Origin of the sequence: Ramlibacter sp. AN1133 (assembly GCF_037890035.1) — a bacterium.
In the GTDB taxonomy this organism is placed as follows: Bacteria; Pseudomonadota; Gammaproteobacteria; order Burkholderiales; family Burkholderiaceae_C; genus Ramlibacter.
Genome location: NZ_JBBKTQ010000004.1, coordinates 1 through 55,681 on the forward strand (window position 1 = coordinate 1; position 55,681 = coordinate 55,681).

Below are 55,681 nucleotides of genomic sequence, written 5' to 3' on the forward strand. Positions count from 1 at the left end.
CGGGGGGGGCCCCCCCCCCCCCCGGCCCCCCACTCTGGCCAACCACCGATCATCCCCGCCTGCACCGAACGAGAGTGCAGATATTCATGGGACAGGACACTAGTAACGGGCTTGTGACCGCTCCTCGAACAGCGTACGGTAGATGCGGTAACGCGTAGGTTCGATCTGGCCCGCCGGCGCACCGGGCTGCGCGGCCACGGCGGCGATCACCCCGCAGCCCGGCTCGTGCAGGTGGGTGCAGTTGTAGAACTTGCACTGCGCCACGTGCGGCCGGAAGTCCGGCATCAGCCCGGCCAGCTGCATCTTGTCGACGTGGTGCAGGCCGAATTCCTGGAAGCCCGGCGAGTCGATCAGTCCCGTGCTGCGCTCGTCGTCCACCCAGTACCAGGTCGTCGCCGTGGTCGTGTGGCGCCCGGAGTTGAGCGCCTGCGAGATCTCGCCGGTGAGCGCCCGGGCCTGCGGCGCCAGCAGGTTGATCAGCGTGCTCTTGCCGGCGCCCGAGGGGCCGAGCACGAGCGTCGTCTTGCCGTGCAGGTGCTTGAGCAGGTGCTCGTGGTCCGTGTCGCCCGACATGCGCAGCGACAGCGGCAGCACGCCGTAGCCCATGTGCTGGTAGGGCACCAGGCGCCCCCAGGCCCGCTCGAACGGTTCCACCAGGTCGCTCTTGTTCAACGCGATCAGGGGCGCGATGCGCTCCGCCTCGGCCGCGATCAGCGCGCGCGCCAGCTGCATTTCCGAGAACTCGGGCTCCGCCGCGATCAGCACCAGCACCAGGTCGAGGTTGGCCGCGAAGGATTTGGTGCGGATTTCGTCCTGCCGGTAGAAGAGGTTGCGGCGCGGCTCCACCGAGACGATCACGCCTTCGTCGCCCGTGGTCTGCCACTGCACGCGGTCGCCCACCACCGACTGGCTCTTCTTGCCGCGCGGATGGCACAGGCGGCGCGTGCCGTCGGGCGACTCCACCAGGCAGTGCCGGCCGTGGCTGGCCACCACCAGGCCCCGCTGCGGTGCGGCCTCAGCCAATGCGCGCTTTCATGCGGGCGCCCCCGCGCCCAGGCGCGCGAGCCGCTCGGACGCCGGCGGGTGGGAGTAATAGAACTTGACGAACACCGGGTCGGGCGTGAGCGTGGAGGCGTTGTCCTCGTACAGCTTCAGCAGGGCGTTGCCCAGGTCGCGGCCGCTGGTCTGCGTGGCGGCGAAGGCATCGGCCTCGAACTCGTGCCGGCGCGAGAACTGCGCCATCAGCGGCGAGACGAAATAGGTGAACACCGGCACGGCCAGCATGAACAGCAGCAGCGCCAGCGCGCTGTTCGGGCCGTCGAGGTTCGGGCGCACGCCCAGCCCCGTGTAGAACCACACGCGGGTCGCCAGCCAACCGAGCAGCGCGAAACCGAGCAGGCTCAGCGCGAACAGGGCGACGATGCGCTTGACGATGTGCTTGTGCTTGAAGTGCCCGAGCTCGTGCGCCAGCACCGCATCCACCTCGCCGGGGGAGAGCTTGGCCAGCAGCGTGTCGTAGAACACGACGCGCTTGGCCGCGCCGAAGCCGGTGAAATAGGCATTGGCGTGCGCGCTGCGCTTGCTGCCGTCCATCACGAACAGGCCCTTGGCCGCGAAGCCGCAGCGCTGCATCAGGGCCGTGACGCGTGCTTTGAGCGTCTCGTCCTCCAGCGGCTGGAACTTGTTGAACAGGGGCGCGATGAAGGTGGGATAGATCACCAGCAGCAGCAGGTTGAACCCCATCCACACGCCCCAGGCCCACAGCCACCACCACGGGCCGGCCGCGCCCATCAGCCACAGGATCAGGGCCGCGATCGGCAGGCCGATCAGCGCGCCCAGCACGGTGCCCTTGACCATGTCGGCGAGCCACAGCTTCCACGTCATCTTGTTGAAGCCGAAGCGTTCTTCCACCACGAAGGTCTGGTACAGGGAGAAGGGCAGGTCCAGCAGGCCGCTGATCACGGCGAAGGAGGCGAGCAGCACCAGCTGCTGCGTCATGCCGGGACCGAGCCAGCGCAGCAGCGCGTGGTTCAGCGTGTCGAGGCCGCCCAGCAGCGTCCATCCGAGCAGCACCGTGGCCGCGAACGCGGTCTCGAGCAGGCCGAGGCGCGACTTGGCCACCGTGTAGTCGGCGGCCTTCTGGTGGGCGCCAAGGGAGACGGTGCCTGCGAACGCATCGGGCACCTTGTCGCGATGACGCGCGACGAAGCGCACCTGGCGCGAAGACAGCCAGAACTTCACGACGAGGCCGGCGAGGAGGAAGGCGGCGAACGCGAAGGTCAGCGCGGCGGAGGCTTGCATACGCGCGATCTTAGTCCCCCGGCACGCTCCCTCCAGTGCCACCGCGGAACCGGCTTTGCCGGGCCGCTGGTGGCGCCCCCTTAAGGGGGAGGCGCCGAAGGCGCTTCGGGGGTGGGCCCTTTGCATTAGGCCATCGGCGAGAATGGACGCCATGGCCGACGCTATAGAAACGCCGCCAGCAACGCTGGCCAAGAGCGACCAGAACCTCGTCTGGCTCGACTGTGAAATGACGGGGCTGGACCCCGAGCGGGACCGCATCATCGAGATCGCCGTGGTCGTCACCGGCCCCGGCCTGGAGCCGCGCATCGAGGGGCCCGAACTGGCGATCCACCAGAGCGATGCGCAACTGGACCTGATGGACGCCTGGAACAAGGGCACGCACGGCAAGAGCGGCCTGACCGAGCGGGTGCGCGCCTCCGTGATCACGGAGGCCGACGCGGAGCAGCAGGTCCTGGAGTTCCTGGCGAAGTACGTGCCGAAGAACGGCAGCCCCATGTGCGGCAACAGCATCGGGCAGGACCGGCGCTTCCTCGTGAAGTACATGCCGAAGCTGGAAGCCTGGTTCCACTACCGCAACCTCGACGTCAGCACCCTCAAGGAACTGTCGCGGCGCTGGCGGCCCGACATCTACGCCGCGTTCAAGAAGCGCCAATTGCACACGGCGCTGGCCGACGTGCACGAGTCGATCGACGAACTGGCGCACTACCGCGAGCACTTCCTGAAGCTGAATCCCTGAAAACCGGACCGCCGAACGACCGAACAACCGAACAACCGAACGGCCGGACGCAGAGGACGCAAAGGGTACGCAGAGAACGCAAAAGAGACCTTCTAAGTTCTCTTTGTCTTTTTTGCGTCCTCTGCGTACCCTTTGCGCCCTCTGCGTCCGGCTGTCCTGTCCTGGTTTTCAAGCTCCCGTGCGGGAAAACCCGAAACCTGCGATAATCGACGCTTCGCCGTTTTTTGCGGCGGCTGAATCGCGCATCCGCCTTCTTGCACTGGCCCGCTTCCTCAGGGAGCACATAGGGCCGCAGGCCGAAAGTCCTGTTTGTCGTTGGAACGGTTGATGTCTCCCAACCTTTCGACGACGGCGCGCCCGCCAGGGGCGCCGCATGGACTTTTTTCATGACGGACATCCTGCAAGAACAAGACACCCCCGAGACCAACGGCTTCGCCGTGCTGGGCCTCGCCCCCGAACTCCTCGCCGCCGTGGCCGACCTCGGCTTCACGCAGCCCACCGCCGTGCAGCAGCAGACCATCGGCCTGGCCATGGCGCAGGACGCCAGCGCCGCGACGACCTTCAACGACATGATGGTCTCCAGCCAGACGGGCAGCGGCAAGACCGCGGCCTTCCTGCTGCCGGTGCTCCACACGCTGCTGGCGCAGAACGCCGCCGAAGCGGCCGCTGAGGAGCAGGCCCGCATCGACGCGATCGCGCGCGGCGAAGCGCCGGCCAAGCGTCCCGCCCGCCGCAACCCGCTGTCGCCGCGCAGCTTCAAGGCCGCCACCCCCGGCGCGCTGGTGCTGTGCCCCACGCGCGAACTCGCGCAGCAGGTCGCCGCCGACGCGATCGACCTGGTCAAGCACTGCCGCGGCCTGCGCATCGCCAACGTGGTGGGCGGCATGCCCTACCAGATGCAGATCGCCAAGCTGCAGAACGCCGACCTCGTGGTCGCCACGCCCGGCCGCCTGCTGGACCTGCAGCGCTCGCACCAGATCAAGCTGGACAAGGTGCAGTTCCTGGTCGTCGACGAAGCCGACCGCATGCTGGACCTGGGCTTCGCCGAAGACCTGGCCGAAGTGCACCAGCTCACCGCGAACCGCCGCCAGACCATGATGTTCTCGGCCACCTTCGCGCCGCGCGTGCAGCAGCTCGCCACGCGCGTGATGCGGCAGCCGAAGCACCTGCAGATCGACTCGCCGCAGGAAAAGCACGCCAACATCGAGCAGAAGCTGTTCTGGGTCGACAACGCGCAGCACAAGCGCCAGCTGCTGGATCACTGGCTGCGCGAGCCGAGCCTGGAGCAGGCGATCGTGTTCGCCAGCACCAAGATCGAGTGCGACGGCCTCGCCGAGGACCTGCAGCAGGCCGGCTTCGCCGCCGTGGCGCTGCACGGCGACCTGTCGCAGGGCCTGCGCAACCGCCGCCTGATGGCGCTGCGCCGCGGCCAGATCCAGATCCTGGTGGCCACCGACGTCGCCGCGCGCGGCATCGACGTGCCGTCGATCTCGCACGTCTTCAACTACGGCCTGCCGATGAAGAGCGAGGACTACACGCACCGCATCGGCCGCACGGGCCGCGCCGGCCGCGACGGCCTGGCGGTGACCTTCGCGGAATTCCGCGATCGCCGCAAGATCGGCGACATCGAGCATTACAGCAAGCAGCGCTTCGACGCCCACACGATCCCGGGCCTGGAGCCGAAGCAGCGCTTCGAGCAGCGTCCGCCGGCGCGCACGGGCTTCGGCGGCAAGCCGGGGCGTCCGGGCGACCGTCGTCCCCCGTCGGGCGGCTACGGCAAGCACACGGGGTTCGGCGGCAAGTCGTTCGAACGCCGCGAAGGCGGTGGCGGCGGCTACGGTGCGCGCGACTTCGGCGGCGCGCGGCCTGCGCGCAGCGGCCGGTAAGGACTTCCTACCTTCCCGTGGGGAGGGCGCGGGCGCTCGCGCGGAGCGCCATCGGAAGGGCACCGCCAGGTGCCCTTTTCTTTTTTTCGCCGCGCCGCGCAGGCCGCGGACTGTCGGGCTGGCGACGTTCGGATCTTGACCATCGTCAAAGTGCACTTGCATACCAAGGGCCTAATGCGGCTTCCGAACTGCAGGAGGGCGACGTGGACCATGCTTGCCGCTTGACCGTTCCACGCGCATGGCGCGCGGCCGCCGCCTTCCTTGCCGGCGCGGTGCTCGCCTTGGTGTGCGCTCCGGCGGGGGCGCTCCCGCTCTTCGCGCGCCAGACCGGCCAGAACTGCGTGGCCTGCCACGCCGGCGGCCAATTCCCCGAGCTGACGCCCTACGGCCGGATGTTCAAGCTGACGGGCTATACGATAGGCGAGCGCACGGTGCCCCTGTCCGCCATGGCCGTCGTGTCCAACTCCAGGGTCCGCAACACGAGCAAGAGCGACGACCCGGCGGCGGACTTCCAGAAGAACCGCGACACGATCTTCGCCACGGCCAGCGTCTTCCTCGGCGGCAGGATCACCGACACCCTCGGTGCCTTCGCGCAGTTCACCTTCGATCCCTACGCCACCCAGTCCGAGGACGGGGCCTTCCACGGGCACACCGCGGCCGACAACATCGACCTGCGCTACGCCGACCGCTTCATCGACGCCAGCCGCGACCTGGTGTTCGGCGTGTCGGTGAACAACAATCCCTCGCTCGCGGACCCGTGGAACACCGCTCCCGCCTGGATGCAGTACGTGCCGGTGCCGAGTCCCACCAGCAGCCGCTTCGTCGACGGCAACGCGCCTTATCCCTCCTTCGCCGCCGGCGGCAACATCGCCGGGCTCACCGCCTACGGGTTCTGGAACCGCACCCTCTATGCCGAGGCGGGCAGTTATGGCACGGCGCGCGGCCCGTTGTCGTTCCTGCACGCCGGCATCCCGAATTCCGAAAACACCAAGCTCAAGGGGCTCAACCCCTACTGGCGGCTGGCCTGGAACCACGAATGGGGCCCGCACAGCCTGATGGTCGGCACCAGCGGCATGCGCGCGCGGATCTTCGACGATCCGGCCGACACGTCCGACAGCGGAACGCTGCACCACACGCTGGACCTCGGCCTCGATTCGCAATACCAGTACCTGCTCGACCCGCATGCGGTCACCGCGCAGTTCGCGTACCTGCGCAGCCGGCACACCTTCCCGAACGCGCTGGCCGGCCAGGACGTCGGCTTCGTCGATGCCGCCGGCAACCCCCTGCCCGTCACCAACGCGCGCGACACGAGCAACGTGTTGCGAGGCAAGCTCACCTACGTCTACCAGGCGCGCTACGGCGGCAGCGTGGGCGTGTTCAACCTCACCGGCAGCACCAACACGGCCAACCAGAGCTCGGGCTTCAGCCCGGACACGCTGACGGTCACCACCGACCCGGCCGCCGCCGCTCCTTCGCAGCGCGTCGGCGGAAATTTCTCCGGCAATCCGGCCACGCGCGGCGCCACGCTCGAGGCCTTCTGGACGCCCGTGCAGTACGTGCGCATCGGCGCGCAGTTCACGCACTACACGCGCTTCAACGGCGCGTCGACCAACTACGACGGCTTCGGGCGCAATGCGCGCGACAACGACACGCTGTTCCTGTACCTGTGGGCAGCCTACTGAACGGGGAGACCGACATGAAAGCTGGCCGTGCCGCCTGCCTCCTGCTGCCGCTCGCGCTGCTCACGGGCTGCGCCGACCTGTCCCGCTCGCGCGACCTGGGCAATCCGCGGGTCTCCGCGGTCACGCTTGCCGGCCAAGTCTGCTCGAACTGCCATGGATTCACCGGCGTGAGCGTCTCGCCCAACTTCCCCAACCTGGCCGCACAGACGCCGGAGTACCTGTCGGCGCAGTTGAAGGAATTCCGCAGTCACGGCCGCAAGGACCCGGCCGGCTTCCGCTACATGTGGGGCTTGAGCCGCAGCCTGACCGACGAGCAGATCGCCGGCCTGGCCGCGTATTACGCGGCGCAAGCGCCGGCGAGCGGGCTGCCGGGCGCGGGCAGCCCCGCGGGCCGCACGATCTATCTCGAGGGAGTGCCGGCGCGCAACGTGCCCGCGTGCGCGACCTGCCACGGCGCCGAAGGCCAGGGCAATGCGACCTTCCCGCGGCTGGCAGGCCAGCACCGCGACTACGTGGCCAAGCAACTCAAGGGCTTCCAGCGTACCGACGACCGCCCCGCAGGCGCCGTCATGCAGACCATCGCCCACGCCCTCGGGGCGGAAGACATCGTGGACATCGCCAGCTACGTGCAGGGACTTCCCGGCACGGCGCCGGCCCGCTGAGCCGCCTGGCCACGAAGCCGGAACGAACGCGCCTCACGCCTGCGGTGAAACGCCGGCGGCGGCCGCACGCAGGCGCCCCGTCTCCGGCCACTTCCTCTGCACCACCACCCACGCCACCAGCCCCACGCTCATCATCCCGAACGACGCCACCGCCAGCTCCTGCGTCGAATCCATCACCAGCGGCGCGATCGCACCGGCAACGAAACCGTTGGCCGCCGATCCCACGAAGGCCTGCAGCGACGACGCCATCCCGCGCCTCTGCGGATACAGGTCCAGCACCAGCAGCGTCACCACCGGCACCATCAGCGCCCAGCCGAACGAGAACAGCGCGATCGGGATCAGCGCCCAGCCGACGGTCGGCGTGAAAAGGAAGTTCGCCGCCACGTTCGCCAGCGACACGACCACCATCACGATGAAGCCCCAGCGGATCTGGTTCATCGGCTGGATCCGCCCCGCCAGCCGCCCGCTGGCGTAGGAGCCCGCCATGATCCCGCTGATCGTGAGCAGGAAGAACCAGAAGAACTGCGTGGGCGCCAGGCGCAGGTGCTGGCCGAGGAAGGCCGGCGCCGACAGCACGTACAGGAACATGCCGTTGAACGGGATGCCGCTGGCCAGCGCCAGCAGCAGGAAGCGCGGGCTCGCGCCCAGCTGCCAGTAGCCGCGCATCAGGTTGCGCACGTTGAACGGCTGGCGATGCGTGGCATGCAGCGTCTCCGGCAGCAGGCGGTAGTTGGCGATCCACAGGAAGATGCCCACGCCGGTGAGGAACCAGAAGATGCTGTGCCAGCCCGCATGCACGAACAGCCAGCCGCCGATCACCGGCGCCACCGCGGGAGCGACGCCGAAGTAGATCGTCACCTGGCTCATGACCTTCTGCGCCTGCTCGGGCGGGAACATGTCGCGGATCACCGCCCGCGACACGACCCAGCCCGCGCCGCTGCACAGCCCCTGCAGCGCGCGGAAGAACACCAGCCAGCCGATGCTCTGCGACAGCGCGCAGCCCACCGACGCCAGCGTGAACACCGCGATGGCCCACAGCACCACCGGCCGCCGGCCGAAGCTGTCCGCCAGCGCGCCGTGGAACAGGTTCATGAAGGCGAACCCGAACAGGTACGCCGACAGCGTCTGCTGCATCTGCACCGGCGTGGCCTGCAGCGCGCCGGCGATGCCCGAGAAGGCCGGAATGTAGGTGTCGATCGAGAACGGCCCGAGCATGCCCAGCAGGGCAAGCAGCAGGGCGAGCGCCCAGCGCGGGGCGGTCCAGATCTGGCTAGCTTCGGGATTCATGGAGGGGAGAGCGGGGTTGTACCAGACCCCGCTTCCCCGCGTGCCTCACGCCGACGGCAGGCGATCGAGCATGTCGGTGGTGACCAGCACCACGCCCTTGTCGGTGCGGTGGAAGCGCTGGGCGTCGGCCTCGGGATCCTCGCCGATCACGATGCCTTCCGGCAGGGTGCAGCCGCGGTCGATCACCACCTTCGACAGGCGCGAGCCGCGCCCGATCACGCAGTCCGGCATGATCACCGCCTCCGTGACCGTGCAGCAGGACTGCACCTTCACGTTCGAGAACAGCACCGAGCGGCGGATGTTGGAGCCCACCACGATGCAGCCGCCGGAGATCAGCACGTTGGACGTCTCGCCGTTCAGGCCGCGCTCGTCCGGCACGAACTTCGCCGGCGGCAGCTGCTCCTGGTAGGTCCACACCGGCCAGTCCTTGTCGTACAGGTTCAGCTCCGGCATGTCGCCCGCGAGGTCCAGGTTGGCGGCCCAGAAGGCCTCCACCGTGCCCACGTCGCGCCAGTAGGGCTTGTGGCGCGTGGTCGGCGGGATGCTGGAGAGGTTCAGCGGATGCGCGATGGCGCCGCCGTCGGTCACGATCTGCGGGATCAGGTTCTTGCCGAAGTCGTGCTCCGACTTCTCGTCGTGCATGTCCTGCTCGAGCAGCTTGTACAGGTACTCCGCGTCGAAGACGTAGATGCCCATGCTGCCCAGCGCGCGGTCCGGCTTGCCGGGGATCGCCGGCGGGTCCTTCGGCTTCTCCAGGAAGTCGGTGATGCGCCGGCGTTCGTCCACGTGCATCACGCCCAGCGCCGTGGCTTCCTCGCGCGGCACCTCGATGCAGCCCACGGTCACCTTGGCGCGGCTCTCCACGTGATCGAGCAGCATCAGCGAGTAGTCCTGCTTGTAGATGTGGTCGCCGGCGAGCACCAGGATGTATTCGGGCTCGTAGGCGCGCAGGATGTCGATGTTCTGGGTGATGGCGTCGGCGGTGCCGCGGTACCAGAAGGCCTCGTTCACGCGCTGTTGCGCCGGCAGCAGGTCGATGAACTCGTTGTGCGCGCCCTGCAGGAAGTTCCAGCCGCGCTGCAGGTGGCGCAGCAGCGAATGGGACTTGTACTGCGTGAGCACGCCGATGCGCCGGATGCCGGAGTTGATGCAGTTCGACAGCGCGAAGTCGATGATGCGGAACTTGCCGCCGAAATAGACCGCCGGCTTGGCGCGGCGGTCGGTCAGGTCCATCAGCCGCGAGCCGCGGCCGCCGGCCAGGACCAGCGCGATGGTTCTCTTGGGCAGTTCGCGCGCCAGGATCATGCGCTCCATGGCGGTGTCGCTGCCCAGCCCGCCCACCGCTTCGAGGATGCTGAGGTTTTCCTTCATGGCCTTGTTCCCCTGTAAGCCCGACGATGAATGTCGGTCAGGGGACGCAGCGGCCATGTAGGACGCAGCCGTATTTCCGGCGCGAAGCCGAAGGCGGCCGCGGCGCCGGGCTCAGGACGCGTGGTTGCTGCTGCGCTCGGCGACGTCGCGGTCGCGGCGGGTGCGCTTGTGCGCGACAGCAGCCACGCCGAGGATGGCGGCGGCGCCCAGGACCCAGAGGATGAAGGTGTTGGCGATGACCATGCATCGTTGGGTTTGCGTGGCGTGCTTTGGTTCGTAGGAAAACCCCGTGACCTGGCGCCGGCGGCCGCGCGGCCTCCACATGGCTGGGCTTTGGCGCTAGGATCGTTTCCCCGTTTTCACGGAGGCTGCCATGAAGAGTCTGCTGCGCCCCGGCCTGCTGGTCACCGCGCTTGCCGCGGTGCTGCTCGTCCTCACGGGCGTGGCGGCGTACAGCCTGGTGCGGCTCGGCTCCGGGGCCATGGCGGCGATCGTGGGGGTCGCCGGGCTGGCGGCCGTGCTGGTCGTCGCGATCGCCTGGTCGCTCGCGCGCGACGCCGAGCAGCAGCTCGGCGAGCTGCTGCCGCCCCTGCCCGACGAGCGGGCGCCCGCCGTGCCGGCCGGCAAGCGGGGATTCAAGGTGCGCGAGGCGCGACCGGGCGAGGTGCCCGAGGCCTACCTGGCCGCCGTCCGGAAGGGCGCGCAGGCCCGCGAGGCGGCGTGGAAGGCCGACAGGCGGCCCAGCGATCCGCACGTCACCTGAAAAGGGCGGCGCGCGCCCCCGCTTGCGACTTCAGGCGGCCAGCAGGTAGAGGCCGGCGGCGCCGAAGCCCGCACCCAGGCCGTACGCGATGCGCCGCGCCAGCGATGCGCGCAGGCGCTGCAGCGTGAAGCCCGCGGACAAGCCAGTGGCGTGGAGCAGGGCCGTGGTCGCGAGGAAGCCGATCGCATAGGCGGCGAACGAAGCACCGCCCGCTTCGGCGCCGTGCGCCAGGCCGTGCAGCACCGCCGCCGCGCCCACCGGCACCAGCCCGTGCGCGGGCTGCGGCGTCACCCCGCGGCAGGCCAGCACCACCATCGCGCCGGACAGCAGCACGCTCAGTGCGATGCCTTGCTCCACGAAGGGCAGCGCGAAGCCCGCCTGCGCCGCCAGCGCCGCGGCGACCAGCGACAACAGGAAGACCGCGGGGCCCTGCCACACGCGATTCGCAGGCAGCGCGCGCGCCGACCAGAGCCCCACGGCCACGGCGGCGAGCAGGTGATCCAGCGCGATCGGATGCGCCAGGCCCTGCAGGAAGCTGGTGGCGCCATGCCCGGTGTGCGCGTGCGCCAGCGTCGCCCCGCAGGCCAGGGTGGCGGCGGCCGCGCCGCGCAGCGTGTTGCGCCAGGTCAAATTCATGTCGGTCTCCTCGCAGGCCATGAGTCGCTGAGGCCCTCGCTGCGCGCAAGACGCGTGCCCGCGGCGGCAGCGCGAATTCCGCCGTGAATTGAACGCGAATGCACCCGCATGTGGAAGCTCTCTTTCCACCTGCGGTGCAGCGCACCGGTTAGCGGCTAACCGACGCACCCCACGGGTGCAGGGCTGGCGGCCGGCCTTTGTTGCGCAGGATCAAGCTTTCCTGCGTGGCGCACAACTTGCGGTGAAGACCCGACCGCCCCATCGGGCGACGAGGGAATCGACATGGCGGCATCTGATCTCTTTGACCTGACGCGGGACAGCCTGCGCACCGTGGAGCGGCGCCTGGGCCTGTCGCGCCGCGAGTACCTCCAGTTCTGCGCCACGCTGGCGGCCACCATGGGCCTGCCGCGCGGCGCCGATGCCGCCGTGGCGAAGGCGATCGAGACCGCGCCCCGTCCCTCCGTGATCTGGCTGCACTTCCAGGAGTGCACCGGCTGCAGCGAGTCGCTGCTGCGCGCCGAGCACCCCACGCTGGAAAAGCTGATCCTCGACGTGATCTCGCTGGACTACCACGAGACGCTGATGGCCGCCGCGGGCCACCAGGCCGAGGCCGCGCGCAAGGCGGCGATGAAGGCCAACAAGGGCAAGTACGTGCTGGTCGTCGAAGGCGCCATCCCGATGGCGCAGGGCGGCAACTACTGCAAGATCGGCGGCCACAAGGCGGTGGACCTGCTCAAGGAATGCGCGGTCGATGCGGCGGCCGTCATTGCCATCGGCTCCTGCGCGTCGTGGGGCGGCATGCCCTCCACCGGCCCCAACCCTTCCGGCGCCAGCAGCGTGAGCGACGTGCTGCACGAGAAGGTGGTCACCATTCCCGGCTGCCCGCCGAATCCGTACAACTTCCTCGCCACCGTCGTGCACTACCTCACGTTCGGAAAGCTGCCGGAGGTGGACGACCAGGGCCGCCCCAAGTTCGCCTACTCCCGCCTGGTGCATGAGAACTGCGAGCGCCGCGCGCACTTCGACGCCGGCCGCTTCGCCATGCAGTTCGGCGACGAGGGCCACCGCAAGGGCTATTGCCTCTACAAGCTCGGTTGCAAGGGGCCGGAGACCTATGCCAACTGCTCCACCATCGGCTTCGGCGATGCGGGGGAGAACAACTGGCCCGTGGGTTGCGGCCATCCCTGCATCGGCTGCGCCGAGAAGGGCGTGGGCTTCACCAAGGCCATCCACCAGGTGGCGCTGATGAAAAACGTCACGCCGCCGCTGCAGTTCCCGCGGGTGGTGGAGGAACAGGGAAAGGGCGCGACGCTGGCGGCCGCAGCGGCGCTGGCCGCGCTGGCGGGGGCCGCCGCCGGCGCAGGCGCGATGATCACGCGGAACCTGGGGCTGTCGCACGAAGCGGCGGAAGCCAAGCGGGCCAGGCAGGCAGCAGATACGAACCCGCAGGGCGGCGCGCAGGGCTGAAGCCATGGACAGCCGCCGCCAATTCTTGAAGGGCCTGGTCGCCAGCGGCGCTGGCGTCGCGGCCGCCACGGTCGCGACCGACGCCTGCGCGCGCGACAACCTCCAGCGCCCGGCCGACGCGCTGGGCCTGCTGTACGACGCCACCCTGTGCGTCGGCTGCAAGGCCTGCGTCTCGGCGTGCAAGGAGGCCAACAAGCTGCCGCCCGAGTTCTCCAGCGGGGAGAGGCTGTGGGACACGCCGACCGATACCTCGGGCTACACCTTCAACATCATCAAGATGTACTCGCAGGGCAAGGGCGTCAACAAGGACGCCGAGGCCGACGGCTACGCCTTCATGAAGACCTCGTGCATGCACTGCAACGACCCGTCGTGCGTGTCGGCCTGCCCGGTCTCGGCCATGACCAAGGATGCGAAGACGGGCGTGGTGAACTACAACCCGGAGGCCTGCGTCGGCTGCCGCTACTGCGTGCTGGCGTGCCCCTTCGGCATCCCGAAGTTCCAGTACGACTCGCCCACCGGCAAGATCGGCAAGTGCGAGTTGTGCAGCCACCGCGCCAAGGACGGCAGGTACGCCGCCTGCGCCGAGGTCTGCCCCACCGGTGCCACGCTGTTCGGCAAGACGACGGACCTGCTGGCCGAGGCGAAGCGCCGCATCGCGCTCCAGCCCGGCTCCGTCACCAGGTACCCGCGCGGGCGCATCGACGGCCCGGATGACAGCTGGGAAGGCTCGGTGGCGCAGTACCAGCAGCGCGTGTACGGCGAGAAGGAATACGGCGGCACGCAGGTGCTCAAGCTCTCGGCGGTCGACTTCGAGAAGCTGGGCATGCCCAACCTGCCCGAACGCTCGTCGGCGGCGACGTCGGAGACGATCCAGCACACGCTCTATGGCGGGCTGCTGTTCCCGCTGCTGGCGCTGGGCGGGCTGACCGTGGCCGCGAAGAAGTTCGTGCGGCCCGAGCAAGAGGAGGGCGAGCAATGAGCACGCATCATCCCGCGCCGGCACCCATCGGCGGCCGGCTGCTGAACCCCGTCACGCTGGTGTGCGGCGTGCTGATCGCGATCATGGCCACCATCCTCCTGGTGCGGATGTTCACCGGCCTGGGCGCGGTCACCCACCTGAACGACGGCTATTCCTGGGGCCTGTGGGTGGTGGTCGACGTGATGGTCGGCTCGGCGCTCGCCTGCGGCGGTTTCTCGGTGGCGCTGCTGGTCTACATCTTCAACCGCGGCCGCTACCACCCGCTGGTGCGCCCCGCGCTGCTGGCCAGCCTGTTCGGCTACACGCTCGCGGGCGCCGGCATCTTCTTCGACCTCGGTCGCTGGTGGAACTTCTGGCACATCTTCTGGCCGGGTTACGTCAACCCGAACTCGGTGATGTTCGAGGTGGCCGCCTGCGTCACGGCCTACATACTGGTGATGTGGATCGAGTTCTCGCCGGTGGTGCTGGAGCAGTTCGGCCTCAAGGTGGCGAAGCAGAAGCTGGAGAAGGTTCTGTTCGTCTTCGTCGCGCTGGGCGTGCTGCTGCCGATGATGCACCAGTCCTCGCTGGGGACCATGCTGGTGATCATGGGTTCGCAGGTGCATGCCCTGTGGCAGACGCCGCTGCAGCCGGTGATCTACCTGCTCTCGGCGATCGTGCTGGGCTGGGGCGTCGTGCTGTTCGAAAGCTGCGTGGCCGCCGCGGGCTACCGCCGCAGCATCGAGGTCGACCTGCTCAATCCCATGGCGAAGATCATGCTGGGCGCGATCGCGCTGTACCTCGCCGTGCGGGCGGGCGACATCGCCGCGCGCGGCGTGGCCGGCCTCGCGTTCGAGCCGACCTGGGCCGCGCTGTGGTTCTGGATCGAGAACCTGGCCTTCCTCGCGCCCTTCCTCCTGATCCGCACCGCCGAACAGCGCCGCAATCCTGCGCGCCTGTTCCTGGCCGGCGTCGCGGTGATGGCCGGCGGCTCGCTGGTGCGCCTGAACGGCTACCTCATCACCTTCAACAGCGGTCCGGGCTGGCACTACTTCCCCGCCCTCACCGAAGTCCTCGTCACCGCCGGCATGTTCGCCATCGAGGTGCTGGGCTACATCCTGATCACGCGCCGCTTCCCCGTGCTGCCGCGGGAACCGGCCGCCGCCGCATAGAAACCGGAGACACGCATGGCCAACCGCATCACCATCGACCCGATCACCCGCATCGAGGGGCACCTGCGCGTCGACGTCGACGTCGATGGCGGCAAGGTCCGCAAGGCCTGGTCGTCCGGCCAGATGTGGCGCGGCGTCGAGCTGATCCTGCTCGGGCGCGACCCGCGCGACGCCTGGGCGATCACGCAGCGCATCTGCGGTGTGTGCACCACCGTGCATGCGATCACCTCGGTGCGCGCGGTGGAGAACGCGCTGCAGATGGAAGTGCCGCTGAACGCGCAGTACATCCGCAACCTGGTCATCCTGGCGCACTCCGTGCACGACCAGATCGTGCACTTCTACCACCTGTCCGCGCTGGACTGGGTGGACGTGACCTCCGCGCTCAAGGCCGATCCGGACAAGGCCGCGGCGCTGGGCGAAAGCCTTTCCAGCTGGCACCTCAATTCGAAGCACGAGATGCGCCGGGTGCACGAGCGCCTGAAGGGCTTCGTCAACGGCGGCCAGCTGGGCATCTTCACCAACGGCTACTGGGGCCACCCGGCGATGAAGCTGCCGCCGGAAGTGAACCTGCTGGCCGTGGCGCACTACCTGCAGGCGCTGGAGGTGCAGCGGCGCGCCAACAAGATCGTGTCGCTGCTCGGTGGCAAGACGCCGCACATCCAGAACGTGGCCGTGGGCGGCGTCGCCAACCCGATCGCCACCGACTCGCAGGCGGTGCTGACGGTGGAACGCCTGATGGCGCTCAAGGGCTGGATCGACGAGCTGGACGACTTCGTGAAGAACGTCTACCTGGTGGACGTGGCCGCGGTCGGCGCCTTCTATCCGGAGTGGACGAAGATCGGCAAGGGCGTCACGAACTACCTTGCCGTGCCGGACCTGCCGCAGGACACCAGGGGCACGCAGTTCCTCATGCCCGGCGGCTTCATCGAGGCCGGCGACCTGAAGTCCTTCAAGCCGATCAAGGCCTTCGGCGACCCGTATTTCGTCAAGGGCGTGGAGGAGTCCGTCAAGCACTCCTGGTACACGCAGGACCAGAAGGGGCCGCTGCATCCCTACCAGGGCGAGACCAGGCCGAACTACACCGACTTCAAGGACGACGGCGCGTATTCGTGGCTGAAGTCGCCCACCTTCTACGGCAAGGTGGCGCAGGTGGGCCCCCTGGCGCGCGTGCTGACCATGCTGGCGGCCGGCCATGAGCCGACCAAGAAGTACGCCACGCAGACGCTGCAGACCGTCTCCGCGCTCGCCAAGACGGAGGTGGGCCTGGATGCGATGCACTCCACGATCGGCCGCCACGCCGCCCGCGCGATCTCCTGCGCGATGCAGGTGGACATGCTGGCCGACCAGTGGACGGCGCTGGTGAACAACATCGCCAAGGGCGACGTGAAGACCTTCAATGCGCCGGTGTTCCCCAAGGGCGAGGTGATGGGCGTGGGCTTCCACGAGGCGCCGCGCGGCGCGCTGTCGCACTGGGTCGTGATCGCCGACGGCAAGATCAGGAACTACCAGTGCGTCGTGCCCTCCACCTGGAACGCCTGTCCGCGCAACGACAAGGACGAGGCCGGCCCGTACGAGGCCTCGCTGGTGGACACGCCGATCGCCAACGCGGAACAGCCGCTGGAAGTGCTGCGCACGATCCATTCGTTCGACCCGTGCATCGCCTGCGCCATCCACCTGACGGACCTCGAGAACGACACGGCGATCCGCGTGAAGGCAGTGTAGAAATGGCCCCCACGCTTGTCACTGCGTGTACTGCGCTGCCCCCCGAGGGGGCTTCAGCCTCCTTCGGGCGGCCGTGCGGAGGCTGAGATGCGCGCTGTCGTCCTGGGCATCGGCAACACGATCCTGACCGACGAGGCCGCCGGCGTGCGCGCGGCCGAGGCCCTGGAGAAGGGCTACGTGCTGCCCGGCGATGTGCAGGTGATCGACGGCGGGACCTCGGGCATGGAGATGATCGAGGACCTGGCCGGCGCCGACCTGCTGATCGTGCTGGACGTGGTCAGGAGCGGCAATGCGCCCGGCACGCTGGTGCGCATCGAAGGCGACGCGATCCCGAAGTTCTTCCGCCGCAAGCTGTCGCCGCACCAGATCGGCCTGCCGGACGTGCTCGCGAGCCTGGAGCTGCTGGGCACCATGCCCGGCGCCATCATCGTGCACGGGGTGGAGCCGGTGTCGCTGGAGCTCGGGACCGAGATGACGGACACGGTGGCCAGGGCAGTGCCCCTGCTCGCCGACCGCGCGGCCGCCGACCTGATCGAGCGCGGCTACGCGGTGATGCACGCCTCCTGCGGGGGCCAGTGAGATGTGCCTGGCAGCGCCTTCCCGCGTGACGGCCCTGGCCGACGGCACGGCCACCGTGGAATGTTTCGGCCAGCGGCGCGAAGTGAGCCTGCTGCTGATGGAAGAGGCGGTGGCGGTCGGCGACTACCTGCTGGTGCAGGCCGGCGGCTTCGCCTTCGAGCGCCTGGACGCGGCGGCCGGGGAGGCCGCGCTCGCCTTGATGCAGGAATTGATGGCGCAGGACGAGGCGGTGTCGGCCCGCCGCTGGGGGAACGAAGCGTGAGCCACCGCGCCGACCCGACGGGGCTCGTCGAGGAAACCTTCGAGCGGATCCGGCGCGAGCGGATGGACGGCCTGCCGATCCTGAATCCGGCGCTGGCCGTGGAGGCCATCGGCCTGCAACGCTGGAACGGGCACTGGCTCGGCATCCTGCTCACGCCGTGGGCGATGAGCGTGCTGCTGCTGCCGGACGACCGCGCCGCGTGGGTGAGCACGCTGGCGCAGCAGCGGCGCTTCGTGCAGTTCCCGTTCGGGGATCTCGCCTTCCTCGGCGGCGACGAAGAGGGCCTGGGCGAATACCAGACCTGTTCCCTGTTCTCGCCCATGGAGGCGTTCGCGACGCAGCGGGAGGCGCGCGAGACCGCGCTGGCGTCGCTGGCCGCGCTGCTGGCGCCGGCGCCTGCGCCGCGCGAGGCGGTCCCGGAGCAGACCGCCGGGCCGGCGCCTGTGGCTGCCGCCCGGCCGCCGGTGCCGTCAAGGCGCCGCTTCCTCGGCCTGGGCGCCTGAGAGCCGCTTGATCTAAGACAACGTGGCGCGCGGGCGCCTGCGTAGATTGTCGCCCATGAGCCGGCGTGGGCGCTTCCGTGCATGAAATGTCGTTGGCCGAAGGCGTCCTGCAGCTGATCGAGGACGCGCGGCGGCGGCAGGCGTTCGCGCGCGTGCTGTCGGTGCACCTGGAAGTCGGTGCGCTGGCGGGCGTGGAGCCCGAGGCGATGCGCTTCTGCTTCGACGCGGTCACGCGCGGCACGGTGGCCGGCGGCGCCCGGCTGGAGATCCTGGCGGTGCCCGGCACGGGCAGCTGCATGGGCTGCGGCGAGACGGTGGAAATGAAGGAGCTGTACGGCGATTGCCCGCGCTGCGGCTCCGCGCAGGTGCAGGTGACCGGCGGGACGGAACTGCGGGTGAGCGAGCTCGAGGTGGAATAGTCAGGAGCGACCATGTGCACGACATGCGGCTGCGGGGCGGACCAGGTGGCGATCGACGGCGCGGCGGTGGCGCCGCATGCGCACGGGCACGATCATGGGGACGGGCACGATCATGGGCACGTGCATGACCACGGCCACGACCACGACCACGGCCACGACCACGACCACGGCCACGCACACCATTCGCACGCACCCGGCACCGCCGCCAGCCGCATGGTGCAGATCGAGCAGGACATCCTGGCCAAGAACGATGCGTTCGCGCAGCGAAATCGACAGCGTTTCGCGGACCTGGGCGTGTTCGCGCTGAACCTCGTTTCCAGCCCCGGCTCCGGCAAGACCACGCTCCTGTGCCGCACCATCACCGAGCTGCGCGACCTGCCCGTCTCGGTGATCGAGGGCGACCAGCAGACCACCAACGACGCCGAACGCATCCGCGCCACGGGGGCGCCGGCGGTGCAGGTCAACACCGGCAAGGGCTGCCACCTCGATGCCCACATGGTGGGCCACGCGCTGGAGAAGCTGCCGCTCGCCGAGGGCCAGTTGCTGATGATCGAGAACGTCGGCAACCTGGTGTGCCCGGCCGGCTTCGACCTCGGCGAGGCGCACAAGGTCGTGATCCTCTCCGTCACCGAGGGCGAGGACAAGCCGCTGAAGTACCCGCACATGTTCCGCGCGGCCGACCTCATGATCCTGAACAAGATCGACCTGCTGCCCTACCTGCAGTTCGACGTGCAGGCGGCGATCGCCAATGCGCGGCGGGTGAACCCGAAGATCCGCGTGCTGCAGCTCTCGGCCACGACCGGCCAGGGTCTGGCGGACTGGCTCGCCTTCCTGCGCGAAGGCGCGCTGGCCGCATCCTCCGCGCGCGAAGGGGAACTGCAGGCGCTGCGCCAGCGGGTGGCCCAGCTCGAAGCCAGGCTCGCGAGCTGAGGCGGCCATGACCTGCGCCTGCCGCATTCGTGTCACCGGGATCGTGCAGGGCGTGGGCTTTAGGCCCTTCGTCTGGCGGCTCGCGCAGGAACTGAACGTCTCCGGCTGGGTGCGCAACGACGCGGCCGGCGTGGAGATCGCCGCCGAAGGGGCGGCCACGCAGCTCGGCACCCTGCTCGAACGCCTGCGTGACGAAGCCCCTGCGCTGGCCCGCGTCGATTCGGTCCAGCGCATCGACTCGCCGCCGCAGCGCTTCAGCGGCTTCGTCATCGCCGACAGCGCAGGCGGCCACGCCGCCACCGCGATCGGCCCCGACGTGGCGACCTGCCCCGACTGCCTGGCGGAACTGTTCGATCCGGGCGGCCGCCGCTGGCGCCACGCCTTCATCACCTGCACCCACTGCGGCCCGCGCTACACGGTGACGCAGTCGCTGCCCTACGACCGCACTCGGACCAGCCTGGCGCCGTTCCCGCTGTGCCCCGCCTGCGCGCGCGAATACGGCGCGCCCGCCGACCGGCGCTTCCACGCCGAGACCACCTGCTGCCCCCGCTGCGGGCCGCACCTGGCGCTGATCGACGACGAGGGTGCGGTGCCCGGCGACGCGATCGCCGCCACGCTGCGGCTGCTGCGCGCCGGGAGCATCGTCGCGATCAAGAGCCTGGGCGGCTTCCACCTCGCCTGCGATGCGCGCAATGCCCAGGCGGTGGCGCGCCTGCGCCTGCGCAAGAACCGCGAGGCCAAGCCCTTCGCCGTGATGGCGGCCAACGCGCAGAGCCTCGAAGCCATCGCGCCCGTGCCTGCCCCCGCGCGCGGGTGGCTGGAGAGTGCGGAACGCCCGGTGGTGCTGCTCGATGCTCCGTCCGAGCTCGATGCGACGCTGCCCGGCGTCGCGCCCGGCCTGCGCACGCTCGGCGCCATGCTGCCCGCGACGCCGATCCAGTTCCTGCTGTTCCACGAGGCGGCGGGGCGTCCTTCCGGCCTCGCATGGCTGGAGCAGGAACAGCCCCTGCTGCTGGTGATGACCAGCGCCAATCCCGGGGGCGAGCCCATCGTGCGCGGCAACGCGGAGGCGCGCGAGCGCCTGGCCACGATCGCCGACGCCATCCTGGACCACGACCGCGAGATCGTGGCCCGCTGCGACGACAGCGTGGTGCGGCCGCAGGGCGCTGCCGGGCGCTTCGTGCGCCGCAGCCGCGGCTACGCGCCGGCGTCGCTGCGCCTGCCGGCGGCGGGGCCATCCGTGATCTCCTTCGGCGCCCACCTGAAGAACAGCGTCTGCGTCACGCGCGGCGACGAGGCCTTCCTGTCACCGCACGTCGGCGACCTGGACAACGCCGCCACCTGCACGTTCCAGGCCGAGAACGTGCAGCGCATGCTGGGCCTGCTGCAGGCGCGGCCGGACGTGGTGGCGCACGACCTCCACCCCGAGGACCACGCATCGCAGGCCGCCCTGGCCTTCGCGGCGGAACATGGCTTGCGCACGCATGCCGTGCAGCACCACCATGCGCACATCGCGGCGACGTGCGCCGAACATGGCTGGCGCGCGCCCGTGCTGGGGCTCGCCCTCGACGGCGTGGGGCTGGGCACCGACGCCACGGCCTGGGGCGGCGAACTGCTGCAGGTGCAGGACGGCCGCTTCGATCGCCTGGGCCACCTGCGCCCGCTGCCCCTGCCCGGCGGCGACCGCGCGGCGCGCCAGCCCTGGCGCATGGCCGCCGCGGTCCTCCACCTGCTCGGGCGCGGCGACCAGATCGCCGCGCGCTTCGCGCAGGAGCCTGCGTCCGGTGCGATGTTCGAGATGCTCAGGCGCGGCGTGAACTGCCCGCAGACGACCAGCATGGGCCGTGTGTTCGACGCCGCCGCGGGCCTGCTGGGCCTGTGCGCGCACATGCAGTACGAGGCCGAGGCCGCGATGCGGCTGGAGCAGGCCGCGCACGGCCGGCAGCCCGAGCCCTTGTGGTGCGGCTGGCACATCGATGCGGACGGCGTGCTGGACCTGCTGCCCCTGCTGGCATCGCTGGCGGACGAACGCGATGCCCGGGCCGGCGCCGCGCGCTTCCACGCGACGCTGGCGGCGGCCCTGGCCGACTGGCTGCGCCGCGCCTCCATCCTCACCGACATCCGCACGATCGCCTTCGGCGGCGGCTGCTTCCTGAACACGCAGCTTTCGCTGCAACTGGCCGACCGGCTGGAACACGAGGGCCTGCGCGTGCTGCAGCCGGAGCGCCTGCCGCCCGGCGACGGCGGCCTCGCGCTGGGCCAGGCATGGGTCGCGATGCAGGCCCTGCAGGGAGACAGCTGACATGTGCCTGGCGCTGCCCGTCAAGGTGGTGGACGTCGAGGACGCCGGCGACTGGGGCACGGTGGACCTGGGCGGCGTGCGCAAGCGCATCTCGCTGGCGCTGCTCGATGGCGTGGCGGTCGGCGACTACGTGATCCTGCACGTGGGCTACGCACTCGCCAGGCTCGATCCCGACGAGGCCGAGCGCACCCTGGCCCTGTTCTCGCAGATGGAGCCGGCCAGCCCCGCACCCGCGCCATGAAGTACATCGAGGAATTCCGCGACGGCGAGGTGGCGCGCACGCTGGCGCGCAGGATCGCCGCGGCGGTGGAGCCCGGCCGGCGCTACAGCTTCATGGAGTTCTGCGGCGGCCACACCCACGCGATCTCGCGCTACGGCCTGGCGGACCTGCTGCCCGGGGGCGTGCGCATGGTGCACGGCCCCGGCTGCCCGGTATGCGTGCTGCCGATCGGACGCATCGACCTCGCGATTTCGCTCGCGCTGGAGCGCGGCGTGATGCTGTGCAGCTATGGCGACACCTTGCGCGTGCCGGCCTCCGGCGGCCTGTCGCTGCTGAAGGCCAAGGCGCGCGGCGCCGACGTGCGCATGGTCTATTCGACGCTCGACGCGCTGCAGCTTGCCCGCGACCACCCGCAGCGCGAGATCGTGTTCTTCGCCATCGGTTTCGAGACCACCACGCCCCCCACGGCGTTGGCCATCCAGCAGGCGCAATTCGAAGGGCTGGCGAACTTCAGCGTACTGTGCTGCCACGTGCTCACCCCGGCGGCGATCAGCCACATCCTCGAATCGCCCGAGGTGCGGCAATGGGGCACGGTGCCCATCGACGGCTTCATCGGCCCGGCCCACGTGTCCACCGTGATCGGCAGCCGCCCCTACGAATTCTTCGCCGAGGAATACCGCAAGCCGGTGGTGATCGCCGGCTTCGAGCCGCTGGACGTGATGCAGGCCATCCTGATGCTGGTGCGCCAGGTCAACGAGGGCCGCTGCGACGTGGAGAACGAGTTCTCGCGCGCCGTCACGCGCGAGGGCAATGTCAAGGCTCAGGACCGCGTCGCGCAGGTGTTCGAGCTGCGGCGCGAGTTCGAATGGCGCGGCCTCTCGGTGGTGCCGTATTCGGCGCTGCGCATCCGCGGCGAGTACGCGGCCTTCGATGCCGAGCGCCGCTTCGGCCTGCAGTACCGCTCGGTTCCCGACCACAAGGCCTGCGAATGCGGCGCGATCCTGCGCGGCGTGAAGCGGCCGCAGGACTGCAGGCTGTTCGGCACGGTGTGCACGCCGGACAACCCCATGGGGTCCTGCATGGTCAGCAGCGAAGGCGCCTGCGCGGCGCACTACAGCTACGGCCGCTACCGGGACCTGGCCCTGAGCGATGGCTGAAGTCAAGCGCGCTTACGTGCGGCCCCTGGACCTGAAGACCGGGCGCGTCGACCTGACGCATGGCGCCGGTGGACGCGCCATGGTGCAACTGGTGCGCGAGCTGTTCGCCAGGCACCTGGGCAACGAGTACCTGGGGCAGGGCAACGACGGCGCCGTGCTGCCGCTGCCGGCGGGAGAGGGTGCGCGCCTGGTCATGTCCACCGACTCGCACGTGGTCTCGCCGCTGGAGTTCGCGGGCGGCGACATCGGCTGCCTGTCGGTGCACGGCACGATCAACGATGTGGCCATGATGGGCGCGACCCCGCTGTACCTCGCGGCCGGCTTCATCCTGGAGGAAGGCTTTGCGCTGGCGGAGCTGGATCGCATCGTGGAATCGATGGCCGATGCCGCGCGCGCTGCGCGGGTCCCCGTGGTCACGGGCGACACCAAGGTGGTCCAGCGCGGCAAGGGCGACGGCGTGTTCATCACGACGACGGGGGTGGGGGTGCTGGCGGCCGGCGTCGTCCTCGGCGGCGAGCGCGCACGGGCGGGCGACGCGGTCCTCCTCTCGGGCACCATCGGCGACCACGGCGTGGCCGTGATGAGCCGGCGCGAGAACCTGAGCTTCGACGCGCCGGTTTCCTCCGACACGGCGGCCCTGCACGAGCTGGTGGCCGCGATGCTCGCGACGGGCGCGGAACTGCGCTGCCTGCGCGATCCCACGCGCGGCGGACTGGCCGCCACGCTCAACGAGATCGCGCACCAGTCCGGCGTGGGCATGATGCTGCGCGAGAAGGCGATCCCCGTGCGGCCGGCGGTCGCCGCGGCCTGCGAGCTGCTCGGCCTCGATCCGCTGGATGTCGCCAACGAAGGCAAGCTGGTTGCGGTGTGCGCCGCGGCGGATGCGGACCGGCTCCTGGCCGCGATGCGCGCGCATCCCCTGGGCCGCGAGGCCGTGCGCATCGGCGAGATGATCGCCGACAACCATCATTTCGTGCAGCTCGAAACCGCCTTCGGCGGCCGGCGCATCGTCGACTGGCTGGCGAGCGACCCGCTGCCGCGGATCTGCTGAAGACCATGCGCATCCTCCTGCTCACGCACGCGTTCAACAGCCTCGCGCAGCGGCTGTGGGCGGAACTGCAGGGGCGCGGGCATGTGCTGTCGCTCGAGTTCGACATCGCCGACGGCGTGACCGAGGAAGCCGTCGCGATGTTCCGCCCCGACGTGGTCGTCGCACCCTACCTGCGCCGCGCGATCCCCGCGTCGGTCTGGCGCAAGGTCCCGTGCCTGGTCGTGCATCCCGGCATCGTCGGCGACCGGGGGCCCTCGGCGCTGGACTGGGCCCTGCAGGAGGGCGAATCGACCTGGGGCGTGACGGTGCTGCAGGCGGAAGCCGAAATGGACGCCGGCCCGGTGTGGGCGAGCGTGGAGTTCCCGCTGCGCGCGGCGAAGAAGTCCAGCGTGTACCGCAACGAGGTGAGCACTGCGGCGCTGCAGGCGGTGCTGCAGGCGATCGCGCGCATCGAGGGCGGCGCGGACGTGCCGCGGCGGCCGCTGGACATCGCCGGCGCGCGCGGGCGACTGCGGCCGCTGATGCAACAGGCGGACCGCGCCCTCGACTGGTCGCGGGACGCGACCGAAACCATCCTGCGCCGCATCCGCGCGGCGGACGGCTTCCCCGGCGTGGCCGACCAGCTGTTCGGCGAGCCCTGCCACCTGTACGACGCCTGGCCCGAAGCCCGCCTGGGCGGTACGCCCGGCGCATTGATCGCCAAGCGCGAGACGGCGCTGCTGCGCGCCACGGTCGATGGCGCGGTGTGGATCGGCCACGTGAAGCGGCCCGGCTCGATCAAGCTGCCGGGCACGCTCGCCTTCCCGCGGCAGGCGGCGGGCGTGCCCGAAGCGCCGCTGCAAGGCTGGTGGCGCGTTCCGCAAGCCACCTGGCAGGACATCGCTTACGAGGAGCAGGGCGGGGTCGGCTTCCTGCACTTCGAGTTCTACAACGGTGCGATGTCCACGACGCAGTGCACGCGGCTGCGCGCCGCGCTGCAGTGGGCGCGCGCGCGTCCGGTGCGCGTGCTGGTGCTCGCGGGCGGGCAGGACTTCTGGTCCAACGGCATCCACCTGAATGCGATCGAGGCGGAGAGCTTGCAGGGCGGCTCGGCGGCCGATGCGTCCTGGCGCAACATCGAGGCGATCGACGACCTCGCGCTGGAACTGATCACGACCGGAGGACAGCTCACGGTGGCCGCGCTGGCCGGCAATGCGGGCGCCGGCGGCTGCTTCCTGGCCCGCGCGGCGGACCTGGTGTGGGCGCGCGAGGCGGTGGTGCTGAACCCGCACTACAGGAACATGGGCAACCTGTACGGCTCCGAGTACTGGACCTACCTGCTGCCGAAACGCCTGGGCGCCGCGCGTGCGCAGGCGATCATGCGCGAGCGCCAGCCGCTCACCGCGCAGGCCGCGCTGGCCGCGGGCTTCGTCGACGACTGCATCGCGGGCGACCTGCCCGCCTTCGCCGAGGAGGTCGCGCGGCGGGCGGCGCGCCTCGCGGCCGATCCCGCCCTCGCGCAGCGCCTGGCGGACAAGCGCGCGGCGCGCGCTGCCGACGAGGCCGCCAAGCCGCTGGCCGCGTACCGCGAAGAGGAGCTGGCGCAGATGCGGCGCAACTTCTACGGCTTCGATCCGAGCTACCACGTCGCGCGCCACCACTTCGTGCACAAGTCGCCTGCGTCCTGGACGCCGCGCCACCTGGCGCGCCACCGCGAACCGGAAAGGAGGGCGGCGTGACGGCCCGGCCCGTCGCCGTGCTGGTGGTGGACGACGAGCCGCGCGCGCTCGAGACGCTGCGCCGCACGCTGGAAGACGAGTTCGAGATCTTCACCGCCGGCTCCGGCGCCGAGGGACTGCAGGTGCTGGAGCAGGAGTGCGTGCAGGTCGTCGTGTCCGACCAGCGCATGCCCGGCATGTCCGGCGTCGAGTTCCTGCGCACCGTGCGCTCGCACTGGCCCGACACGATCCGCATGATCCTCTCCGGCTACACGGAGTCGGAGGACATCATCCGCGGCATCAACGAGGCCGGCATCTGGCAGTACCTGCTCAAGCCCTGGCGGCCCGACCAGCTGCTGCTGACGCTGCATGGCGCGGCGCAGCTGTGGCGGCTGCAGCAGGAGAACCAGCGCCTGACGCTGGAGTTGCGCGGCAGCCCCGAGCAACTGGCGCAGCGCGTCGCGGCGCTGCGGCAGAAGGCGCGCGCCAAGGGCGGCTTCGACGCGCTCACGCGCGCGGCCGACAGCCCGCTCAACGAACTGTGCACGCTGGCCGACAAGGTGGCCGGCCACGATCTCGCGGTGCTCGTGACGGGCGAATCGGGCACCGGCAAGGAGCTGCTGGCGCGCGCCATCCACTACGCGAGCGTGCGCGCCGACGGGCCGTTCGTGGTGGAGAACTGCGGCGCCCTGCCGGACACGCTGCTGGAAAGCGAGCTGTTCGGCCACAAGAAGGGCGCCTTCACGGGCGCCACCGAATCGCGCATCGGCCTGTTCCAGCAGGCCGACGGCGGAACGCTGTTCCTCGACGAGATCGGCGACACCTCGCCGGCATTCCAGGTCAAGCTGCTGCGTGCGCTGCAGGAGGGCGAGATCCGGCCGCTGGGCAGCCCGCGCCCCGTGGCCGTGGACGTGCGGCTGATCGCGGCCACGCACCGCGACCTGGAGGTCGATGTCACGGCGGGGCGCTTCCGCGAGGACCTCTATTACCGCATCGCGGGCATGACGCTGCACCTGCCGCCGCTGCGCGAGCGGCCGCAGGACGTGGCGCCGATCGCCGAAGGCCTGCTGCGCTCGTACGGCTCGGCCGAGGCGCGGCTGACGCCGCAGGCGCTTGCGTGCCTGCGCGCCTACCCCTGGCCGGGCAACGTGCGCGAGCTGCAGAACGAGATGCGGCGCGCGCTGGCGCTCGCGGAGGGCACGGAGCTGGGGGCGGAGCTGTTCACGCCGCGGGTGCGGGAGGCGGCCGTCGAGGCCGTGCCCGTCGAAGCCACGGCCTCCTCCGGCATGCTGCGCCACCACGTCGAGCGGGTCGAGGCGCAGCTGATTCGCGAGGCGATGGAACGCCACCACGGCAACAAGACGCGGGTCGCGGATGAACTGGGGCTCACGCGCGTGGGGCTGCGGATGAAGCTGGCGAAGCTGGGGTTGACGGAAGCTTGAATGCGCGACGGGGGCGATTCGTAGGCTGGTGGTGGAGCGCAGCGAAACCCCAGCGCTTCGCTGCGCGCGCGCACCGCTGGGGTTCCTTCGTCACCGCCAGCCTACCCGTCGTCACCGCCAGCCTACCCGTCGTCACCGCCAGCCTACCCTTCGTCAGCGCCAGCCCGCGACAGCGGCAACGTCACCGTGAACACCGCGCCCCCCTGCGGCGCGTTCTCCACCGCCAGCCTTCCCCCGTGCTTCTCGATGATCCCGTAGCTGATCGACAGCCCCAGCCCCGTGCCCTTGCCCACCGGCTTGGTCGTGAAGAAGGGTTCGAACACGCGCGACAGGTGCTCGGGCCGCAGGCCCGGGCCGTTGTCGGCGAAGCGCAGCGTCACGCTCTGAGCGTCGCGGGTGCAGGTGATGGCCAGGCGGGGCACGGGGTTGTCCAGCGTGGCCGCGGCGTCGTAGGCGTTCTGGATCAGGTTCATCATCACCTGCAGCAGCTCGCCCGGGCTGCCGTTCACGTGGCAGGGCTCGCCCGGCTCGAAGATCACTTCGAACTGCGGTGCCGTGCCCTTGCGCACCCAGTGGATCGCACGCTCCACCACGCCCGTGAGGTCCAGCCGCGAGTCTTCCTCGCGCACGCCCGAGGAAAAGCGCTTGAGGCCGCTGACGATGTCCGCGGTGCGCTGCGCGCCTTCCAGCGTGCCTTCGGTGAGCGAGGGCAGGTCGGCGACGAGCCGGTCGATGCGCAGCTCGCGGCGGAGTTCGACCAGGTGCGGCGGCAGGTCCGCGGCGTGCAGTGCCGCGAGATAGCGCGTCAGCCGCTGCCCATAGCGCTCCAGCACGTGCACGTTGCCCAGCACGAAGCTGATCGGGTTGTTCAGTTCATGCGCCACGCCGGCCACCAGCCGACCGAGCGAGGCCATCTTCTCCGAATGCAGCAGCTGCTGCTGCGCCTGCTTGAGCGCGTCGTGCGCGTCGCGCAGCTGCCGGTACGCGCGTTTGAGTTCCCCCAACGGGCGTCCCACGAGCACGCGGCCCACGGGCCGGCCCACGCTGTCGCGGCGCAGGGTGCAGTTCATGTCCACCGGCACGGCGCCGGCGGCGCCGCGCAGGTTCAGTTCCACCACGGCGCCTTCGCGCGAGCCCGAGTGGTGCATGGCGAGCTGCCAGCGCTCCATGCTTTCCTCGTCGGCCAGCAGGTCCACCACCGGCGTGCCGCGCAACTGCGCGTCGCTTGCGCCCACCAGCTCGCACAGCGCGGGGTTGGTCTCCTCGATCAGGCCTTCCTCGTTGCAGGCGACCAGCACGTCGCTCATCGCGGCCAGCAGGCTGAAGATGAAGCGCTGCGATTCCTCCAGCTGCGCGTTCTTGTCTTCCAGCTCCACTTCGTCGGCGACCAGGCGCGAGTAGACCTCGTCCATCTTCTGGATCACGTCCAGCCAGGTTGCCTCGTTCACGCCCTCCAGTTCGCCGGAGGGGAGGTTCTGCAGGGGCGAGCTGCGGGCCATTCTCAATGTACCGTGCAGACCATGCAGGGGTCGAAGGAGCGCACGATGTGGCGCACGGCCACGCTGCGGCCGCGCCCGCGCGCGTCCTCGTCGACCGGCGCGCCCACCAGCGCCATCTCCAGCGCGCCGGGCGTGCCGGCCGCGTCGCGCGGCGAGAAGTTCCAGCTCGTGGGCGCGACGATCTGGTAGTTGGCGATGCGGCCGCCGTCGACGCGCACCCAGTGCCCCAGCGCGCCGCGCGCCGCTTCGGCCAGGCCGGCCCCCTGCGCCTGCAGCGGCATGGGATGCGCCGCATGGAAGGCTTCGCGGTCGATCGCCTGCAGCCACTGCTCCATCAGCGGCAGGATGCGCGCCACTTCCATCAGGCGCGCCAGGACCCGCGTGAACACGACGCCGCCGTGCCGCGCCACCGCGTCGCGCACCAGCGGCTGACCGGCGACCAGCTGGCGCGCGATGGCACCGGTCTCCACCACGCGGCCCGCCAGGCGGGGCGCCTTGTTCCAGGTGTACGCGCCGGGCTTGTCCGGCTCGGGCTGGGTACGGCCTTCGGAGGGATGCAGCGCGGCGCCCCCCACCGCCTGCGCCAGCCACGCGCAGCTCGCGTCCTCGCGCACGTCCTGCGGATGCAGCGGCAGCAGCTGGCCGGTCTGGCCGTCCCACACGCCGCGCGCGAAGGCATGCCCTTCGGGCTGCGCATAGGCCCCGAAACTGAGATAACGCCCCGGCCCGCCGCCCAGGCCGTGCAGGGCCGTGTCGTCCGCGATGTCGAGGAACAGGGCCAGGTCGCTGCCCGTCGCGCGGCCGCGCCAGTGGTCCAGCGCGCGCATGCCGTCCAGCGCCGCGATCTCCTCCAGCGGGCACCCGAACAGGGTGCCTTCGAGGAAGGCGCGCATCTCGCGCACCTTGGCCAGCAGCCGCAGGCGCTCGGCGCCTTCGACGGGCCGCGCGCTGCCCCCGGGCAGGATGGAGCCGGTGTGGGGCCACTTGCCGCCCAGCGTGCCGACCAGTTCCAGCCAGTGCGTGCGCTCGGCCAGCGCCGCGCGGCTGTGCAGGCCCGCCTCCGGCGCGCCTTCGGCCACCGCGCTGAAGCGCTGGCGCGCCTGCCCGTGCCAGGGCCGCGCAGCGTAGTCGCCGGCGCCGAAGTCCGGCATGAAGAAGGCGTAGAAGTGCATCACGTGGTCGGCGAGGTTCTCGCAGGCCAGCATCAGGTTGGTGGCGCGCAGGCCGTTGGCCGGCGGCTGCACGCCGGCCGCATCGGCCAGCGCGCGCGCCGCGGCGACCGATTGCGAGACCGAGCAGATCCCGCAGATGCGCGGCGCGATGGCAAGGGCATCGAGCGGATCGCGTCCGAGCAGCAGGTTCTCGAAGCCGCGGTACAGCGGCGCCTGCACGCGCGCCTCGCGCACCCGGCCGTCCTCCACCTCGAGCTGCACCTCGAGGTCGCCCTCGACGCGGTTGAAGGGGCCCAGTACCAGTCGCGTCATGGCCGCTCGCTCAGCGCAGGCCGGTCTTGCGCGGCTGCGGCGGCAGCACCACGCGGTCGCTGGTCGCGTTGACCTTCACGCGCTTGGGCGTCGCGCTCTTGGACAGCGAGGCGAGCGCCACGAACCAGGCCTTGGGCATGTCGGTGGGCAGGCCGATCGGGATGCCGGCGACCTTGGGCGTGAGGTGGAAGGGATGGCCGGGCCGCTGGAAGCCCGGCTCCGTGCAACTGATGCACGGATAGCCGCCGCGCGCGCAGGATCCCGCGCCGTTCCACAGGCGCCGGTTGCAATCCGCATGCGCCTGCGTGCCCTTGCACCCCATGTGCTCCATCAGGCAACCCTGCTGCGCGGGCAGCGTCGCGCTGGCCTTGTATTCGTAGTACTCGTTGCGGCTGCAGCCCTGGTGCACGAGCTGGTCCGCATAGAAGCGCGGCCGCCCGAGCGGATCGAGGTCGGCTTCGGTGAGCGCACCGGCCGCCAGGCCCATCAGCGTTTCCAGCACCCAGCCCGGATGCGTGGGGCAGCCGGCCACGTTGACCACCGGCAGGCCGGAGCGCGAACGGAACCCGGCTCCGAGCAGGCCGCCCTTCACGTCGTCCTCGTATTGCAGGCCGCAGGCCTCGGTGGCGCCCCCCGGGTCGGACGTGAAGCCGCCCCAGGCCGCGCAGCTGCCGATGGCCAGCACGTGCTGCGCCACTGCCGCGAGTTCGCGCACCCAGTGCACCATGGGCCGGCCGGTGCCGGCCAGCACGTGGAAGCGGCCGCTGCCGTGCGGGCCGCGCAGCAGCGCGCCTTCGATGCACAGGGCGTCGATGCGTTCGCGCCCCGCCACGGCGGCTTCGAGCAGGTCGACGACCTGTGCGCCGTCCGCCTGCGACAGCGCCGGATGCCACAGCACCTCGACGCCGGCACCGTGCAGCAGGCCCGCGAAGTCCTGCGTGTCCGCGCACAGCATGGACATGCTGCAGCCGCCGCAACCGCCGGACTGGAGCCACAGGACGCGCATCATCGTTGGCATGCTATCGGGGCAGGGGAGAGGGCACTTGCGCCATCTCAAGGAGCGGGTGCCACCGTGCAGGGCACGCAGGCATCGAAGGCCGTTCCGAGCAGGGCCGCCGCTTCCGTGTCGGAGGGCGCCAGGCGCTCCAGCGCCCGGGCGAGCGAGCCCTGCGGATGGAAGTTCCACTCGGTCGGCGCGAGGACGCGGTAGTCCTGCACGCAGCCGTTCGCATCCAGCCGCACCCAGTGGAACAGCAGGCCGCGCGCCATTTCGCACCAGGCGATGGCCTCGCCGGGGGCGAGCTGCAGGGCGCCTTGCTGCAGCATCGGCGGGGCGTCAGCGGCTGCCAGGGCGACGAGTTCGATCCAGCGGGCGGCGAGGCGATCCCAGGCCGTGGCCGGCGGCGTGGCGTGCGCGTCGTCGCGCTGGCGGGTCCAGGGCCCGTTCTCGCGCGCCTGCCCCCGCCAGCGCGGAAGCTGCGCGAAGTCCGTCTCGGTGGCGAGCGCGCCAGCGAGCGTGCGCAGGTTGGCCTCGCACGCGCCCGGTTCCGCCATGAGGATGCGCAGCGGCGTGCAGGCGATCTCGATGCGGCTGGCGAGCGCATGCCAGTCGCGCAGCGTGCGGGCGGGCGGGAAGGCCTCGGCCTGCTCATCGCACCAGGCCTTCAGCGCGGGCGGCGCGGCGCAGCGCGCCAGCCACTCCGCGGGGCTGCGGTGCAGGACCGTGTCGGCGAGCCACGCGCCGAATGCGCGCAGGGCGGCCTGGGCCGCGGCGGCATCGGGGGGCGCTGCACCCGCGATCCGCAGGGGCGACTCGCGCAACCACGCCAGTTGCGGCGCCGTGCCGGCGCGCGCCGGCCAGTCGAGGGCGATGGAGCGCAGGTGGTCGCGCGCGGTCTCGAACTGCAGGCCCGCCGGGTCGATTTCGGGCGCCGCGCCACCGGCCGCGCGCACGGCGGCCTCGCTGGTGCGGCGCTGCGCGTGCGCGCACAGCGTGAACACCGCCGCGCACGCCTGCGGCGCGCGGGCCGCGGGCAGGCCCTGCATCAGCGCTGCGAGGCGCCGGCCTTCGAGCACCGGACGCTCGCCGACGATCGCGGGCTGGCGCCCCGGCCGCAGCCGATAGGCGCCCGCCAGGTCGGCGGGGGCAGGGGAGGGGTTCACGGCACCCAAGGTGATGCATGCGCGCTGGCGCTGGCTTGAGGTGGATCAAGGACTGGTGCCAGCGAAAAAGCAGGATGCATCCGACAGCCATCCGGGATGCGCACGGCGGGCGGCCGCAGGTATCGCCGCCTACGCTCGGGGACCAAGCTGGAGCCACTGCATGCTGGAAAAACTGCCGGAGCCTTTGGGCCATGCCCTGCGCGACGCCCGCGCCGGCATGGACAAGCTCGTGTTCAACAAGTGCGGGATGCGCGCCGGCCACGGCACGCTCAAGGTCGGCAGCCTCGCTTTCGCCGACCACGCGCCCATTCCCGCCCGCTACACCGCCGACGGCGAGGGCGTGTCGCCGCCCCTGCACTGGAGCGGCGTGCCGCCGCAGGCCGCCAGCGTGGTGCTGATCGTCGAGGATGCGGATGCGCCCACGCCCGAGCCGCTGGTGCATGCGATCGTGGTCGACCTGCCGCCCGAGGACGCCGCCCTGCGCGAAGGCGAACTGCACAGCCCGCACCACGAAGGCGGCGGCGCGCACGAGGGCCGCAACTCCTTGCTGCGCTCCGGCTGGCTGCCGCCGGATCCGCCCACCGGCCACGGCACGCACCGCTATGCCTTCCAGCTCTTCGCGCTGGCGCCGGGCGAGCCCTTCCCGGAAAAGCCCGGGCGCACCGACGTGCTCAGGGCCGTCGAGGAGCGCGGGCTGGCAAGCGGGCTGCTGATCGGCACCTACGAGCGCGAGGGCACCGAGAAGATCCGCGCTGGCGCAGCAGTGGCTGCCTGAGCAGGAGCGGGACGCCCTTCACGGTGCACGTGGACGAAAGTTCCAGCCCTACCCGCACGTAGGACGCCGTCCTACTTTCTTGCGAGCGCCGTGTTCGGACACTGCGGGCCATGCACCACGATCAGTATCCCGCCATGGACCTCGACCGCACGGATTCCGAAGCCGGGATGGCGCAGGATTTCGAGATCGGCGTCTGCGACGAGTCCTTCCATGTCTACGCCCGCATCATCATGCGCGGCGCCGACGGGGTGCGCCGCATCGAGAGCGACCTGGCGGAGATGGGCTACCGGTCCGTCACCATCGGCACCAGCGCGCAGCTGCGAGGCTGCGACCTGCTGATGGTGCGCGAGGCAGTGCAGCCGACCGTGGCGCTGGGCTGAGCCAGCGCGCGCTCAGTCGAGCCGGATGCCGGCTTCCTTGATGACCTTGCCGTAGCGCGGATAGTCCGCCCGGATCATCGCCGCCAGTTCCTCGGGCTTGTTCGCCGGCAGCACCGGCAGGCCCGCATCGTCCAGCTTCCTGTGCACGTCCGGCGAATGCAGGGCCTTCATCAGCTCGGTGTTCCAGCGCGCCACCACGGTCGCGGGCGTCGCGGTGGGAGCGAAGAAGCCGACCCAGCTGCTCATGAGGAAGCCCGGCACGAATTCACCGATCACCGGGATGTCCGGCGCCGAGGGCACGCGCGCCTTCTCGCCCAGGCCCAGGATCTTCAGCTTGCCTTCGCGCGCCAGCGGCAGGATGGTCGACAGCGTGCTGATGCCCACCTTGATCTGCCCGCCCAGCAGGTCCGCGATCATCGGGCCGCTGCCCTTGTAGGGCACGTGGACCATCTCGATGCCGGTGCGCTGGCCCAGGACGATGCCGTTCACGTGGTGCGGCGTGCCCGCGCCCGCGGTGCCGAAGAACACCTGGCCCTGCTTCTTCGCCCAGGCCACGAACTCGGGAAAGGTGTTGGCCGGCACCGAGGGATGCACCGCCAGCCCCAGGATGGTGGTCGCGCCGTTGCCCAGCGGAACCAGGTCCCTGGTCGGGTCGAAGCCCATGTTGGCGAACAGGTGCGGGTTGACCACGATGATCGGCTCGGTCGCCACCAGGATGCGGGTGCCGTCGGCGGGGCCGCTGGCGACGTAGGCCGCGCCGATGTTGCCGCTGGCCCCGGCCTTGTTCTCGACCACCACCGGTTGCCCGAGGCTGGCCGTCAGCTTCGGCGCGACGGAGCGCGCCAGCAGGTCCGTCGACGCGCCGGCCGGGTAGGGCACGACGATCGTCAGTGGCTTGTCGGGGAAGTGGCCCTGGGCGCGGGCCAGGCTCCAGGCGGCGGGCCCGGCGGCCAGCAGCGTGCCGGCGCGCAGCACGGCGCGGCGGGAAAGGGGATGCGGGGGTTGCATGCTTGTCTCCTTGGTATGTCTATTTCCGGGTCCAGGTGAGCTGGCGCACGTCGGGCAGTTGCGGCAGGCGCAGCAGCGAGTCGAGCAGGCGCGCCGTGTCCAGGTGGGTCACGCCTTCGCAGCAGTCCCTGAACTTCGCCTGCAGCTCGCCGTCGGCCAGCGGGTGGCGCGCGTCGCCGCGGGTGCCGCTGACTTCGCCGCTGTCGAAGCGCCGGCCGTCGCGCAGTTCCACCACCACGCGGTCGCTCGCCGCGAGGGTCGGTTCGTAGTCCAGGCTCGTGTCGGTGGTGGCGATGCGGACGCGCTGCATCAGGCGCTGCACTTCGGGGCTGGCCACGAATTCGTCGGTGAGCTGCGCCAGGCCGACCCGGCGCACCAGCAGCGCGGCGGCCGCGGCGAACTCGAGGCTGAACTTGGCTTCGAGCGCGCGCTGGGGCGCGTGATTGCGCAGCATCGAGGCCTGCGCGACGCCGACGGTGGCGTGCACCGCCGCCACGTCGGCGGGCGCGATGGCATGCGCCTGCGAGAGATCCAGCAGGGCGTCGATCACGCGGTGCGTGGCGAAGCACATCGGGTACTTCTTGACCGTGAGGCCCAGGTCGGCGATGCGCAGCGTGGTGCCCAGGGGCTGCGCGGGCCCATCGAGCCGCACCCGCCCCTGTGGCGACACCGCGACGAGGAAGCCGGTGGGGTGCTCCAGCACGTCCGGCGCGCCCGTCATGCCCGCCGCCGCGAGGTTCACCGCATCGATGCCGTGTGCCGCCGCCTGCCCGGCGTGGAAGGGCTTGGCCATGCTGCCGAAGTTGGCGGTGAGGCCCGCAGCCATGCTGGCCGCCAGCGCGATGGCGTGCGCGCATTGGTTCGCATCGAGGCTGCGCAGCGCCGCGACCGCGGCGGCGACCGCCAGCGTGCCGAACACGCCGGTGGGGTGCCAGCCCTTGAGATGGTGCAGGTCCGCGTCGCGCGCGATCAGTTCGGCCCACACCTCGTAGCCCACCACGTAGGCGCGGACCAGGTCCAGGCCGGAGGCCCCGAGGCGTTCGCCCTCGGCCAGCAGCGCCGGCACCAGCACCACGCTGGGGTGGCCCTGCAGCGCCACGTCGTCGTAGTCCAGCGCATGGCCGGCGGTGGCGTTGACCAGGGCCGCGTTGCGCGAGGAGGTGCGTTGGTTCGCCACCAGCACGCTCGCCTCCTGCACGGCGAGGCCCTGGGCTTCGGCGAAGCGGCGCACGATGCGGGTGACGGGCTCGTTGCGCCCCGCCAGCATCGTCGCCACCGTATCGACGAAGCCGTTGCGAACCGTGTGGCGCACGGCCTCGGGGAGGTCGAGCCGGCCGGAGCCCGCCGCGAAGGCGCCGAGCTGCTGCGTGAGGCGGCCCATGGCGTTCACGCTCAGTACGAGCGCGGCATCCCGAGCACGTGCTCGGCGATGTAGGCCAGCACCATGTTGGTCGAGACCGGCGCGATGCGCTGGATGCGGCACTCGCGCCAGCGGCGCTCCACGTCGTATTCGCGCGCGTAGCCGAAGCCGCCGTGGGTCTGCATGCAGGCTTCGGCCGCGTTCCACGCCGCCTCGGAGGCGAGCAGCTTGGCCACGTTGGCGTCCTCGCCGCAGGGCAGGCCGGCGTCGAACAGGGCCGCGGCCTTGCGCAGCATCATGTCGGCGCCCTGCGTCTCCGCGTAGGCGCGGGCGATGGGGAACTGCACGCCCTGGTTCCGGCCGATCGGGCGGTCGAACACGATGCGCTCGCTGGCGTACTTCGAGGCGGTGCGGATGAACCAGCGGGCGTCGCCGATCGATTCGTGCGAGACCAGGATGCGCTCGGCGTTCATGCCGTCCAGGATGCACCTGAAGCCCTTGTGCTCGGGGCCGATCATGTTCTCCGCCGGGACCTTCAGCCCGTCGAAGAAGATCTCGGTGGTGTTGTGGTTGATCATGGCCGGCAAGGGCCGGATTTCCATGCCCGCGCCCTTGGCCTCGCGCATGTCCACCAGGAACACCGACAGGCCGTCGGTCTTCTTCTCGCACTCCTCCACCGGCCTGGTGCGCGCCAGCAGCAGCATCAGGTCGGAGTGCAGGGCGCGCGAGGTCCAGACCTTCTGCCCGTGGATCTCGTAGTGGTCGCCCTTGCGGATCGCGCGGGTCTTCAGCTTGGTCGTGTCGGTCCCGGTGGTGGGTTCGGTGACGCCGAAGGCCTGCAGGCGCAGCTCGCCGCTGGCGATGCGCGGCAGGTACTTCTTCTTCTGCTCGGGGCTGCCGTGGCGCAGCACGGTGCCCATGGTGTACATCTGCGCGTGCGCCGCGGCGGCGTAGCAGCCCATGGCGTGGCATTCCTGCAGGATCACGCCGGCCGCGCGGATCGGCAGGCCGGCGCCGCCGTACTCCTCGGGGATCAGCACGGCGAGGTAGCCCGATTCGGTCATCGCGCGGACGAACTCCGTGGGGTAGGCCTCGCGCGCGTCCATGTCGCGCCAGTAGGCGCCGGGGAAGTCGGCGCAGATGCGCTGCACGCTCTCGCGGATCTCCGGGTAGTCCTCGCCGAGGGCGACGCTCACGTTCTCGATGCGGGTGCTCATGTCCATGTCTCCGTCAGGCTCACCGCTCGCCAGCGGTCTTGTACTTGGTGGGCAGGCCGGCGCGGGCCAGCGCGCCGTAGAGGGGCGTTGCGGGCAGGTTGCGGGCGACGATCTCGCGCACCGCGACCAATCTGCCCAGGTCGACGCCCGTGCGCATCCCCATCGCATCGAGCAGGAAGCACAGGTCGTCCATCACGATGTTGCCGGTGGCACCGGGGGCGAACTGGCAGCCGCCCAGGCCGGCCAGCGAGGCATCGAAGCGGCGCACGCCGCATTCGAGGGCGGCCGTGACGTTGGCCAGGCCCAGCCCGCGCGTGTCGTGGAAGTGTGCGGAGACCGGCACCGGTCCCACCGCGGCCATCACCGCCTTGAACACGCTCTTGACGGAGGCCGGCGTGGCGTAGCCCACCGTGTCGGCCACCATGATCTCGTCGGCGCCGGCTTCCACCAGCGCGACGGCGTACTTCACCACGTCGTCCTGCGCGATCTCGCCCTCGAAGGAGCAGCCGAGCGCGGTGGAGAGGCCGCCCAGCAGGCGCGGCCGGCGGCCTTCGGGTTGCGCACGCACGAGGTCGGCGATGCGGCCGAAGTCGGCCACCGATTCCTCGCGCTCGCGCCGCACGTTCTTCAGGTTGTGCGTGCGGCTGACGGACATCACGAAGTTGAGCGTGTGCACGCCCAGGGTGATGCCGCGCTCCGCGCCTTTGAGGTTCGGCACCAGGCCCATCACCTTCAGGCCCGGAATCGCCAGTGCGCCTTCCACCACCTCCTGCGCGTCGACGAACTGCGGCACGAGTTTCGGCGGCACGAAGGAGGTCACCTCGATCTCGCGCACGCCCGCCTGCGCTTCAGCGCGGATCCAGGCCAGCTTCTCCTGCGTGGGGAAGAAGGTTTCCAGCATCTGCAGGCCGTCGCGCAGGCCGACCTCGCAGACCGTCACGTCGATGTCGGCCATCAGCGTCCCTTCCATTGCGGTGCGCGCTTCTCGTTGAAGGCGCGCACGCCCTCCAGCCGGTCCTCGGTGGTGATCAGGCGGTTGTAGGCCTCGATCTCGAAGCGGTAGCCCGTGAGCAGATCGGTCTGCAGGCCGTAGTGGATCGACCGCTTGGCCTGCCGCACCGACAGCGGCGCGTTGGCCGCGATCTCCTCCGCGGTGGCGAACACCTGTGCCATCAGGTCCGCCGCGTCGGCGCAGACGCGGTTCACGAGTCCCCATTCGTGCGCCTCCTGGGCGCTGAAGGGACGCGCGGTGAGGATCAATTCCTTGGCGCGCCGCTCGCCGACGGCGCGGGCGAGGTTCTGCGTGCCGCCGCCGCCCGGCATGATGCCGAGCTTGACCTCGGTGAGGGCGAAGCGGGCCTGCGCCGCGGCATAGACGAAGTCGCAGGCTGCCACCGTCTCGCAGCCGCCGCCGTAAGCCACGCCGTTCACCGCCGCGACGATCGGGATCTGGCATTCCATCTGCGCCATGAAAGCGCGCTCGAACAACTCGTGCTGCGCCCGCCACGCCTCGACGGTCATGCCGTTGCGCTCCTTGAGGTCGCCGCCGGCGCAGAAGGCGCGCTCGCCGGCGCCGGTGAGCACCACGCAGCGGGTGTCGCCGGGCTCGGCGTCGATGCGCCGCCACAGGTCCAGCAGGTCGTGGCCCATCTGCGTGTTGATCGCGTTCATCACCTCCGGGCGGTTGATCGTGACCAGCAGGACATGCGCGCCGTTCGGCACCACCTGCAGCGTGGCGTAGTCGGGAAAGGTGTTCATGCGGTGACCCTCGTTCCAAGGACTTCCTGCGTGTGCGCGCCCAGCGCGGGCGAGGCGGAGGCCGGCTGCGGGCGCTGGCCGTCGAAGGAGACCGGCAGGCCCATCAAGGGGATGCTGGCGCCCGGCACGCGCTGCGCCAGGCCCAGGGCCTGCGTCTGCGGATGCTCCAGCATCTGCTGCACGTCCTGCACCGGCGCGCAGGGCACGCCTGCGGCGTCGAGCGCCGCGTTCCAGTCCGCGGACGTGCGTTGCGCCATCCCGGCTTCGATCAGCGCATAGAGCGCGGCGGCGTGGTGCACGCGATCGGGGTTGGTGGCGAAGCGCGGATCCGCGGCCCATTCCGGGTGTCCCAGCACGGCGCAGAAGCTCGCGAACAGCTTGTCGTTGCCGGCCGCCACGACCAGTTCGCCGTCGGCGGTGCGGTACGCGCGGTAGGGAACGATGCCGACCTGGCCCGAGCCGGTCTTGCGCGGCACCTCGCCCGAGGCGAAGTATTGGGCGGCGAACATGGTCATCCAGGAGCCCGCCGTCTCGAACAGGGAGACGTCGACCACGCCGCCGGCGCCGGTGGAGGTGCGCCGCAGCAGCGCGGAGACGATGCCGATCACCGCCCACATCCCCGTGCCCATGTCGATGATCGAGGGCCCCACGCGCACCGCGGGCCAGCCTTCCTCGCCGACCATGCTCATGATCCCGCCGAAGGCCTGCATCAGCGGGTCGTAGCCGGGCTTGTCCTTCAGTGGGCCGGTGGCGCCGAAGGCGCCCAGGTTGCAGTACACGAGCGAGGGCTTGCGCGCGAGCAGCGCCTGCGCGCCCAGCCCCAGCGCATCGGCCTGGCCGGGCCGCAGGTTCTGGATCACGACATCGGCCCGCGCGTCGATCAGCGCCAGCAGCCGCGCGCGGTCGTCGGGATCGCGCAGCTGGCAGACCACCGATTTCTTGTTCCGGTTCAGGGCCTGGAAGGTGGCGGCGGCGCCATCCACGAAGGGCGGGCCCCATTTGCGCGCGTCGTCGCCTTCCGGCTTCTCCACCTTGATCACCTCGGCGCCGAGGTCGCCGAGGATCTGGCCGGCGAAGGGCGCGGCCACGCTGTGGCCGAACTCGATCACGACCCTGCCGGCCAGCGGCAGCGCGCTGGAGGTGCTCATGCCCGGTGCAGGCGATCGAGCTCGCGCACGACCGCGTCGCCCATTTCGACGGTGCCCACGGACTTGCCGCCCGGCGCGGCGATGTCGCGCGTGCGGATGCCGGCGGCCACGACGTTCTCCACCGCCTGCTCCAGCAGCTTCGCCTCCTGCGGCTGGTTGAAGGTGTGCGCCAGGCACATGGCGAAGCTGAGGATGGACCCCAGCGGATTGGCGATGCCCTGGCCGGCGATGTCGGGCGCGCTGCCGTGGATCGGCTCGTACAGCGCCTTGCGGCCGCTGGCGGCCGGTGCGCTGAGCGACGCCGAGGGCATCATGCCGATCGAGCCGGCGCACATGGCGGCACAGTCGGACAGGATGTCGCCGAACAGGTTCTCCGTCACCATCACGTCGAACTGGCGCGGGTTGCGCACGATCTGCATGGCGGCGTTGTCCACGTACAGGTGCGTGAGCTCGACGTCGCGGTATTCCTTCTGGTGCAGCGCCACGACCGTGTCGCGCCAGAGCTGTCCGTTCTCCAGCACGTTGCCCTTGTCCACCGAGCACACCTTGTTGCGGCGCGTGCGGGCCAGCTCGAAGGCGGCGCGGGCGATGCGCTCGATCTCGGTGTCCGTGTAGACCATCGTGTTGACCACGCGCCTGTGGCCGTCCGGCAGGGTTTCGATGCCGCGCGGGGTGCCGAAGTACAGGCCGGCGGAGAGCTCGCGCACCAGCACCATGTCCGTGCCTTCCAGCACCTCGGGCCGCAGCGTGGAGGAATCCTGCAGCGCCTTGATCGCCTTGACCGGGCGCAGGTTGATGAAGAGATCCAGCTCCTTGCGCATGCGCAGCAGCTGGTCCTGCCTGCGCGCCTCGTACGGGATCTTCTCGTACTCGGGCGAGCCGGTGGCGCCGAACAGGATCGCGTCGCTGGCCAGCACGTGCTGCCAGGTCTCGTCGCGCATCAGGTTCTGGTACTTCTTCCAGGCGGAGATGCCGAACAGCTCCTCGCGCACTTCCATCTTCACGCCGCGCTGTTCCACGAACCACTGCACCACGCGCATCGTCTGCGCCAGGATCTCGGGGCCGATGCCGTCACCGGCGAGGACTAGGACTTTCTTCAAGGCAGGTTGCTCCGTGGTGCGATAGATCCAGGGCCGCGCGGCTTCGTCTGCAGCGCGGAAAGCTTCGATGGCCGCGCGGTCGCGCAGCGTCATGCCGATGTCGTCGAGACCGGCGAGGAGGGCCTCGCGGCGCTCGGGCTCGATCTGGAAGGCGAGGGTGCGGCCGGCCGGCGTGCGCACCGTGCAGGCCTCGAGGTCGACCGTGACCACGGGCTCGGCCGCACTGGCGAGTTCCTGCGCGATCGCCGCCACTTCCTGCGCCGGCAGGCGCACGGGCAAGAGGCCGTTCTGGAAGCTGTTGCCGTAGAAGATGTCGCCGAAGCTGGGCGCGATCACCGCGCGGATGCCCCAGTCAGCCAGCGCCCACACGGCGTGCTCGCGCGAGCTGCCGCAGCCGAAGTTCTCGGCGGCGACGAGCACCTGCGCGCCGCGGTAGCGCGGCTGGTGGGGCGGGAAGTCGGGGTTCTCGCTGCCGTCGGCGCGATAGCGCAGCGCCTCCAGGCACCACGGGCCCAGCTCGCCGCGCTGGTGGTCTATCAGGCGCGTGATGCGGATGATCTGGTCGGTGTCGATGTTGGCGCGCATCAGCGGCGCGGCCTTCGCCTGCACGCGGGTGAAGGGCTTCATGCCGGCACCCCCGCGAACCCGCGCACGTCGACGATGCGGCCCGCGATCGCCGCGGCCGCCGCCATCGCGGGGCTGGCGAGGTGGGTGCGTGCGCCCGGACCCTGCCGGCCGACGAAGTTGCGGTTGGAGGTCGACACGCAGCGCTGGCCGGCGCCGACCTTCTCGCCGTTCGCCGCGAGGCACAGCGCGCAGCCGGGCGCGCGCCATTCGAAGCCGGCGGCGAGGAAGGTGCGATGCAGGCCCTCCGCCTCGGCCTGCCGCTGCGTCGCTTCCGAGCCGGGCACGACCCAGGCGGTGACGCCCTCGGCCACCCGACGCCCGCGGATCACCGCTGCGGCCTCGCGCAGGTCGGAGATGCGGCTGTTGGCGCAGGAGCCGATGAAGACCCAGTCGATCGGCGTGCCGGCGATGGCCTGCCCGGGCTGCAGCCCCATGTAATCGAGGGCGAACGCGATCGCCTGGCGCTTTTCCGGATCGCTCTCGCACGCAGGGTCGGGCACGGTGCCGTGCACCGGCAGCACGTCCTGCGGGCTGGTGCCCCAGGTGACCTGCGGCGCGATGTCCTCCGCGGCGATGACGTGCTCGGCGTCGAAGCGCGCGCCGTCGTCCGTGGGCAGCTGGCGCCACTCGGCCACGGCGCGCTCGAACAGCGCGCCCTGCGGCGCGTACGGGCGGCCGGCGAGGTATTGGTAGACGAGGTCGTCCGGCGCGACCATGCCGATCTTGGCGCCCATCTCGATCGAGAGGTTGCACAGCGTCAGGCGCGCATCCAGCCCCAGCGCGCGCACCGCGGAGCCCGCATATTCCACCGCGTAGCCGCGGCCGCCCGCGGTGCCCAGCTGGCCGATGGCGTGCAGGATCATGTCCTTGGCCGTCACGCCGGGGGCGAGCCGACCTTCGAAGCGCAGGCGCATCGTCTTCGGCTTGCGCTGCCGCAGCGTCTGCGTGGCCAGCACGTGGCCGACCTCGCTGGAGCCGATGCCGAAGGCCAGCGCGCCGAAGCCGCCGTGCGTGCAGGTGTGGCTGTCGCCGCAGACGATCAGCGAGCCCGGCAGCGTCAGGCCCTGTTCGGGGCCCACCACGTGCAGGATGCCTTGCGCGCCCGAACCCAGGTCGAACATGCGGATGCCCGCCTCGGCGGTGCCGCGCCGCATCGCGCGCAGCAGCCGCCCGCCGGTGGGGTTGGTGTCGCCCGTGCGGTCCGGCGCGCTGGAGACCGCGTGGTCTGGCGTGGCGAAGGTGAGGTCGGGCCGGGCCACGGTGTAGCCGGCCTGGCGCAGGTCGTTCAGGCGCGGGCCGGCTTCGAGGTCGTGGATCAGGTGGCGGTCGACGTGCAGCAGGCTCACGCCCTCGGCCACCTGCCGGATGGTGTGCGCGCGCCAGATCTTGTCGAACAGCGTCGCGGGCTGTGCGGAGGAGGAATGCATGGGAGTGGGGCTGGGCCGCCCCGGAAGGCTTGTCTCGGTGTTTTCGCTGTGCGAAAATGTCTTCGCTAATCGAAATCTTCCTCCATGCCCGCCGCGAAGTCAACCCAGGAAAGAACCGAGGACCGCGACTTCGTGACCGCGCTGGCCCGCGGCCTCGACGTGCTCAACGCCTTCGGGCGCGACTCCCCGGAGATGACGCTGAGCGAGATCGCGCAGCGCACCGGGCTCAGTGCCGCGACGGTGCGGCGCTCGCTGATCACCTTCGAGCAGCTGGGCTACGTGCGGCGGCAGGGGCGTTACTTCGTGCTCGCGCCCAAGGTGCTCACGCTCGGCGCCAACTACTTCGCCTCGATGAACCTCAAGGAGGTGGCGCAGCATGACCTCGCGGGGCTCGTCGAGCGCCTGCACGACGCCGCCTCGCTCACGGTGCTCGACGGCTTCGAGGTGGTCTACGTCGCGCACGTGCCCTCCGAGCAGCGCGTGCGCCATGGCCGCAACGTGGGCACGCGCCTGCCGGCGCACGCGACGTCCACCGGGCTCGTGCTGCTGGCGCATGCTTCCGCCGCGCACCGCGCCAGCCTGCTGGCGATGAAGGACCTGCCGGCCTACACCAGCCGCACGCCCGTGAAGCCTGCGGAGCTCAAGGCGCTGTTCGCGCGCATCCTGCGCGACGACTACGTGGTGGCGCGCGACACCATCGAGTACGGCTCCATCGCGCTGGCGGTGCCGGTGCGCGACGGCAAGGGGCGCGTCGTGTGCGCGCTCAATTCCGCCGGCCGCACGGGGGTGATCGACGAGGAGCAGATGGTGCGCACCCGCCTGGCGCCCCTGCAGGAAACGGCGCGGCGCATCGGCGCGATGCTCGACCGCTACCCGGCCCTGGCGCACTCCGTGCCGCACTTCTAGGGCGGGCGGCGGCCTAGGAATCGTCCGAGCGAGCCTCGGCGTCCGCCCGGGCGCGATTCAGACGCGGACTAGGCCCGCATTCAGTGGGCGCCGATGGGCGAAAGGCAGGCCGGAACGCATCATCCATGCATGCCCACCAGCAACGCATCCCTGAAGGTCTTCCTCGCCGAGGACTCCGCTCCGATCCGCGAACGGCTGCACGGTGTGTTCGCCCGCGCCCACATGGACGTGATCGGCGAGGCGGCCACGCCCGAAGGCGCGATCGACCAGATCCTGGCCCTGCACCCGGACGTGGTCGTGCTGGACGTGCAGCTGGAAGGCGGCACGGGGATGCAGGTGCTCAAGGCGGTGCGCCAGGCCGATCCGAAGGTGGCCTTCGTGGTCTTCAGCAACAGCTCCACGGGCGTGTACCGCAACCGCTACCTGAAGGAAGGCGCCACGAGTTTCGTGGACAAGAGCACCGAATTCGACCAGCTGCCGCAGGCCGTCGCCAGCGCCGGCGCCCGCACCGTCCACTGAACAACGAACCGCCGCAGGAAATTCAAAAATGAACGCCGCCATGCAAACCGCCGCCGCCACCTCCGCCCCGGTCCGCTTCGTTCCGCCCGCGACCGCGCTGCGCACGGCCACCGCGCCCGCCGCGATCGCCACGCTGTGCTCCACCTGCCACCTGAAGGACCTGTGCCTGCCCTGCGGCCTCACGGGCAGCGACGTCGAGCGGCTGGACGGCCTGAAGTTCGCCCGCCGCCGCGTGAAGGAAGGCGAGGCGCTGTACCACGAGGGCGACCGCTTCCAGTTCGTCTACGCGGTGCGCAGCGGCACCTTCAAGTCCACCCTGAACCTGAGGGACGGCCGCGAGCAGGTCACCGGCTTCCAGATCGCCGGCGAGCTCCTGGGCCTGGACGGCCTGGCCTCGGGCAAGCACGCCAGCAGCGCCATCGCGCTGGAAGACACCGAGATCTGCGCGATCCCGTACGCGCACCTCACCGAGCTGGCGACGGTCAGCCCCGACCTGCACATCGCGCTGTCGCGCATGATGAGCCGCGAGATCGTGCGCGAGCACGGCCTGATGATGCTCCTGGGCAGCATGAACGCCGAACAGCGCCTGGCCGCCTTCCTGCTCAATATGAGCCAGCGCCTGAAGGCCCGCGGCTACTCCGCCACCGAGTTCCACCTGCGCATGATGCGCGTGGACATCGGCAGCTACCTGGGCATGAAGCTCGAGACCGTGAGCCGCACCTTCACCGCCTTCCAGCAGCAGGGCCTGCTGAAGGTGGACAAGAAGCACGTGAAGATCCTGGACATCGAGGCGCTGCAGGGCGTCTTCGACGGCCCAGTGCAATAAGTCACTGCGCGCTTCGGGAAAACGCCTGCCCGCGGAAGAACGAAAGTTCCGCCGGGTCGGAACCAAGGTTGGAATCTGAGGGGGTCCCCCCGTTTTCCTGCAGACAGCATCGGTCCCTGCCGCTAGATTTCCCTACATCCAAACGGGAGATAGGCCCAATGAAGCGGATCCTGAGTTTGCTGGCGCTCGCCCTCGCGCTTGCCGCCGGTGCGGCAGGCGCGGACGACTTCCCGCGCCAGCCGATCCGCATCATCGTGCCCTTCGCCCCGGGGACGGCGGCCGACACGGTCGCACGCGTCGTGGCGGAGGAACTGCGGATTTCGCTCGCGCAGCCCGTCCTGCTCGAGCATCGCCCCGGCGCCACCGGCCTGGTGGGCATCGGCAGCCTGGCGCAGGCGCCGGCGGACGGCTACACCATCGGCCTGGGCATCGAGGCGACGCACGTGACCATTCCCCTGGTGCGGAAGAAGGTGGCGTACGACCCGCTGAACGACTTCACGCCGCTCACCCTCGCCGTGCGCACCACGATGGCCATCGCCGTCAACCCCGACGTCGTGCAGGTGAAGGACCTCCCCGGGCTGCTGCAGGCGGCGAAGACCCGGGCCGGGGGCGTGACCTTCGGGACCATGGGCGAGGGCTCGCCCCAGCAACTGATCGGCGAGCTGCTCAAGCAGCGCACCGGCGCCCGCTTCGAGCATGTGCCCTATGCCGGCTCCGCGGCTGCGATCGAGGACCTGCTCGCCGGCAAGGTGGGGATGGTCATCACGCCGCTGGCCACGGTGGCCGGGCACCAGGACAAGCTGCGGATCATCGCGGTGGCCGATGCGACGCGCGTGGCGAACTTCCCCGACGTGCAGGCCATCGCCGAGACGCTGCCCGGCGTCGTGGTCACGGGCTGGGCGGGCTTCTTCGCGCCGGCCAAGCTGGCGCCCGCGCTGGCGAAGAAGCTCAGTGCCGCGATCGCGGCGGCCTTGCGCAAGCCCGCGGTGATGGAGGCGCTGCGCAAGCGGTCGATGGAGCCGGCGGCCAGTTCGCCGGAGGAGTTCCGGGAGCTCCTGAAGGCGGAGCTCTCCTACTGGGCGCCGGTGGTGGAGAAGGCGCACATGCAGAAGGTCGACTGAGGCCGTTCAGCGCGCCGCGCGGGGCGCCGATTGCGCCGCAAGCCACGCCACGAACCCCGTCGCGTCGGACTTCGCGAAGACCGCGTCCGCCCCCATCGCAACGCAGTGCGCCAGCACCGCGGGCGTCAGGAAGCTGCTGAAGACGGCGACCCGCCCCTGCGGATGCGTCTGCCGGGCCGCCGCGATCACGCCGAAGCCGGAACCTTCCTCCAGCACCAGGTCGACGATCGCCAGGTCCCAGTCGGCCTGGTTGGCGGCGAGCCAGAACTTCGCCGCCGACTCGGTGGTGGCCGTGCCGACCACCTGCAGTCCGCCGATCGATTCGAAGAGATCGCCGAGGAAGACCTGAACACCCTCGACGTCCTCGCAGACGAACACCTGAAGCTTCACACCGACTCCGTCTGGTCCCTGCCCCGATTTTGCGACGCGCCGGACGCCGCGGCTCGAATTCACGAGCGCGCCCTACAGGCAGTCCGCGGCCAGGCGGGCGCCCGCAGGGTGTCGCGGCCGACTTGAAACGCTGGCTGACGCGTGGCGCGGCGAAGCCCTGCAGCGCGGTCCCTGCCTCGAGTGCGGCTTGACCGGGGGGCATCTCTCCGACGGGCGCTCGGCCGGGGAGCCTTCTAGCATCCGGGCGCCACGCCCCAAAATGCGCTCCATGGGTCACGACGAAAGCATTGCGGTACTGCGCTCACGCCTGTCTGCGCTGGTCGAACAGGAGGGCGTCCTGCTGACCCGCGCGTTCGACCTCAGCAAGGGCGGTGACCGCAACGGCGTCGACGCCCTGTTCGCCCAGGTCCAGGCCATCCAGGCGGAACGCAACAGCTTGAAGAAGCGCATCGGCAACATCCTGGGCACGCAGAGGCTGCATGAGGCATCCGAAGTGTGGATGCCGGGCGTCTACGACTATCGCCAGGAAGTGGCCGGCGACAGCGTGCGCGTGCGGATCACGCGAGGGCCGATCGGCATGCAGGTCCTGTTCCCGGACCAGATGGATCCCGTCAGCATCCACAGCCTCGAGGGGACCTTCGACGGCCCTCTCGCCGTGGACGATGCCGCGGCCCATCGGGAAGCCGGGGATCTGCAGACGACGGTGGTCTCCGGCCCCGCCGAAGCGGGACGGCCCGGCAAGGCCAAGGCGCGGGGACGAGCGGCGAAGAAGAAACCGGGTTAGCTCGCGGCTGGTCGCGCGGCGCGGCGCTCAGCGGCCGAATCCCTTGAGCAGGTCGCCGAGGCCCTTCGTCCCCAGTTGCTTTTCGAGTTGCTGCTCGACGCGCTTGTGCAGCTGCTGCTTCACTGCCTCCTGCGCCAGCGCGCCGAGATCCAGGTGGTAGGACGGGGCGTCGAACGAACCCTCCAGGCGCACCGGGATGGTCAGGCCCCGCAACGCGTCCAGGTCCTTGCCCTCCTGGCCCTCCGGGGTGGAGACCAGCGTCGCCTTGGCCAGGTAGTCGAGGCGTTCCCGCGCCAGGTCGATGGTGCCCGCGCCGGTGATCCGCAGGAACGGCGACTTGGCCGAGAGGTCGTCGTTGCGCGCCACGCCGTTGGCGATCCGGAACGAGGCGGCCAGCTCGGAGAAGTCGGTCTTCTGGCCGCGGTCGGCGGCGAGCACCGCATCGCGCATCTCGCCCCGCAGCGCCGCTTTCGCCTGGCGCAGCGACTTGACCAGATTGATGCCGGCGACGGCGCCATCGCGCAGGCTCACGCTGGCCGATCCGTTCAGCCCCTGGCGCAGGGCCAGCGTCGAGCCGCCGGCCGTGTCCAGTTCCAGCAGCACGCGGCCCCGGCCCTCGAGGATGTCCTTGCGGGCGAGGTCCTTGATCAACGGGCCGATCGCCACGTTCTCGAGCGCCTGCCGCGTGGCCACGCGGTTGCCGTCGGCCTGCAGGCGCAGCGAGCCGGCGAGCGTGCCTCCGTAGAGGCGCGCCGACAGCGGATTCAGATCGAGCCGGCCTCCATTCACCACGAGGGTCGCGGCGACGTCGTTCAACTTCATGCCGCGCGCCTGCAGGGAGCCGATGCGGCTCGTGCCCCTCACGTCCAGCCCGCGCAGGAAGGACAGGTCCACCGGCGTGGCCGCGCCCGCGCCAGCCGGCGCGGGGGCCGGCCCTTCGCCCGCCTTCGCCGGCCCCGACGCGGGGAAGTAGCGGTCGATGTCGAGGCGATCGACCGCGAGGTCCAGGCCGAGCGCGAAGGGCGAGAACTTCGCGACCTGGAAGCCGGCCTGGATGGTGCTGTCGTCCACCCGTGTCGACAGCCGCCCCCGGGCCTGCGACTTGCCCCAATCCGCCTGCAGCGAGGCGTCCACCGGCGCCTGGAGCTGCTTCATCGGCAACTGCGGATGCGTGACCTGCAGTCGGCCGGCCAGCTTGCTCAGGGTGACGACCTGTCGCCCGAGGTCGGCCTCCAACGGCCCCGCGATGTCTCCGCTCGCATCGAGCGGTCCCTGCTTGAGTTTCCATCGGGCGGCGAGCTTGCCCACGGTCCAGCGCCCGGCCGCAGCCTGCAGGTCCGACAGGGCCAGGGTGGCCTCCACCTGGCGTTGCGGCCCCGCCAGCCGCATCTCGACGTCTGCCTGCGCGGCGGCCGTGCGCGGCCCCTCCGATGCGAATTGCGGGATCTTCAGGCGCGCCTCGAAGGCCTCCTGCGCCATGCGGCCCTGGATGCTCAGCGCGAGCTTGTCCATGGCGTACAGCTTGCGTTCCAGGTCGTAGCGGTAGTCGCCGCCCAGCTTGACGTCGGCCTCCAGCTTCGGTTGCTCGCTCGCCGCCTTGAAGGCGAGTTCCATCGCCCCGCTGGCGGCCTGCGCGATGCGGCCCATCTTCAGGTTGATGTCCGTCAGGCGCAGGGTGCGATGCGTCGCTTCGTCCTCGAACGAAGCGGCCGAACGCGTGATGCGCACGCCTGCGATGTCCAGGCCGACCGGGTTGTCCCCTGCGCCGGGCGTCGGTGGCCGGTCGCCCTGCGGTGCGGCGGTGGCCAGGTCGTCGAAGTTGAAGCCGCCGTTGCGACGGCGCACGATGTGCGCCTGCAGGCCGTCCAGCTCGATCGCGTCGACGATCACCTGGCGCGAGAGCAGCGGCAGCAGCCGCACCGAGACGTGGCCGCCCTCGATGCGGGCGAACTCCTGGGCCGCATTGCGCTCCGACAGGCTCGCGCGCCCCAGCTTGACGCCGAGCGAGGGATAGAAGGCCAGCGCGACGTCACCGTCGATCTTCAGCGTGCGCTGCCTGCTCTCCAGGACGGCCTGCGCCAGCTTGCGCTTGGCCCAGTCGGCGTCGAAACGCCATGCAAGCACGCCAGCTGCGAGGCCGGCGAGCAGCAGCACCGCCGCCAGGGCGAGGCCGACCCATTTGAGCGCCTTCATCGAGATCCTCCCAGCCCATCCGTCATCCGTCGAGTGTAGGAAGGCCCCGGTGGCACCGCAACGTGCAGGTGCGCAAGGAGGTAACGCCGCGCAACATCGCATCGCTTCGCTTCGGAGCCGGCGCATCGGCGTGCAGGCGGTGGCTTGCGGGCAATCCCTAGGTCCGCCCGCCCCCCGATCTTGATTTCGCGCAAGGATTCCGCGCCAGTGACTGAATGATCATTCAGTCGCAACGCACACCGTCTGGAGGACCGCTCATGCAACTCAAGGGGAAGACCGCCGTCGTCACCGGCGCCGCGTCCGGCATCGGCCGCGCCACCGCGCAGAAACTCGCTGCCGCCGGGGCCTACGTGCTGCTGGCCGACATCGCGGAAGAAGGCGGCAAGGCCGCGGCCGCGGAGATCCGCGCGCAGGGCGGGCAGGCCGAGTTCCTGCCCATGGACGTCACGAACCTGGACTCGATCGCCGCCTTCCGCATCGCGGCCTATGCGAAGTCCGCGCACGTGGACATCGTGGCCAACGTCGCGGGCTGGGGGAAGATCCAGCCCTTCCTGGACAACACGCCGGAGTTCTGGCGCAAGGTGGTCGACCTCAACCTGATGGGGCCGATCGCCGTCACGCATGCCTTCCTGGGCGGGATGATCGAGCAGGGGCAGGGCGGCAAGATCGTCACCGTGGCCAGCGATGCGGGGCGCGTCGGCAGCATGGGCGAGACCGTCTATTCCGGCGCCAAGGGCGGCGCCATCGCCTTCAGCAAGAGCCTGGCACGCGAAGTGGCGAGGCACCGGATCAACGTCAACTGCGTCTGCCCGGGTCCGACCGCCACGCCGCTGCTGGCCGCCGTGCCCGAGAAGCACCAGGAGGCCTTCATCAAGGCCACGCCGATGCGGCGGCTGGCGCAGCCCGAGGAGATCGCCGACGCGGTGCTGTTCTTCTGCACCGAGCAATCCGGCTTCGTCACCGGCCAAGTGCTCAGCGTGAGCGGCGGCCTGACGCTGGCCGGCTGAATGACCCGAGGAGACACACACATGTACAAGCTCAAGGCATCCGAATTCCGTCCCAAGCATTTCAAGCTCGATGTGGCCGACCGCGTCGCCACCGTCACGCTGAACCGCCCCGAGCGCAAGAACCCGCTCACCTTCGACAGCTACGCGGAACTGCGCGACACCTTCCACAAGTTCCAGTATGTCGACGACGTGCGCGTGGTGGTGCTCACCGGCGAGGGCGGCAACTTCTGCTCGGGCGGCGACGTGCACGAGATCATCGGGCCGCTGGTGGGCCTGCCGATGGACGGCCTGCTCACCTTCACCCGCATGACCGGCAACCTGGTCAAGGAGATGCGGCAGTGCCCGCAGCCGATCATCGCCGCGGTGGACGGCGTGAGCGCCGGCGCCGGCGCGATCCTGCCGATGGCCTCGGACCTGCGCTACGGCACACCCAGGACCAAGACCGCCTTCCTGTTCACGCGCGTGGGGCTGGCCGGCTGCGACATGGGCGCCTGCGCCATCCTGCCGCGCATCATCGGCCACGGACGCGCCTCGGAACTGCTCTACACCGGCCGGGCCATGACCGCGGAGGAAGGCCTGGCGTGGGGCTATTTCAACGAGGTGGTGCCTGCCGACGCCCTGCAGGGCAAGGCCAGGGACATGGCGCTGTCGCTCGCCAACGGCCCCGCCTTCGGCCACTTCATGACCAAGAAGTGCCTGCACCAGGAGTGGAACCAGACCATCGAGCAGGCGCTGGAGACCGAAGCCGAGGCGCAGGCGATCTGCATGCAGACCAAGGACTTCGGCCGCGCGTACCACGCCTTCGTGGCCAAGCAGACCCCGGTGTTCCAGGGCGACTGAGGCGCGCACGCATGGACACGGCACGCCATCCGATCGCGCTGGCCATCGAAGGCGGCATCGCCATCGCGACGCTGGACCGCCCGCCGGTCAACGCGATCGACGACGCCTGGGTTGCGCGGCTGGAGGCGATCGTCGAGGAGGTCCAGGCGCGCGACGAGGTGCGCGTGCTGTGGATCCGCAGCGCCGGCCGGGCCTTCTGCGCCGGCGCGGACCTGGCCCTCATGCGCGAGCGCTTCGCCAGCGACGAGGGGCGGGCGCGGATGGTGGACCTGACGCGTGCCATGCAGAAGGTGTTCGCGCGCATCGAGCGCAGCCCCAAGGTCTCGCTGGCGGAGATCCGCGGCCCCGCGCTGGGCGGCGGCCTCGAGCTGGCGCTGGCCTGCGACATCCGCCTGGTGGCCGACGGCGCGAAGCTCGGCCTGCCGGAAGCACGCCTGGGCCTGCTGCCCGGCGCCGGCGGCACGCAGCGCCTGGCGCGCATCTGCGGCGACGCCGTCGCGCGCAGGATGATCCTCGCGGCCGAAGTGATCGACGGCGCGCGTGCCGTGGCCTGGGGCGTCGCGCAGGAGTGCGTGCCGGCCGAACAGCTGGAAGACGCCGCGCGCGCCTTGGCGCAGCGCATCGCCGCGGTGCCCGCACCGGCGCTGGCGGCGTGCAAGCGCTGCATCACCGCGGCGGTGGACGGCAACGAAGACGGCTTCGCGGCGGAAGTCGAAGGCACCACGATGCTCTACGCGCAAGCCGAGACCCAGGCGCTGGTGCGCCGTTTCCTGGCGGGATGAAGGAGTCGCGCATGTACCACGACCAGAGCTGGCTCGAATGGCCCTTCCTCGCGCCGCACCACCGCGCGCTGGCGCGCGACCTGGAAGGCTGGTGCGCCGCGCATTTGCCCAAGGCGCATCCGCAGGACACCGACAGTGCATGCAAGGAGCTGGTGCGCAAGCTGGGCGCCGCCGGCTGGCTGCGCTACGCCGTCGGCGGCCTCGCCTGGGGCGGCGCCAGCGACGCGATCGACACGCGCGCGATCTGCCTGCTGCGCGAGACGCTCGCGCGCCATTCCGGCCTGGCCGACTTCGCCTTCGCGATGCAGGGGCTCGGCTCGGGCGCGATCACGCTGCACGGCACGCCGGCGCAGAAGAAGCAGTACCTCACGCGGGTGGCCGCCGGCGAGGCCATCGCGGCCTTCGCGCTGTCGGAGCCCAACTCCGGCTCGGATGTCGCCGCCATGCAGTGCGCGGCGCGCGCGGAGGGCGACGATTACATCCTCGATGGCGAGAAGACCTGGATCTCCAATGGCGGCATCGCGGACTTCTACGTGGTGTTCGCGCGCACGGGTGAAGCGCACGGCTCGCGCGGCCTCTCGGCCTTCATCGTCGATGCGGCGACGCCGGGGCTGGAGATCGCCGAGCGCATTCCCGTGATCGCACCGCATCCGCTCGCGCGCCTGCGCTTCACGGGCTGCCGCGTGCCGGCGGCCCAGCGCCTGGGCGAGCCGGGGCTGGGCTTTCGCATCGCGATGCAGACGCTCGATATCTTCCGCACTTCGGTGGCGGCCGCGGCCCTGGGCTTCGCGCGCCGCGCGCTGGCCGAAGCGCTGGTGCGCGCCACCACGCGCAGGATGTTCGACCAGCTGCTGTCCGACTTCCAGATCACGCAGGTCAAGCTCGCGAACATGGCCACGGGCATCGACAGCGCCGCGCTGCTCACCTACCGCGCGGCCTGGCTGCGCGACCAGGGCCACAAGGTCACGCGCGAAGCCGCGATGGCCAAGATGCAGGCCACCGAGACGGCACAGCAGGTGATCGACGCGGCGGTGCAGGTGTGGGGCGGCCTGGGCGTCGTCTCCGGGCACCCGGTGGAGCGGCTCTACCGCGAGATCCGGGCGCTGCGCATCTACGAGGGCGCGACCGAGGTGCAGCAGTTGATCATCGCGCGGCAGACGCTCGACGCGTTCCGCGGCGAGGCCGGACGATAGAATCGCACGCCATGGCCCTGCAGGTTGTCAGCAAGGTGGAAGTCCCGGAACTGGTGGAAAAGCGCCAGCACCAGATCCTCAAGGCGGCCATCGAGCTGTACGGCAAGCAGGGCTACCACGTCACCACCATCCGCGAGGTGGCGCAGCGTGCCAAGGTGAGCGTCGGCCTCATCTACCAGTACGTCGCGGACAAGGAGGACGTGCTGTTCCTCGCGCTGGTGGAGGTGCTGGACTCGTACCTGCGCGAGATCCCGCGGGCGCTGGACGGCCTCACCGATCCCATGGAGCGCTTCAGCGCCGCGGTGCACGCCTACGGGCGCGTGATCGACGAACGCATCGCCGCCACGCTGCTGGTGTACCGCGAGACCAAGTCGCTCTCGCGGCCGCGGCGCGAACTGCTCAAGGCCAAGGAGATCGAGAGCAACCAGCTGATCTCCGACTGCATCGAGGAGTGCATCCGCGCCGGCCTGTTCGACGAGGTGGACGTGGAGATGCTCACGTACATGATCGTGATGTTCTGCCATGCGTGGGCGCTGAAATCCTGGCGCTTCCGCGGCCGGCTCGCGATCGCGCAGTACGTGGACCGCGGCCTCAAGTTGATGCTGGAATCCGTCGTCACGCCGCGCGGCCGGCGCTCGCGCGCGGCAGTCGACGCCCGTAGGCTGGCGGTGACCGAAGGGAACCCCAGCTTGCCCGCTCCAAGACGCCGCCGCCGCGCCTAGCCTCACCCCCTCCCTTTACAGGCCCTTTCCCCCTGCTGCACGATGCGCGTCATGACGCTCATCGAACTGCTCGGCATTTCCGTTCCCATCCTCCAGGCCCCCATGGCCGGCGTGCAGGGCAGCGCCCTCGCCATCGCCGTCTCCCATGCCGGCGGCCTCGGCGCGCTGCCTTGCGCGATGCTGGGCCCGGACGCCTTGCGCAAGGAACTCGCGGCGATCCGCGCGCAGACCGACCGGCCCTTCAACGTCAACTTCTTCTGCCACACGCCGCCGCCGCCCGAGGCCGCGCGGGATGCAGCCTGGCGCGAGCGGCTGCAGCCGTACTTCGCGGAATTCGGGGCGGACCCCGCCTCCATCCCCTCCGGCCCGGGTCGGCTGCCTTTCAACGCCGACGCGGCCGACCTCCTCGCGGAGTTCCGCCCGCGCGTGGTCAGCTTCCACTTCGGCCTCCCCTCGCCCGAGTTGCTGCAACGGGTGCGCGCCTGGGGCGCGCGCGTGCTGTCGTCCGCCACCACGGTGGAGGAAGCGCGCTGGCTGGAGGAACGCGGGGTCGATGCGATCATCGCGCAGGGCTTGGAGGCGGGCGGCCATCGCGGCATGTTCCTGTCGGAGGACCTGGACACGCAGCTGGGCACCTTCGCGCTGGTGCGCCAGGTGGTGGATGCGGTGAAGGTGCCCGTGATCGCAGCCGGCGGCATCGCGGATGCGCCGGGCGTCGCGGCCGCCCTGGCGCTGGGCGCCGCCGGCGTGCAGGTCGGCACCGCCTACATGCTCTGTCCTGAGGCGACCACCACGGCCTTGCACCGCCAGGCCTTGAAGAGCGATGCCGCCCGGGTCACGACCCTCACCAACGTCTTCACCGGCCGGCCCGCACGCGGCATCGTCAACCGCGCGATCCGCGAGCTGGGCCCGGTCAGCGGGGCCGCGCCGGCCTTCCCGCAGGCCGCGCCCGCCATGGGCGTGCTGCGCGCGAAGGCGGAGGCGCTGGGGCGCAGCGATTTCTCGCCGCTGTGGTCGGGGCAGAACGCCCGCGGCTGCAAGGAGATCCCGGCCGCAGAGCTCACGCGCGAACTGGCGCGCGGCTGCATCGCCTGACAGGGGGCAGGCGCCGGCACGAGGGCGCGCGACGTGTTACGGTGGCCGCTTCACCGATCTTGCGGGCCACCCGGCCCCTGCTGCCTTGACCTCCCTGCTGACGCGTCGCCACCTGCTGGGCATGGGCGCCCTGGCGCTCGCCGGCTGCTCCG

At 70.7% G+C, this 55,681-nt stretch carries 54 protein-coding genes and 1 pseudogene (1 of these 55 cut by a window edge); 34 read left to right on the top strand and 21 right to left on the bottom strand.

Translation table 11 applies throughout. The features are described 5' to 3' along the window. Positions 1–99: 99 nt before the first annotated feature. Together rsgA and WG923_RS06290 are read right to left on the bottom strand one after the other, a co-directional pair. Positions 100–1,023 carry a ribosome small subunit-dependent GTPase A gene (gene rsgA / locus WG923_RS06285; protein ID WP_340350091.1) on the bottom strand — a complete coding sequence of 308 codons (924 nt, stop codon included), beginning with the start codon at positions 1,021–1,023 and terminating at the stop codon, positions 100–102. A gap of 9 nt (positions 1,024–1,032) precedes the next feature. After that, the gene (locus tag WG923_RS06290; protein ID WP_340350092.1) at positions 1,033–2,301 is read right to left on the bottom strand and encodes a M48 family metallopeptidase; all 1,269 of its coding nucleotides are present in this window, start codon (positions 2,299–2,301) and stop codon (positions 1,033–1,035) included. 151 nt (positions 2,302–2,452) lie between these two features. On the opposite strand from WG923_RS06290, the gene orn reads away from it, so the two are divergent. The 4 genes from orn (at position 2,453) to WG923_RS06310 (ending at position 7,267) form a co-directional block, all read left to right on the top strand. Beyond that, positions 2,453–3,037 carry an oligoribonuclease gene (gene orn, locus WG923_RS06295; protein WP_340350093.1) on the top strand — a complete coding sequence of 195 codons (585 nt, stop codon included), beginning with the start codon at positions 2,453–2,455 and terminating at the stop codon, positions 3,035–3,037. A 386-nt stretch (positions 3,038–3,423) separates the two neighbouring features. Then, positions 3,424–4,923, top strand: coding sequence for a DEAD/DEAH box helicase (locus tag WG923_RS06300; protein ID WP_340350094.1), 1,500 nt, complete (start codon positions 3,424–3,426; stop codon positions 4,921–4,923). A gap of 221 nt (positions 4,924–5,144) precedes the next feature. After that, complete coding sequence (locus WG923_RS06305) at positions 5,145–6,605, top strand: cytochrome C (protein ID WP_340350095.1); 1,461 nt, start codon at positions 5,145–5,147, stop codon at positions 6,603–6,605. A 14-nt stretch (positions 6,606–6,619) separates the two neighbouring features. Next, positions 6,620–7,267, top strand: a complete 648-nt coding sequence (locus WG923_RS06310; protein ID WP_340350096.1) for a c-type cytochrome — start codon at positions 6,620–6,622, stop codon at positions 7,265–7,267. Positions 7,268–7,300: 33 nt separating this feature from the next. Here WG923_RS06310 and WG923_RS06315 read toward each other — a convergent pair whose 3' ends face one another. From WG923_RS06315 to WG923_RS06325, 3 genes are all read right to left on the bottom strand, one after another. Next, a complete protein-coding gene (locus WG923_RS06315) occupies positions 7,301–8,554 on the bottom strand; it encodes a multidrug effflux MFS transporter (protein ID WP_340350097.1) in 1,254 nt (417 codons plus the stop codon). A gap of 45 nt (positions 8,555–8,599) precedes the next feature. Next, the gene (glgC, locus tag WG923_RS06320) at positions 8,600–9,859 is read right to left on the bottom strand and encodes a glucose-1-phosphate adenylyltransferase (protein WP_340350393.1); all 1,260 of its coding nucleotides are present in this window, start codon (positions 9,857–9,859) and stop codon (positions 8,600–8,602) included. A 177-nt stretch (positions 9,860–10,036) separates the two neighbouring features. Next, positions 10,037–10,168: a hypothetical protein gene (locus tag WG923_RS06325; protein WP_340350098.1), complete on the bottom strand. Its 132-nt coding sequence runs from the start codon at positions 10,166–10,168 to the stop codon at positions 10,037–10,039. A gap of 130 nt (positions 10,169–10,298) precedes the next feature. Between WG923_RS06325 and WG923_RS06330 the strand changes: the two genes are divergently transcribed. Beyond that, complete coding sequence (locus tag WG923_RS06330) at positions 10,299–10,688, top strand: hypothetical protein (RefSeq protein ID WP_340350099.1); 390 nt, start codon at positions 10,299–10,301, stop codon at positions 10,686–10,688. Positions 10,689–10,718: 30 nt separating this feature from the next. Here WG923_RS06330 and WG923_RS06335 read toward each other — a convergent pair whose 3' ends face one another. Continuing rightward, positions 10,719–11,324: a HupE/UreJ family protein gene (locus tag WG923_RS06335; RefSeq protein WP_340350100.1), complete on the bottom strand. Its 606-nt coding sequence runs from the start codon at positions 11,322–11,324 to the stop codon at positions 10,719–10,721. A gap of 282 nt (positions 11,325–11,606) precedes the next feature. On the opposite strand from WG923_RS06335, the gene WG923_RS06340 reads away from it, so the two are divergent. From WG923_RS06340 to WG923_RS06410, 15 genes are all read left to right on the top strand, one after another. Next, positions 11,607–12,791: a hydrogenase small subunit gene (locus WG923_RS06340; protein WP_340350101.1), complete on the top strand. Its 1,185-nt coding sequence runs from the start codon at positions 11,607–11,609 to the stop codon at positions 12,789–12,791. A gap of 4 nt (positions 12,792–12,795) precedes the next feature. After that, a complete protein-coding gene (hybA, locus tag WG923_RS06345) occupies positions 12,796–13,770 on the top strand; it encodes a hydrogenase 2 operon protein HybA (protein WP_340350102.1) in 975 nt (324 codons plus the stop codon). Further along, positions 13,767–14,921, top strand: coding sequence for a Ni/Fe-hydrogenase cytochrome b subunit (gene hybB / locus WG923_RS06350; protein ID WP_340350103.1), 1,155 nt, complete (start codon positions 13,767–13,769; stop codon positions 14,919–14,921). The genes hybA and hybB overlap by 4 nt, the downstream gene beginning before the upstream one ends. Positions 14,922–14,936: 15 nt before the next feature. Then, positions 14,937–16,643 carry a nickel-dependent hydrogenase large subunit gene (locus WG923_RS06355; RefSeq protein WP_340350104.1) on the top strand — a complete coding sequence of 569 codons (1,707 nt, stop codon included), beginning with the start codon at positions 14,937–14,939 and terminating at the stop codon, positions 16,641–16,643. 87 nt (positions 16,644–16,730) lie between these two features. Further along, positions 16,731–17,222 (top strand): HyaD/HybD family hydrogenase maturation endopeptidase, encoded by a 492-nt coding sequence (locus WG923_RS06360; RefSeq protein ID WP_340350105.1) that lies wholly within the window; start codon positions 16,731–16,733, stop codon positions 17,220–17,222. Position 17,223: 1 nt separating this feature from the next. Further along, a complete protein-coding gene (locus tag WG923_RS06365) occupies positions 17,224–17,484 on the top strand; it encodes a HypC/HybG/HupF family hydrogenase formation chaperone (protein ID WP_340350106.1) in 261 nt (86 codons plus the stop codon). Beyond that, positions 17,481–17,987: a [NiFe]-hydrogenase assembly chaperone HybE gene (gene hybE, locus WG923_RS06370; protein WP_340350107.1), complete on the top strand. Its 507-nt coding sequence runs from the start codon at positions 17,481–17,483 to the stop codon at positions 17,985–17,987. Before WG923_RS06365 ends, hybE begins: the two co-directional genes overlap by 4 nt. Positions 17,988–18,073: 86 nt before the next feature. After that, positions 18,074–18,406: a hydrogenase maturation nickel metallochaperone HypA gene (gene hypA / locus WG923_RS06375; protein WP_340350394.1), complete on the top strand. Its 333-nt coding sequence runs from the start codon at positions 18,074–18,076 to the stop codon at positions 18,404–18,406. A 12-nt stretch (positions 18,407–18,418) separates the two neighbouring features. Next, entirely contained in the window at positions 18,419–19,336 is a 918-nt protein-coding gene (gene hypB / locus WG923_RS06380; RefSeq protein ID WP_340350108.1) for a hydrogenase nickel incorporation protein HypB, read from the top strand. A 7-nt stretch (positions 19,337–19,343) separates the two neighbouring features. Then, the gene (gene hypF, locus WG923_RS06385; RefSeq protein ID WP_340350109.1) at positions 19,344–21,638 is read left to right on the top strand and encodes a carbamoyltransferase HypF; all 2,295 of its coding nucleotides are present in this window, start codon (positions 19,344–19,346) and stop codon (positions 21,636–21,638) included. 1 nt (position 21,639) lies between these two features. Next, on the top strand, positions 21,640–21,879 hold the full coding sequence (locus WG923_RS06390; RefSeq protein ID WP_340350110.1) for a HypC/HybG/HupF family hydrogenase formation chaperone: 240 nt from the start codon (positions 21,640–21,642) through the stop codon (positions 21,877–21,879). Next, a complete protein-coding gene (hypD, locus tag WG923_RS06395) occupies positions 21,876–23,015 on the top strand; it encodes a hydrogenase formation protein HypD (RefSeq protein ID WP_340350111.1) in 1,140 nt (379 codons plus the stop codon). Before WG923_RS06390 ends, hypD begins: the two co-directional genes overlap by 4 nt. Further along, positions 23,008–24,066 carry a hydrogenase expression/formation protein HypE gene (hypE, locus tag WG923_RS06400; RefSeq protein ID WP_340350112.1) on the top strand — a complete coding sequence of 353 codons (1,059 nt, stop codon included), beginning with the start codon at positions 23,008–23,010 and terminating at the stop codon, positions 24,064–24,066. Before hypD ends, hypE begins: the two co-directional genes overlap by 8 nt. Before the next feature lie 5 nt (positions 24,067–24,071). Further along, on the top strand, positions 24,072–25,784 hold the full coding sequence (locus WG923_RS06405) for a hydrogenase maturation protein (protein ID WP_340350113.1): 1,713 nt from the start codon (positions 24,072–24,074) through the stop codon (positions 25,782–25,784). After that, positions 25,781–27,205 (top strand): sigma-54-dependent transcriptional regulator, encoded by a 1,425-nt coding sequence (locus WG923_RS06410; protein ID WP_340350114.1) that lies wholly within the window; start codon positions 25,781–25,783, stop codon positions 27,203–27,205. The genes WG923_RS06405 and WG923_RS06410 overlap by 4 nt, the downstream gene beginning before the upstream one ends. 143 nt (positions 27,206–27,348) lie before the next feature. On the opposite strand, the gene WG923_RS06415 is transcribed toward WG923_RS06410, so the two are convergent. Genes WG923_RS06415 through WG923_RS06430 form a run of 4 tightly spaced genes read right to left on the bottom strand, consistent with a single transcriptional unit; the run spans position 27,349 to position 32,351 of the window. Next, on the bottom strand, positions 27,349–28,704 hold the full coding sequence (locus tag WG923_RS06415) for a sensor histidine kinase (RefSeq protein WP_340350115.1): 1,356 nt from the start codon (positions 28,702–28,704) through the stop codon (positions 27,349–27,351). 2 nt (positions 28,705–28,706) lie between these two features. Next, positions 28,707–30,188 carry a nickel-dependent hydrogenase large subunit gene (locus WG923_RS06420; protein WP_340350116.1) on the bottom strand — a complete coding sequence of 494 codons (1,482 nt, stop codon included), beginning with the start codon at positions 30,186–30,188 and terminating at the stop codon, positions 28,707–28,709. Positions 30,189–30,198: 10 nt separating this feature from the next. Next, entirely contained in the window at positions 30,199–31,206 is a 1,008-nt protein-coding gene (locus tag WG923_RS06425) for a HupU protein (protein WP_340350117.1), read from the bottom strand. Positions 31,207–31,241: 35 nt separating this feature from the next. Beyond that, a complete protein-coding gene (locus tag WG923_RS06430; protein ID WP_340350118.1) occupies positions 31,242–32,351 on the bottom strand; it encodes a hydrogenase maturation factor HoxV/HupK in 1,110 nt (369 codons plus the stop codon). A 160-nt stretch (positions 32,352–32,511) separates the two neighbouring features. Between WG923_RS06430 and WG923_RS06435 the strand changes: the two genes are divergently transcribed. Then, on the top strand, positions 32,512–33,126 hold the full coding sequence (locus WG923_RS06435; RefSeq protein WP_340350119.1) for a YbhB/YbcL family Raf kinase inhibitor-like protein: 615 nt from the start codon (positions 32,512–32,514) through the stop codon (positions 33,124–33,126). A 110-nt stretch (positions 33,127–33,236) separates the two neighbouring features. After that, positions 33,237–33,506: a hypothetical protein gene (locus WG923_RS06440; RefSeq protein WP_340350120.1), complete on the top strand. Its 270-nt coding sequence runs from the start codon at positions 33,237–33,239 to the stop codon at positions 33,504–33,506. Positions 33,507–33,518: 12 nt separating this feature from the next. On the opposite strand, the gene WG923_RS06445 is transcribed toward WG923_RS06440, so the two are convergent. From WG923_RS06445 to leuC, 9 genes and pseudogenes are all read right to left on the bottom strand, one after another. Then, positions 33,519–34,514: a Bug family tripartite tricarboxylate transporter substrate binding protein gene (locus tag WG923_RS06445; RefSeq protein WP_340350121.1), complete on the bottom strand. Its 996-nt coding sequence runs from the start codon at positions 34,512–34,514 to the stop codon at positions 33,519–33,521. Positions 34,515–34,533: 19 nt separating this feature from the next. Beyond that, positions 34,534–35,895: an MmgE/PrpD family protein gene (locus tag WG923_RS06450; RefSeq protein ID WP_340350122.1), complete on the bottom strand. Its 1,362-nt coding sequence runs from the start codon at positions 35,893–35,895 to the stop codon at positions 34,534–34,536. Between the two features lie 11 nt (positions 35,896–35,906). Beyond that, complete coding sequence (locus WG923_RS06455; RefSeq protein WP_340350123.1) at positions 35,907–37,091, bottom strand: acyl-CoA dehydrogenase family protein; 1,185 nt, start codon at positions 37,089–37,091, stop codon at positions 35,907–35,909. A gap of 19 nt (positions 37,092–37,110) precedes the next feature. Beyond that, a complete protein-coding gene (locus WG923_RS06460) occupies positions 37,111–38,061 on the bottom strand; it encodes a hydroxymethylglutaryl-CoA lyase (RefSeq protein WP_340350124.1) in 951 nt (316 codons plus the stop codon). Further along, positions 38,046–38,849, bottom strand: coding sequence for an enoyl-CoA hydratase/isomerase family protein (locus tag WG923_RS06465; RefSeq protein ID WP_340350125.1), 804 nt, complete (start codon positions 38,847–38,849; stop codon positions 38,046–38,048). The genes WG923_RS06460 and WG923_RS06465 overlap by 16 nt, the downstream gene beginning before the upstream one ends. Then, positions 38,846–39,997, bottom strand: a complete 1,152-nt coding sequence (locus tag WG923_RS06470) for a CaiB/BaiF CoA transferase family protein (RefSeq protein WP_340350126.1) — start codon at positions 39,995–39,997, stop codon at positions 38,846–38,848. The genes WG923_RS06465 and WG923_RS06470 overlap by 4 nt, the downstream gene beginning before the upstream one ends. Continuing rightward, positions 39,994–41,097, bottom strand: a complete 1,104-nt coding sequence (leuB, locus tag WG923_RS06475) for a 3-isopropylmalate dehydrogenase (RefSeq protein WP_340350395.1) — start codon at positions 41,095–41,097, stop codon at positions 39,994–39,996. The genes WG923_RS06470 and leuB overlap by 4 nt, the downstream gene beginning before the upstream one ends. Before the next feature lie 84 nt (positions 41,098–41,181). After that, positions 41,182–41,724: pseudogene (leuD, locus tag WG923_RS06480) on the bottom strand (3-isopropylmalate dehydratase small subunit); the annotation flags it as partial. After that, positions 41,721–43,151, bottom strand: a complete 1,431-nt coding sequence (leuC, locus tag WG923_RS06485; RefSeq protein WP_340350127.1) for a 3-isopropylmalate dehydratase large subunit — start codon at positions 43,149–43,151, stop codon at positions 41,721–41,723. The gene leuC and the pseudogene leuD, both read right to left, overlap by 4 nt. Before the next feature lie 84 nt (positions 43,152–43,235). Between leuC and WG923_RS06490 the strand changes: the two genes are divergently transcribed. The 4 genes from WG923_RS06490 (at position 43,236) to WG923_RS06505 (ending at position 46,523) form a co-directional block, all read left to right on the top strand. After that, positions 43,236–44,057 carry an IclR family transcriptional regulator domain-containing protein gene (locus WG923_RS06490; RefSeq protein ID WP_340350128.1) on the top strand — a complete coding sequence of 274 codons (822 nt, stop codon included), beginning with the start codon at positions 43,236–43,238 and terminating at the stop codon, positions 44,055–44,057. Between the two features lie 129 nt (positions 44,058–44,186). After that, complete coding sequence (locus WG923_RS06495; RefSeq protein WP_340350129.1) at positions 44,187–44,576, top strand: response regulator; 390 nt, start codon at positions 44,187–44,189, stop codon at positions 44,574–44,576. 40 nt (positions 44,577–44,616) lie between these two features. Further along, positions 44,617–45,402, top strand: a complete 786-nt coding sequence (locus WG923_RS06500) for a helix-turn-helix domain-containing protein (RefSeq protein ID WP_340350130.1) — start codon at positions 44,617–44,619, stop codon at positions 45,400–45,402. 158 nt (positions 45,403–45,560) lie between these two features. Beyond that, the gene (locus tag WG923_RS06505) at positions 45,561–46,523 is read left to right on the top strand and encodes a Bug family tripartite tricarboxylate transporter substrate binding protein (RefSeq protein WP_340350131.1); all 963 of its coding nucleotides are present in this window, start codon (positions 45,561–45,563) and stop codon (positions 46,521–46,523) included. A 6-nt stretch (positions 46,524–46,529) separates the two neighbouring features. Here WG923_RS06505 and WG923_RS06510 read toward each other — a convergent pair whose 3' ends face one another. Further along, positions 46,530–46,913 (bottom strand): response regulator, encoded by a 384-nt coding sequence (locus WG923_RS06510; RefSeq protein ID WP_340350132.1) that lies wholly within the window; start codon positions 46,911–46,913, stop codon positions 46,530–46,532. A 268-nt stretch (positions 46,914–47,181) separates the two neighbouring features. On the opposite strand from WG923_RS06510, the gene WG923_RS06515 reads away from it, so the two are divergent. After that, positions 47,182–47,697, top strand: a complete 516-nt coding sequence (locus tag WG923_RS06515) for a hypothetical protein (RefSeq protein ID WP_340350133.1) — start codon at positions 47,182–47,184, stop codon at positions 47,695–47,697. Between the two features lie 27 nt (positions 47,698–47,724). Here WG923_RS06515 and WG923_RS06520 read toward each other — a convergent pair whose 3' ends face one another. Then, positions 47,725–49,890, bottom strand: coding sequence for an AsmA family protein (locus tag WG923_RS06520; protein WP_340350134.1), 2,166 nt, complete (start codon positions 49,888–49,890; stop codon positions 47,725–47,727). A 257-nt stretch (positions 49,891–50,147) separates the two neighbouring features. Here WG923_RS06520 and WG923_RS06525 point away from each other — a divergent pair, with 257 nt between their 5' ends. The 7 genes from WG923_RS06525 to WG923_RS06555 all read left to right on the top strand — a co-directional run. After that, positions 50,148–50,897, top strand: coding sequence for an SDR family NAD(P)-dependent oxidoreductase (locus tag WG923_RS06525; protein WP_340350135.1), 750 nt, complete (start codon positions 50,148–50,150; stop codon positions 50,895–50,897). Between the two features lie 21 nt (positions 50,898–50,918). Then, entirely contained in the window at positions 50,919–51,737 is an 819-nt protein-coding gene (locus tag WG923_RS06530; protein WP_340350136.1) for an enoyl-CoA hydratase family protein, read from the top strand. A gap of 11 nt (positions 51,738–51,748) precedes the next feature. Continuing rightward, entirely contained in the window at positions 51,749–52,519 is a 771-nt protein-coding gene (locus tag WG923_RS06535) for an enoyl-CoA hydratase/isomerase family protein (RefSeq protein ID WP_340350137.1), read from the top strand. An 11-nt stretch (positions 52,520–52,530) separates the two neighbouring features. Beyond that, positions 52,531–53,712 (top strand): acyl-CoA dehydrogenase family protein, encoded by a 1,182-nt coding sequence (locus tag WG923_RS06540; RefSeq protein WP_340350138.1) that lies wholly within the window; start codon positions 52,531–52,533, stop codon positions 53,710–53,712. Positions 53,713–53,723: 11 nt separating this feature from the next. After that, on the top strand, positions 53,724–54,434 hold the full coding sequence (locus WG923_RS06545; protein ID WP_340350139.1) for a TetR/AcrR family transcriptional regulator: 711 nt from the start codon (positions 53,724–53,726) through the stop codon (positions 54,432–54,434). A 51-nt stretch (positions 54,435–54,485) separates the two neighbouring features. Further along, the gene (locus WG923_RS06550; protein WP_340350140.1) at positions 54,486–55,529 is read left to right on the top strand and encodes an NAD(P)H-dependent flavin oxidoreductase; all 1,044 of its coding nucleotides are present in this window, start codon (positions 54,486–54,488) and stop codon (positions 55,527–55,529) included. Between the two features lie 85 nt (positions 55,530–55,614). Then, positions 55,615–55,681, top strand: the 5' end (the start) of a protein-coding gene (locus WG923_RS06555) for an alpha/beta hydrolase (protein ID WP_340350141.1). It continues 788 nt past the right edge of the window; only the first 67 of its 855 coding nucleotides appear in the window; the start codon lies at positions 55,615–55,617; its stop codon lies off the right edge, out of view.

Excerpts from the sequence above, each read along its gene's own strand:
- WG923_RS06290 (WP_340350092.1), bottom strand. The coding sequence starts at position 2,301 with ATGCAAGCCTCCGCCGCGCTGACCTTCGCGTTCGCCGCCTTCCTCCTC.
- orn (WP_340350093.1), top strand. The coding sequence starts at position 2,453 with ATGGCCGACGCTATAGAAACGCCGCCAGCAACGCTGGCCAAGAGCGAC.
- WG923_RS06300 (WP_340350094.1), top strand. The coding sequence starts at position 3,424 with ATGACGGACATCCTGCAAGAACAAGACACCCCCGAGACCAACGGCTTC.
- WG923_RS06310 (WP_340350096.1), top strand. The coding sequence starts at position 6,620 with ATGAAAGCTGGCCGTGCCGCCTGCCTCCTGCTGCCGCTCGCGCTGCTC.
- WG923_RS06315 (WP_340350097.1), bottom strand. The coding sequence starts at position 8,554 with ATGAATCCCGAAGCTAGCCAGATCTGGACCGCCCCGCGCTGGGCGCTC.
- glgC (WP_340350393.1), bottom strand. The coding sequence starts at position 9,859 with ATGATCCTGGCGCGCGAACTGCCCAAGAGAACCATCGCGCTGGTCCTG.
- WG923_RS06325 (WP_340350098.1), bottom strand. The coding sequence starts at position 10,168 with ATGGTCATCGCCAACACCTTCATCCTCTGGGTCCTGGGCGCCGCCGCC.
- WG923_RS06330 (WP_340350099.1), top strand. The coding sequence starts at position 10,299 with ATGAAGAGTCTGCTGCGCCCCGGCCTGCTGGTCACCGCGCTTGCCGCG.
- WG923_RS06335 (WP_340350100.1), bottom strand. The coding sequence starts at position 11,324 with ATGAATTTGACCTGGCGCAACACGCTGCGCGGCGCGGCCGCCGCCACC.
- WG923_RS06340 (WP_340350101.1), top strand. The coding sequence starts at position 11,607 with ATGGCGGCATCTGATCTCTTTGACCTGACGCGGGACAGCCTGCGCACC.
- hybA (WP_340350102.1), top strand. The coding sequence starts at position 12,796 with ATGGACAGCCGCCGCCAATTCTTGAAGGGCCTGGTCGCCAGCGGCGCT.
- hybB (WP_340350103.1), top strand. The coding sequence starts at position 13,767 with ATGAGCACGCATCATCCCGCGCCGGCACCCATCGGCGGCCGGCTGCTG.
- WG923_RS06355 (WP_340350104.1), top strand. The coding sequence starts at position 14,937 with ATGGCCAACCGCATCACCATCGACCCGATCACCCGCATCGAGGGGCAC.
- WG923_RS06360 (WP_340350105.1), top strand. The coding sequence starts at position 16,731 with ATGCGCGCTGTCGTCCTGGGCATCGGCAACACGATCCTGACCGACGAG.
- WG923_RS06365 (WP_340350106.1), top strand. The coding sequence starts at position 17,224 with ATGTGCCTGGCAGCGCCTTCCCGCGTGACGGCCCTGGCCGACGGCACG.
- hypA (WP_340350394.1), top strand. The coding sequence starts at position 18,074 with ATGTCGTTGGCCGAAGGCGTCCTGCAGCTGATCGAGGACGCGCGGCGG.
- hypB (WP_340350108.1), top strand. The coding sequence starts at position 18,419 with ATGTGCACGACATGCGGCTGCGGGGCGGACCAGGTGGCGATCGACGGC.
- hypF (WP_340350109.1), top strand. The coding sequence starts at position 19,344 with ATGACCTGCGCCTGCCGCATTCGTGTCACCGGGATCGTGCAGGGCGTG.
- WG923_RS06390 (WP_340350110.1), top strand. The coding sequence starts at position 21,640 with ATGTGCCTGGCGCTGCCCGTCAAGGTGGTGGACGTCGAGGACGCCGGC.
- hypD (WP_340350111.1), top strand. The coding sequence starts at position 21,876 with ATGAAGTACATCGAGGAATTCCGCGACGGCGAGGTGGCGCGCACGCTG.
- hypE (WP_340350112.1), top strand. The coding sequence starts at position 23,008 with ATGGCTGAAGTCAAGCGCGCTTACGTGCGGCCCCTGGACCTGAAGACC.
- WG923_RS06405 (WP_340350113.1), top strand. The coding sequence starts at position 24,072 with ATGCGCATCCTCCTGCTCACGCACGCGTTCAACAGCCTCGCGCAGCGG.
- WG923_RS06415 (WP_340350115.1), bottom strand. The coding sequence starts at position 28,704 with ATGGCCCGCAGCTCGCCCCTGCAGAACCTCCCCTCCGGCGAACTGGAG.
- WG923_RS06420 (WP_340350116.1), bottom strand. The coding sequence starts at position 30,188 with ATGACGCGACTGGTACTGGGCCCCTTCAACCGCGTCGAGGGCGACCTC.
- WG923_RS06425 (WP_340350117.1), bottom strand. The coding sequence starts at position 31,206 with ATGCCAACGATGATGCGCGTCCTGTGGCTCCAGTCCGGCGGTTGCGGC.
- WG923_RS06435 (WP_340350119.1), top strand. The coding sequence starts at position 32,512 with ATGCTGGAAAAACTGCCGGAGCCTTTGGGCCATGCCCTGCGCGACGCC.
- WG923_RS06440 (WP_340350120.1), top strand. The coding sequence starts at position 33,237 with ATGCACCACGATCAGTATCCCGCCATGGACCTCGACCGCACGGATTCC.
- WG923_RS06445 (WP_340350121.1), bottom strand. The coding sequence starts at position 34,514 with ATGCAACCCCCGCATCCCCTTTCCCGCCGCGCCGTGCTGCGCGCCGGC.
- WG923_RS06450 (WP_340350122.1), bottom strand. The coding sequence starts at position 35,895 with ATGGGCCGCCTCACGCAGCAGCTCGGCGCCTTCGCGGCGGGCTCCGGC.
- WG923_RS06455 (WP_340350123.1), bottom strand. The coding sequence starts at position 37,091 with ATGAGCACCCGCATCGAGAACGTGAGCGTCGCCCTCGGCGAGGACTAC.
- WG923_RS06460 (WP_340350124.1), bottom strand. The coding sequence starts at position 38,061 with ATGGAAGGGACGCTGATGGCCGACATCGACGTGACGGTCTGCGAGGTC.
- WG923_RS06465 (WP_340350125.1), bottom strand. The coding sequence starts at position 38,849 with ATGAACACCTTTCCCGACTACGCCACGCTGCAGGTGGTGCCGAACGGC.
- WG923_RS06470 (WP_340350126.1), bottom strand. The coding sequence starts at position 39,997 with ATGAGCACCTCCAGCGCGCTGCCGCTGGCCGGCAGGGTCGTGATCGAG.
- leuC (WP_340350127.1), bottom strand. The coding sequence starts at position 43,151 with ATGCATTCCTCCTCCGCACAGCCCGCGACGCTGTTCGACAAGATCTGG.
- WG923_RS06490 (WP_340350128.1), top strand. The coding sequence starts at position 43,236 with ATGCCCGCCGCGAAGTCAACCCAGGAAAGAACCGAGGACCGCGACTTC.
- WG923_RS06495 (WP_340350129.1), top strand. The coding sequence starts at position 44,187 with ATGCCCACCAGCAACGCATCCCTGAAGGTCTTCCTCGCCGAGGACTCC.
- WG923_RS06500 (WP_340350130.1), top strand. The coding sequence starts at position 44,617 with ATGCAAACCGCCGCCGCCACCTCCGCCCCGGTCCGCTTCGTTCCGCCC.
- WG923_RS06505 (WP_340350131.1), top strand. The coding sequence starts at position 45,561 with ATGAAGCGGATCCTGAGTTTGCTGGCGCTCGCCCTCGCGCTTGCCGCC.
- WG923_RS06515 (WP_340350133.1), top strand. The coding sequence starts at position 47,182 with ATGGGTCACGACGAAAGCATTGCGGTACTGCGCTCACGCCTGTCTGCG.
- WG923_RS06520 (WP_340350134.1), bottom strand. The coding sequence starts at position 49,890 with ATGAAGGCGCTCAAATGGGTCGGCCTCGCCCTGGCGGCGGTGCTGCTG.
- WG923_RS06525 (WP_340350135.1), top strand. The coding sequence starts at position 50,148 with ATGCAACTCAAGGGGAAGACCGCCGTCGTCACCGGCGCCGCGTCCGGC.
- WG923_RS06530 (WP_340350136.1), top strand. The coding sequence starts at position 50,919 with ATGTACAAGCTCAAGGCATCCGAATTCCGTCCCAAGCATTTCAAGCTC.
- WG923_RS06535 (WP_340350137.1), top strand. The coding sequence starts at position 51,749 with ATGGACACGGCACGCCATCCGATCGCGCTGGCCATCGAAGGCGGCATC.
- WG923_RS06540 (WP_340350138.1), top strand. The coding sequence starts at position 52,531 with ATGTACCACGACCAGAGCTGGCTCGAATGGCCCTTCCTCGCGCCGCAC.
- WG923_RS06545 (WP_340350139.1), top strand. The coding sequence starts at position 53,724 with ATGGCCCTGCAGGTTGTCAGCAAGGTGGAAGTCCCGGAACTGGTGGAA.
- WG923_RS06550 (WP_340350140.1), top strand. The coding sequence starts at position 54,486 with ATGACGCTCATCGAACTGCTCGGCATTTCCGTTCCCATCCTCCAGGCC.